Below are 56658 nucleotides of genomic sequence, written 5' to 3'. Positions count from 1 at the left end.
GCGCCATCGCCGCCGCCCCCCAGGACAAGGTGACCGTGCAGGTCAGCGCGCCCAACGGACGCAGCTGGATCTCCGCCAAGGACCACAACGGCCGGATGCTCTTCGACGGGCTGCTCAAGCAGGGTCAGTCCAAGACCTTCCAGGACAGCTCCAAGATCAACCTGATCCTCGGCGACGCGGGCGCGATCGAGCTGTACGTCAACGGCAAGAAGATCGAGGACACCTTCCGGCCCGGCGCCGTGGAGCGCCTCACCTACACCAAGGGCGACCCCGTGGCGGGCTGACCGGCCGCGCCCCGCGGGATGTGACGGAGTCGGCCGGCCCCGGCCAACCCCGTCGACGTGGGCTGTCGGCGAGACAAAGTAGTCTTGAGCACATGCCTGAACGCCGTACCGTCGCACTCGTCACTCTCGGCTGCGCTCGTAACGAGGTCGATTCCGAGGAGCTCGCAGGCCGTTTGGAGGCGGACGGCTGGCAACTCGTGGACGACGCCGCGGACGCCGACGTCGCCGTGGTCAACACCTGTGGCTTCGTGGAGGCCGCGAAGAAGGACTCCGTCGACGCCCTGCTGGAGGCCAACGACCTCAAGGGCCACGGGAGAACCCAGGCCGTCGTGGCGGTGGGCTGTATGGCCGAGCGGTACGGCAAGGAACTGGCCGAGGCGCTCCCCGAGGCCGACGGCGTGCTCGGCTTCGACGACTACACCGACATCTCCGACCGTCTGCAGACCATCCTGTCCGGCGGCATCCACGCCTCCCACACGCCGCGCGACCGGCGCAAGCTGCTGCCGATCAGCCCGGCCGAGCGACAGGAATCGGCCGCGTCCGTGGCGCTGCCCGGCCACGCCCCGGCCGACCTGCCGGAGGGCGTCGCCCCCGCCTCCGGGCCCCGCGCGCCGCTGCGCCGCCGCCTGGACGGCTCCCCGGTCGCCTCGGTCAAGGTCGCCTCGGGCTGCGACCGGCGCTGCTCCTTCTGCGCCATCCCGTCCTTCCGCGGCTCCTTCATCTCCCGCCGCCCGAGCGACGTCCTGAACGAGACCCGCTGGCTGGCCGGGCAGGGCGTGAAGGAGATCATGCTGGTCTCCGAGAACAACACCTCCTACGGCAAGGACCTGGGCGACATCCGCCTGCTGGAGTCCCTGCTGCCGGAGCTGGCCGCCGTGGACGGCATCGAGCGGGTCCGGGTGAGCTACCTCCAGCCGGCCGAGATGCGCCCCGGCCTGATCGACGTCCTGACCTCGACGCCCAAGGTCGCCCCGTACTTCGACCTGTCCTTCCAGCACTCCGCGCCGAACGTGCTGCGCGCCATGCGCCGCTTCGGCGACACCGACCGGTTCCTGGAGCTGCTGGACACCATCCGGAGCAAGGCCCCCGAAGCCGGTGTGCGCTCCAACTTCATCGTCGGCTTCCCCGGCGAGACCGAGTCCGACCTCGCCGAACTGGAGCGCTTCCTGACCGGCGCCCGGCTGGACGCCATCGGAGTCTTCGGCTACTCCGACGAGGAGGGCACGGAGGCGGCGACGTACGACGGCAAGCTGGACGAGGACGTCGTCGCCGAGCGCCTGGCCCACATCTCCCGGCTGGCCGAGGAACTCGTCTCGCAGCGTGCCGAGGAGCGCGTCGGCGAGACCGTGCACGTCCTGGTGGAGTCGGTCGACGAGGAGGAGGGCGTTCACGGCCGCGCCGCGCACCAGGCGCCGGAGACCGACGGCCAGGTGCTGCTCACGAGCGGCGAGGGCCTGACCGTCGGACGTATGGTCGAGGCGAAGGTGGTCGGTACGGAAGGTGTCGACCTGGTGGCCGAGCCGCTGACCGGCTCGCTCGCGTGTAGTGAGGAGGCGGGCAGATGACCGGAGTCCCGGCATCCGCCGCGGGTGGCTCCTCCGGCGCGCACCGCGCCCGGGGGTCCGCCGCCGCCGACGGCGCCCGGTCCGAGGTCTCCGGTTCTGCTTCTGGTCCCGCCGACGAGGGCGGAAAGGCCGCCCGCGGCGGCAAGATCACGGCCGCGGCCGTCAATCAGGCCAGTGTCTGGAACGTCGCCAATCTGCTCACCATGCTGCGGCTGCTGCTGGTGCCCGGTTTCGTGGCGCTGATGCTGGCGGACGGCGGCTACGACCCGGCCTGGCGCTCGCTGGCCTGGGCCGCCTTCGCCATCGCCATGATCACCGACCTGTTCGACGGGCATCTGGCGCGCACGTACAACCTGGTCACCGACTTCGGGAAGATCGCCGACCCCATCGCCGACAAGGCGATCATGGGAGCGGCGCTCATCTGCCTGTCGGCCCTGGGCGATCTGCCGTGGTGGGTGACGGCCGTGATCCTCGGCCGGGAACTCGGCATCACCCTGCTGCGTTTTCTCGTCATCAGATACGGCGTGATCCCCGCGAGCCGCGGCGGCAAGCTGAAGACCCTCACCCAGGGCGTGGCCGTCGGCATGTACGTCCTGGCGCTGACGGGATGGCTGGCCACCCTGAGGTTCTGGGTGATGGCCGCGGCGGTCGTCCTGACGGTCGTGACAGGCCTCGACTACGTAAGACAAGCCATTGTGCTGCGCCGGCGGGGAATCGCCGAGCGCGCGGCGGCGTTGGAGGAGAAGGACGCGTGAGCTCCCAGGCCACCGAACTGGTGCGACTACTGACCGTGAGGGGCGAGACCCTTGCCGTCGCCGAGTCGCTGACCGGTGGCCTGGTGGCGGCGGAGATCACCGGGGTACCCGGGGCGTCCCGGGTGTTCCGGGGCTCGGTCACCGCCTACGCCACCGAACTCAAGCACGGGCTGCTCGGCGTCGACGGCACCCTGCTGGCCCAGCGCGGTGCGGTGGATCCGCAGGTCGCGGGCGAGATGGCGGCCGGAGTGCGCACGCTTCTCGGTGCCGACTGGGGCATCGCGACCACCGGAGTAGCGGGCCCCGATCCGCAGGACGGCAAGCCCGTCGGCACGGTCTTCGTGGCCGTGGACGGACCTTTCGGCGGCCGGTCCGGTTCTGCCGGTGGCGGAAAAGTCCGGGCGCTGCGGTTGAACGGCGGCCGTGCGGAAATTCGTATGGAGAGTGTACGGAGCGTACTCGCAGTGCTCCTGGAGCAGCTTGCGGGCGAACAGACTGGGAATGAGCGGGCACAGGATACGGAACGGAACGGGGGGTTTTGATGTTTGCAGCCCTGAGTGAACACGACATCGCTCCCCGCACGGCCGCGGCGCAAGGCGGTACGGTGGGGCGAGAAGGATGCGGCTACGCGGTCCGAGGAGGGAGCCACCGATGATTCTGCTCCGTCGCCTGCTGGGTGACGTGCTGCGTCGGCAGCGCCAACGCCAGGGCCGTACTCTGCGCGAAGTCTCCTCGTCCGCCCGAGTCTCACTCGGCTATCTCTCCGAGGTGGAGCGGGGGCAGAAGGAGGCTTCCTCCGAGCTGCTCGCCGCCATCTGCGACGCGCTGGACGTACGGATGTCGGAACTCATGCGGGAAGTGAGCGACGAGCTGGCGCTCGCCGAACTGGCCCAGTCCGCCCGGGCCACCGAGCCCGTGCCCGCGCCGGTCCGGCCGATGCTGGGTTCCGTGTCGGTGACCGGTGTGCCACCGGAACGGGTGACCATCAAGGCGCCCGCGGACGTGGTCGCCGCGTGAGGTTCGCCCGCGCGGCCTGACGGCCCCGAGAACGAACGAGGCCCCGGCCGGGCCTCTCCGGATCCCTCCGGACAGCCCGGCCGGGGCTTTTCGTCTGCCTGTAGTGGTTTTGTCCTTGAATCTCCCGTTTGCCGGGGTTGCGCGGTGCGGTCATCGTGGGAAGGACGTGACGGCGCCGAAGCACCCGGAGGAAACGGATGTACGTCGTGAAGAGCCCGTTGGCCGACGCGGACCGGAAGGTCGTGTCCGAGGCGCTCCAGGGTGCCCTCGTGGACCTGCTGGACCTGTCGCTGACCGGCAAGCAGATCCACTGGAACATCGTCGGCCCCCGGTTCCGCTCCATCCACCTCCAGCTGGACGAGGTCGTCGCCTCCGCCCGCGCCCACTCCGACACGGTGGCCGAACGGGCGTCCGCGCTGGGCGTACCGCCCGACGGCCGCGCGGCCACGGTGGCCTCCGGCAGCGGCATCAAGCCGGCTCCGGCGGGCTGGATCAAGGACACGGACGCGGTCTCGGCGATGGTGGACGCGCTGGGCTCGGTGATCACGCGGATGCGGGAGCGGGTGACCGCGACCGAGGCACCCGACCCGGTCTCCCAGGACCTCCTCATCGCGATCACCGCGGATCTGGAGAAGCACCACTGGATGTTCCAGGCGGAGAACGCGTAGCGCGGACGGCCCGGGCGTCCCACGGTGTGGGACGGGGGTGCACCGGTGAGCCCGTGGTGCGCCTCCCGCGCGGGGCGGGCGACGGTCTAGCGTCCGGCTGGAGGTGATGGCGGGCATGGCGGGACGCACAGTGCGCTGGGGGGCCGCGCTCGGGCTCGGGGTCCTGTGGTGGTGGGCCGTGCTGCGGCTCGCCGTGGGGGAGGGCTCGGGCGTGCTGGAAGCGGCCGTCGCGGCCGGTGGCTGGGGGCTGAGTCTGCTGCCCGTGCACTGTGTGCCCAAGGCACGCGCGACCGGCGCCGTGCCGACGGGGCGCTGGGGGGCCGCCTGGCGGGCCGGAGACATCACCGGGGCATCGGCCCGTTCCCGTTCGGGGGAAGTCCCTGGCCCGTAGGGCATCGCGAGGGTCCGGTGCCGGGTACGGCACCGCGTGCGCGACGCCGTCCGGTCCGCCGGCCCGGCCTGGCGGTGTCGTGCGCGTCATCGGTGCGCCACCGGGGTCGTCGGTCAGGGCGTGCGAGGGCGGCGGGGGTACTTCTCCCGCCAGCGTTGCGGGGAGCCCGGTGCCGGGGCGGGACCCGGCTGGCAGGTGGGGCACCAGTAGGTGGGGCGTTCCTGGGAACCGTCGCCCTGGTCGGCCACCCGCACGGAGGTACGGCAGCGCAGGCACGGCCGGGGCGCGCGGCCGTAGACGAACAGGTCGTGCCGGTGCACGCCGGTGGTCTGCCGGACCGGACGGTCGCGGTTCGCCTCCAGCAGCCGCTTGGCCAGGCCGGGCAGTTTCTCGGCGCGGTCGGCGGGGAGCGCGCCGACGGGCAGCCACGGAGTCACACCGAGCAGGAAGCACAGCTCGCTCTTGTAGACGTTGCCGATGCCGGCCAGGTTGCGCTGGTCCAGCAGGGCCTCGCCGAGCGGCCGGGCGGGGTCCGCCAGGACGTTGGCCAGGGCGCGCTCGGGGTCCCAGTCCGGGCCGAGCAGATCGGGACCGAGGTGGCCGACGACCCGCTCCTCGTCCGACGTGCGCAGCAGTTCCAGGACCTGGAGGCGGTAGCCGACGGCCGCCCGGTCGGCGGTGGTGAGGACGGCCCGGATCTGGTGGGCCGGCCCGCCCCGCCAGCGCTCGCCCGTGCCGTACACCTTCCACGCGCCTTCCATCCGCAGATGGGTGTGCAGGGTCAGGCCATCCTCGAAGCGGGTCAGCAGGTGCTTGCCGCGCGAGACGGTGTCCAGGACCGTACGGCCGGCCAGGTCGACCGTCGCGTACTTGGGCACGCGGAAGTCGCTGCGGGTCAGCGCCTGGCCCGCGAGGGCCTCGCGCAGCCGCCGCGCGGCCTGCCAGACCGTGTCACCTTCGGGCATGCCTCAAGCCTGCCACGCGGGCTCCGGCCCGCGCCGGGCCGCCGGGCCGGGCGGTGCGGGCCGAGGGCGCTCCGGGCCGGGCCGGGCGGTCGCGCGGGCCGCCGTCACGGTCGCAGGCGCAGGCCGCGCGGTGTCGCCACGAACCCGGCCGCCTCCAGGAGGGCGCCTATGGGGGAGGACAGGGCCTGGGCGCCGTTGATCCGTTCCACCGTGACCGTGCCGAGCGAGCCCGCGCGGGCCGCCGTGACCAGCGCCTCGGCCGCCGCACGCAGACGGGGGTCGTCCGCCGCGGCGGTGTCCGGGGCGATCGGCCAGGCCAGCAGCGTCTTGCCGCCGCGCTCCATGTAGAGCGTCAGCTCGCCGTCCACCAGAACCACCAGTGAACCCGCCTTCCGGCCCGGCTTGTGCCCGGCACCGGCCGGCGGCTCCGGCCAGGGCAGCGCGGAGCCGTAGGCGTTCGCGGGGTCGGCCGCGGCGAGGACCACGGCACGGGAGCCGGGGGCGGCGGGACCCGTACGGCCGTGGCCGCCGGGGGCGCGGTACGGGGCTCTGCCGGGGGAGGCGCCCGGGCCGTGCGCAGGGCTGCCGCCGCGGGGGCCGCCGTAGCCGGGGGAGGCGAACGGGTCCGCGAGGGCGCCGGACGGGAACGGGTCGCCGTCGGCACCGGCGCGGTCGTCCGGCGGCCAGACGAAATCGTCGTCCGCACCGGGGTGGGGCAAGCCCCCGTCGGCCCCGTCGAAGGGGCCGGGAGCGACGGCGTGGGCGTGCGGGGTGCCGTCGGGGCGGTGGGTCGTGCCGGCTTCCCGGGGTACGCCGAACGGGTCGGGGAAGTCGTGCCCGGCGAAGCCGTCGGCGGAGCCCGGGGAACCGAAGCCGCTCGGGGTTCCCGCGGGGCCGAAGCCGTTCGCCGGGCCCGGGGTGCCGAAACCGTTCCGGTCGGCCGGGGCGGGCAGGCCCTCGGTGCGCTCGCGGGCGTTCGCCACCGCGCGCAGGCGGTCCACGGCACCGTCCATCGCGAACTGGGCCGCGCCCAGCCCCTCCACCACATAGCCGCGCCGGGTCTGGCCGCTCTCCTCGAACACCGACAGCACCCGGTACACCGCGGAGAAACCGCCCTCGACGCCCTCCGCGGCGACCGCGCCCCGGGTGACCACGCCGTGCCGGTCCAGGAGCGTGCGGGCCAGCGCGTGCGCGCGCACGGTGGCGTCCGGCTCGGCCGCCGGCAACAGCGACCAGCGGCCCGCGACCGTCGGCGGGCCGGTCCGGGAGGCGGTGCGCGCGGCGGCCGTCAGGGAGCCGTAGCGCCCGCGCGGCACGGCACGCCTGGCGCGGTGCGCGGTCGAGCCCGCCGTACGGCCGGAGCCCAGCAGGGCGCGCATCGGCGCGAGGGTGTCGTTGGTCAGCCGGCCGGACCAGGCGAGGTCCCACAGGGCGTCGGCCAGCTGGGGGTCGGTCGCCTCCGGGTGGGTGGTGGCGCGGACCTGGTCGGCGATCTGCCGGAAGAACAGGCCGTACCCGCCGGAGAGGGCGTCCAGGACGGACTGGTGGAGCGCGGTCAGCTCCAGCGGGTGCGGCGCGGGCAGCAGCAGCGGGGCCGCGTCCGCCAGATAGAGGGAGACCCAGCCGTCCTTGCCGGGCAGGGCGCCCGCGCCGGCCCACACCACCTCGCCCGCGGCGGTCAGCTCGTCGAGCATCGAGGGCGTGTAGTGGGCCACCCGGGAGGGCAGGACCAGTCTCTCCAGCGCGGAGGCGGGCACGGAGGCGCCCTGCAACTGCTCGACGGCCCGCACCAGACCGTCGACACCGCGCAGCTCGTGGCCCCTGCCGATGTGCTGCCACTGCGGCAGGAACTGGGCGAGCGCGGCGGGCGGCACCGGCTCCAGCTCGTGCCGCAGGGCCGCCAGGGAACGGCGGCGCAAGCGGCGCAGCACGGCCGCGTCGCACCACTCCTGGCCGATGCCGGCCGGATGGAACTCGCCCTGGACGACCCGGCCGGCCGCGGCCAGCCGCTGCAGGGCGCCCTCGGTGACCGCGACGCCCAGCCCGAACCGGGCCGCCGCGGTGGCCGCGGTGAACGGGCCGTGCGTCCGGGCGTACCGAGCGAGGAGGTCGCCCAGCGGGTCCTTGACCGGCTCGGTGAACGCCTCGGGGACACCGACCGGCAGCGCCGTGCCGAGCGCGTCGCGCAGCCGGCCCGCGTCCTCCACGGCCGCCCAGTGGTCGGCGCCCGCGATCCGCACCCTGATCGCCCGGCGCGCCCCGGCCAGCTCCCGCGCCCACTCGGGATCCGCGCCCCGCGCCACCAGCTCCGCGTCGGTCAGCGGGCCGAGCAGCCGCAGCACGTCGGCGACGCCCTCGACGTCCTTGACCCGGCGGTCCTCGGTGAGCCACTGCAGCTCGCGCTCCAGCTCGGTCAGCACCTCGGCGTCGAGCAGTTCGCGCAGCTCCGCCTGGCCCAGCAGCTCGGCCAGCAGCCGCGAGTCCAGGGACAGCGCGGCGGCGCGGCGCTCGGCCAGCGGGGAGTCGCCCTCGTACAGGAACTGGGCGACGTACCCGAAGAGCAGGGAGCGGGCGAACGGGGACGGCTCGGGGGTGGTGACCTCGACCAGGCGCACCTTGCGGGCCTCGATGTCCCCCATCAGCTCGACCAGCCCGGGGACGTCGAAGACGTCCTGGAGGCATTCGCGGACCGCTTCCAGGACGATCGGGAACGAGCCGAACTCGCTCGCGACCTGGAGCAGCTGGGCGGCCCGCTGGCGCTGCTGCCACAGCGGAGTGCGCTTGCCGGGGGTGCGGCGCGGCAGCAGCAGCGCGCGGGCGGCGCACTCGCGGAACCGGGAGGCGAACAGTGCCGAGCCGCCGACCTGGTCGGTGACGATCTGGTCGACCTCGCCCTTGTCGAATGCGACGTCCGCCGCGCCGACCGGGGCCTGCTCGCTGTCGACCGGCACGTCGAGTGGGGTGCCGGCCTTCGCCGGCTCCTGGTCGAGCAGGTCCAGGCCCAGCAGGTCGGCGTCGGGCAGGCGCAGCACGATGCCGTCGTCGGCGTGCATGACCTGCGCGTCCATGCCGTACCGCTCGGACAGGCGGGCGCCGAGGGCGAGCGCCCAGGGAGCGTGGACCTGGGCGCCGAAGGGCGAGTGCACGACGACCCGCCAGTCGCCCAGCTCGTCGCGGAACCGCTCCACGACGATCGTGCGGTCGTCGGGGATGTGACCGCAGGCCTCGCGCTGCTCGCTCAGGTACGACAGCACGTTGTCCGCCGCCCACGCGTCCAGGCCGGCCGCCAGCAGCCTGAGCCGCGCGTCGTCGCGGGGCAGCGAGCCGACCTCGCGCAGGAACGCGCCCACCGCCCGGCCGAGCTCCAGCGGGCGGCCCAGCTGATCGCCCTTCCAGAAGGGCAGCCGGCCCGGCACGCCCGGCGCGGGCGAGACCAGGACCCGGTCACGCGTGATGTCCTCGATCCGCCAGGAACTCGTGCCCAGCGTGAAGACATCGCCCACCCGGGACTCGTAGACCATCTCCTCGTCCAGCTCGCCGACCCGGCCACCGCCCTTCTTGGGGTCGGAGCCGGCGAGGAAGACCCCGAACAGACCGCGGTCCGGGATCGTGCCGCCGGAGGTGACGGCCAGGCGCTGGGCGCCCGGGCGGCCGGTGACCGTGCCGGCCACGCGGTCCCACACCACGCGCGGGCGCAGCTCCGCGAACGCGTCGGACGGGTAGCGGCCCGCGAGCATGTCCAGGACCGCCGTGAACGCCGACTCGGGCAGCGAGGCGAACGGGGCCGCGCGACGGACCACGGCCAGCAGGTCGTCGAACTGCCAGGTGTCCAGCGCCGTCATGGCCACCAGCTGCTGCGCGAGCACGTCCAGCGGGTTCGCGGGCACCTTCAGCGACTCGATGGCGCCCGAGCGCATCCGCTCGGTGACCACGGCCGCCTGGACGAGGTCGCCCCGGTACTTCGGGAAGACGACACCGGTCGAGACGGCACCGACCTGGTGTCCCGCCCGGCCCACCCGCTGGAGCCCGGAGGCGACCGACGGCGGGGACTCGACCTGCACGACGAGGTCGACGGCGCCCATGTCGATGCCCAGCTCCAGGCTGGAGGTGGCCACCACCGCGGGCAGCCGGCCGGCCTTCAGGTCCTCCTCGACCAGGGCGCGCTGCTCCTTGGAGACCGAGCCGTGGTGCGCGCGGGCGATCACCGGCGGCGCGCCCTGGGCCGCGCCCGAGCCGCCCATCAGCTGGGCGGGGGCGTGGTGCTCGCCCAGCGCTTCGCCGGTCGCCCGTTCGTACGCGATCTCGTTGAGCCGGTTGCACAGCCGCTCCGCCAGGCGACGGGAGTTGGCGAACACGATCGTGGACCGGTGCGCCTGGACCAGGTCGGCGATCCGCTCCTCCACGTGCGGCCAGATCGACGGCCGCTCCCCGCCCTCGGCGGCGTCGGTGGCCGGGGAGCCCCCCAGCTCGCCCATGTCCTCGACCGGGACGACCACGGAGAGGTCGAACTCCTTGCCGGATTCCGGCTGGACGATCTCCACCTTGCGGCGCGGGGACAGGTAACGGGCCACCTCGTCCACCGGGCGCACGGTCGCCGACAGACCGATCCGGCGGGCCGGCTTCGGGAGCAGCTCGTCCAGCCGCTCCAGGGACAGCGCGAGATGCGCGCCGCGCTTGGTGCCGGCGACCGCGTGCACCTCGTCCAGGATCACCGTCTCCACGCCCGTGAGCGCGTCGCGCGTGGCCGAGGTCAGCATCAGGAACAGCGACTCGGGGGTGGTGATCAGGATGTCCGGCGGGCGGGTGGACAGGGCGCGGCGCTCGGCGGCCGGGGTGTCGCCGGAGCGGATGCCGACCCTGACCTCGGGCTCGGGCAGGTCCAGCCGCACCGACTCCTGGCGGATGCCGGTCAGCGGGCTGCGCAGATTGCGCTCCACGTCGACGGCCAGGGCCTTCAGCGGGGACACGTACAGCACTCGGCAACGCTTCTTCGGGTCGGCCGGAGGAGGCGTCGAGGCCAGCTGGTCCAGGGCGGCGAGGAACGCGGCCAGCGTCTTGCCCGAGCCGGTCGGGGCGACCACCAGCACGTCCGAACCCGCACGGATGGCCTGCCACGCGCCCGCCTGGGCGGCGGTGGGCGCGGAGAAGGCCCCCGTGAACCAGCCGCGGGTCGCGGGGGAGAAGCCGTCCAGGGCTCGGTGTGCGGAGCTGACCATGCGTCCATCGTGCACCCACCCACTGACAATCGCCCTGACCTGGGCAAACTGGACGGTGATGGGCCGTGCGGGGGTGAGGGCCCGCGGCGGACGGGCCGGACGGGGCCGGGTTCGGGACCGGCCGGGGACCGGGGCCGCTGGGGCCGCTGAGGCCGCTGGGGCAGCCGGGGCGCGGGCTTGGCGGGACAATGGGCGTATGGCGGGTTCAGGCGAGCGGGCACGGCACTGGCGGTACGCGGAGTTGCCCGGGGTCGATCTGCTGCGGGCCCGGTACATCCGCAAGAACTTCATCCGGCACACCCACGAGAACTTCGTGATCGCGGCCATAGCGGACGGTGTCGAGGTCTTCCACCACCGCGGTTCCGACGTCTCCGCGGGCGCGGGCGCGCTCGCGCTGGTCAACCCGGACACCCCGCACACCGGACGCGCGGGGGTGCCGGAGGGCTGGCGGTACGGCGCGCTGTACCCCTCGCCCGACGTGGTCGCCGAGATCGCCGCCGAGACCACCACCCTGCGGGGCACGCCCGGATTCGTCAGCCCCGTCCTGGACGACCCCTGCGCCGCCCGGCTGGTCCACCAGGTGCTGCGCGCCACCGACGAGGGCAACGCGCTGGCCGCCGACACGCTCCTGAGGGTGGCCGTGACCAGGCTGCTGCGGTTGAACGGCGGCCCGCTGCCCGAGCGGCGGGCCCGTACCGCCGGCGCGCTGATCGCGGCACGCGCGCGTGCCGTGCTGGAGGAGCGGATGGCCCGGCCGCCGACCCTGGAACGGCTGGCCCGGGACCTGGGGACCAGCCCGTTCGCCCTGCTGCGGGCGTTCCGTGACGCCTACGGCATGCCGCCGCACACCTGGCTGACCGACGCCCGCGTGCGCCGCGCCCGGCTGCTGCTGGACGCGGGGACGGCCCCCGCCGAGGCGGCCGTCGCCGTCGGCTTCACCGACCAGCCCCACCTCAACCGGCACTTCACCCGGATCGTCGGCGTGCCGCCGGGCGCGTACCAGCGGGAACACGCGGACCTGGGCGGGCGGTCGCGGGTGCGGGGCGCGCGCAAGAACGTACAAGACGCCGGCCGGCCGTCGTCCGTACCGTCCCGGACGTGACACAGCACATAGCACTCACGGATCAGACAGCCGAAGGCGCGAAGAAGCCGGACGCGGCCGTCGTACGGGACGCCCTGGGAGTCGGCGTCGCCGTGGGCCTGTCCGGATTCGCCTTCGGGGTGACCTCGGCCGGCAGCGGACTCGGGCTGCTCCAGACCTGCGCGCTCAGCCTCCTGGTGTTCACCGGTGCCTCGCAGTTCGCCCTCGTGGGGGCGCTGGCCGCCGGCGGCAACCCCTTCACGGCCGCGGCCGGCGCCTTCTTCCTTGGCGTGCGCAACGCCTTCTACGGGCTGCGGCTGTCGCAGTTGCTCGCCCTCCCGCGCGCGGTGCGGCCGCTGGCCGCCCAGTGGGTGATCGACGAGACCGCCGCGGTGGCCCTGGCGCAGCCGAACCGGCGAGCCGCGCGGATCGGCTTCACGGTGACCGGGCTCAGCCTGTACGCGCTGTGGAACCTCACCACGCTGCTCGGCGCGCTGGGGGCCGAGGCGATCGGCGACACGCGCGCGTGGGGCCTGGACGCGGCGGGACCGGCGGTCTTCCTGGCCCTGCTCGCGCCGATGCTGAAGACGGCCACCGAGCGCGCCGTCGCGGGCCTCGCCGTGCTGCTGGGACTCGGGCTGCTGCCCGTGCTGCCGGCTGGTGTGCCGGTGCTGGTGGCGGCGCTGGCGGCGCCGCTCGCCCTGGTCGCCGACTCCCGGCGCGGCGGTCGTACCGGCGGTGGGACACCGGACGGTGCGCCGGGACCGGACGGCCGGCGCGCACCGGAGGCCCACGCCGGGACGAACGGCACGGAGGAGGGCCGGTGAACACCTGGATCGCGATCATCGGCACCACCGTCGGCTGTTACGCCGTCAAGCTCGCCGGACTGCTCGTCCCGGCGCAAGCCGTCGAGCGGCCGTACGTGCGGCGGCTGGCCGCCCTGCTGCCGGTCGCCCTGCTCGCCGCGCTCACGGCCCAGCAGACGTTCGCCGACGGACACACGCTGCTGCTCGACGCCCGGGCCGCCGGGCTCGGGGCCGCGGCCGTGGCACTGCTGCTGCGCGCGCCGTTCCTGCTGGTCGTGACGGCGGCCGTGGTGGTGACGGCGGGACTGCGGGCCATCGGCGGATGAGCCGGCCGGGACCGGCCCGCGCGGGGAGGGGCCCCGGGCGGCGGCTCAGCCCACGAAACGACCGTAGGCCCGCAGGGTGCCCAGGGCCTCGATCGTCACCACGGGACGCGCCTCCAGCGTGGCCGCCGGGGCCCACTGACGCCAGGTGACGGGCCAGCCGCCGTCCTCCTGCTGCGCGGCGGCCAGGTGGTCCAGGGAGCGGGCCATCTCGTCGTCCGTGAACCACGCGCGCGCGAGCGAGTCCGGGCTCCGGGCGAAATCGTGCGGGAAGTGGTGCTCGCCCGGCGCGTAGCCGGGGGCGACCGGGAACGCGTCGAGACGGTCCGGGTCCAGCGCCGCGAGGCGCTGCTCCCGCACCAGGCGGCCCAGCCGGTCGGCGGCGGCCTCCGCGCGCGGGCGGTCGGGAGCGGAGTCCAGGAAGGCCACGGCCGCCCGCACCTCGTAGGGGTGGGACTTCTCCAGGGTCTCCACCGTCTGCCAGCAGTAGTCCGTGGCCCGGAAGAGCCAGGCGTGCCACACCTCGTTGCGGTGCAGCAGCCCGACCACCGGACCAGTGGTCAGCAGCTCGCTGGGAGGGTCGTCGACGACGGGGACGAACGGCGCCGCCGGATAGCCGCGCTGGCCGGGGTGGACCGCCGGCAGGGCGCCGTCGGAGGTGGAGACGAACGTCAGATAGCGGCACACCCGCTCCACCCGCTGCCCGCCGCAGCGCCCGATGGCGTCCAGGACGCCCAGGGCGCGCGCGGTGTGCAGGGGCTGGCTGACGGGCCCGCGCAGATCGGGCTCCAGGGCGTGCCCGTACCCGCCGTCCTCGTTGCGGTAGGCGTCCAGCGACGCTTCCACGGCCTCCGGGCAGCCGTGCAGGAAGTGGTACGCGAACAGACGCTGCTCCAGGACGCGCGCGGTGAGCCACACGAACTGTTCGGCGCGGAAGAGCGGGGAGCGCGCCGGGGGCGTGGAGGGGAGCGGGGAGACTCCTGAATCTGCCATGGGTCAGACCGTAGGGCGCGAAGCGGTCCCCGCAGGCGCTGAGGGCCAGGGCCACCCCCGGGGGCGGGATACTGGAGTCATGCGGTTGACGGTCTTCTGGCAGCGAATGGCGGAACACTTCGGTCCGGGGTACGCCGAAACCTTCGCGCGCGATCACGTCATGTCCGAGCTGGGCGGACGCACGGTGAACGAGGCGCTGGACGCCGGCTGGGCGGCCAAGGACGTGTGGCGGGTGGTCTGCGCGGTCATGGACGTGCCGGGCGAGAGGCGCTGACGGCCGGGCCACCGGGCGGAGCACCTGCCGAAACGCCGGAAATGCCGGTATTGGCGGTCAGGAAATCGACAGTACGGTTCCGATCCGTCACGAAGATCGCGCGCGGGCTCCGGTTGTCGGTGGCGTGGGTGAGACTGGGCGAGTGGCACCCACTGACGAGGAACCCCTGGCACCCACTGCCGAGAACGGCGAGGCGACCGTCCGGCAGGCAGCACCGGCCGCGACGACCCCGCCCGGCCGGCCCCCGCTCGCCGGCGCCGCGGCGCCGGCCGGCCGGATGCCGCGCTGGCTGCCGCGCGCCATGGTGCTCGCCCTCGCGCTGATCGCCGCGTTCCAGCTGGGCAGCTGGGCCTTCCACCAGCTGACCGGACTGTTGATCAACGTATTGATCGCGTTCTTCCTGGCCCTCGCGGTCGAGCCGGCGGTGAGCCGGATGGCGGCCCGTGGCATGCGCAGGGGGCTCGCCACCTTCCTGGTCTTCTTCGGGCTGACCATCGTCATAGCCGGGTTCGTCACCCTGCTCGGCTCCATGCTGGCCGGCCAGATCATCAAGATGATCGAGGGCTTTCCCGAGTACCTTGACTCGCTGATCAACTGGACCAACCACACCTTCCACACCGAGCTGAGACGGGTGGACATCCAGGAGGGCCTCCTCCACTCCGACTGGCTGCGCAAGTACGTGCAGAACAGCGCGGCCGGCGTGCTCGACGTGTCCACCCAGGTGCTCGGCGGCCTCTTCCAATTGCTGACGGTCGGCCTGTTCTCGTTCTACTTCGCCGCGGACGGTCCCCGGCTGCGCCGCGCCCTGTGCTCCGTCCTGCCGCCCGCGCGCCAGGCCGAGGTGCTGCGCGCCTGGGAGATCGCCGTCGACAAGACGGGCGGCTATCTCTACTCGCGCGGTCTCATGGCGCTCATCTCCGGGATCGCGCACTACATCCTGCTGGAGATCATGGGCGTGCCGTACGCGCCCGTGCTCGGGGTCTGGGTGGGCCTCGTCTCCCAGTTCATCCCCACCATCGGGACCTACCTCGCGGGTGCCCTGCCGATGCTGATCGCGTTCACCGTCGACCCCTGGTACGCGGTGTGGGTGCTGGGCTTCGTCGTGATCTACCAGCAGTTCGAGAACTACGTGCTCCAGCCCAAGCTGACCGCCAAGACCGTCGACATCCACCCGGCGGTCGCCTTCGGCTCGGTCATCGCCGGCACCGCGCTGCTGGGCGCCGTCGGCGCGCTGATCGCCATCCCGGCGGTGGCCACCCTCCAGGCGTTCCTCGGGGCGTACGTGAAGCGGTACGCCGTCACGGACGACCCCCGGGTGCACGGGCACCGCAGCAGGCCGCCGTCCGGCCCCGGGGCGCTCACGCGCGCGCGGCGACTGTGGGCCGCCCGCACCGCCCGCCGCCCCGGTGGGCGGGAAGGTTCGTAGGACGCGCGCGGACCGGCGTCGCGCCCGCTCGTCGTGGGACGCACGGGCGCGACGGCGCCCGTCCCTCCGGGTTCATGAAGACTGGAGCACGCCTGCGTTGCAGGTCTGCCATGGGCAGGGTCCGTGCTGCCGACGGACGCCGCGGCCGGCTTGCTGGTCGCCGTCCTGCTCATGGCGCGCGGGCTGAGCCGTACGGACACCGGCTCGGTACCCGTCGGCGAGCCGTCCGCGGACTGGACGCCGGTGTGGTCGTCCGGTGCCCTGGCCTGGCGGCCGGAGTGACGGGCGGCGTGCTGCTGCGGCTCGGGCACCGTGGTCCCGGGGCGGTCCAGCTCGCTTGACACAAAAATCGAACATCCATTCTTATGGGGGCTCAGGCGAGGCTGCCGACTGGGGTATTTGCCCTGGCATACCGGGAAATGTCCCTCAGTTATCCACAGGCCGGGCCTGCGTCGGGGCGCATTGTCAGTGGCAGGCGTTAGCGTCTTTGACGTGAAGCGATCGACTCAAGCAAACCGGGTGGAACCCATGGCAGGAACCGACCGCGAGAAGGCGCTCGACGCCGCGCTCGCGCAGATTGAACGGCAATTCGGCAAGGGCGCGGTCATGCGCATGGGCGAGCGGTCCAAGGAGCCCATCGAGGTCATTCCGACCGGCTCGACCGCGCTCGACGTCGCCCTCGGCGTGGGCGGTCTGCCGCGCGGCCGGGTCGTGGAGATCTACGGACCGGAGTCCTCCGGCAAGACGACCCTGACCCTGCACGCCGTGGCGAACGCGCAGAAGGCCGGCGGCCAGGTCGCCTTCGTGGACGCCGAGCACGCCCTCGACCCCGAGTACGCGCGCAAGCTCGGCGTCGACATCGACAACCTGATCCTCTCCCAGCCGGACAACGGCGAGCAGGCCCTGGAGATCGTGGACATGCTCGTCCGCTCCGGCGCCCTCGACCTCATCGTCATCGACTCCGTCGCCGCGCTCGTGCCGCGCGCGGAGATCGAGGGTGAGATGGGCGACAGCCACGTCGGTCTGCAGGCCCGCCTGATGAGCCAGGCGCTGCGGAAGATCACCAGCGCGCTCAACCAGTCCAAGACCACCGCGATCTTCATCAACCAGCTCCGCGAGAAGATCGGCGTGATGTTCGGCTCCCCCGAGACCACGACCGGTGGCCGGGCGCTGAAGTTCTACGCCTCGGTGCGCATCGACATCCGCCGCATCGAGACCCTGAAGGACGGCACGGAGGCGGTCGGCAACCGCACCCGCTGCAAGGTCGTCAAGAACAAGGTCGCGCCGCCCTTCAAGCAGGCCGAGTTCGACATCCTCTACGGCCAGGGCATCAGCCGCGAGGGCGGTCTGATCGACATGGGCGTGGAGCACGGCTTCGTGCGCAAGGCCGGCGCCTGGTACACGTACGAGGGCGACCAGCTCGGCCAGGGCAAGGAGAACGCGCGCAACTTCCTCAAGGACAACCCCGACCTGGCCAACGAGATCGAGAAGAAGATCAAGGAGAAGCTGGGCGTGGGCGTCCGGCCGGAGGAGCCCGCCGCCGAGCCGGGCGCCGACGCGGCGGTCACCACCGCGGCGGCCGCGGACGCCGCCAAGTCCGTGCCCGCCCCGGCAGCCGCCAAGGCCACCAAGCCCAAGGCCGCCGCAGCCAAGAGCTGACCCGTGACACGACGAACCGACTGGGCCGAGTACGAGTACGCCACCCCCGGTGCCCCACGGGGGAGGGGCACCGGGGGCTACCCGGACTCCGCCCCGGACGGTGACGACGGACACCGGGACGGCGAGTACGGCGACAGGGGCGGACGCGGGCGGCGCCGAGGGCGACAGGAGTACGACGGCCCCGGCGCCCACGGCCCGGACTCCTACGGCCCCGATGTCTGGGGCACCGGTGGACACGGTGGCGCGCTCGGGGATGACGGTGGTCCTGAGGCGGGCGGCGCGCGCGGTGAGCCGTACGGGGGCGGTTCAGCACGCGGCCGCGGCCTCGGGAGACCCGGCGGCGCGCGGGGCGAGCGCCGTGGACGCGGCCGGCGGCGCGGTTTCGGGGACGCGCCCGGTGAGGACGAAGGCGCCCCCTCCTCGGCGAGGGACGAGCGGGGGGAGTCTTCAGGGGACCCGGCTGAGCGGGCCCGGGCGATCTGCCTGCGCCTGCTCACCGGGACCCCGCGCACCCGCAAGCAGCTCGCGGACGCCCTGCGCAAACGGGAGATCCCCGAGGAGGTCGCCCAGGAGGTGCTGGACCGGTTCGAGGAGGTCGGGCTCATCGACGACGGCGCCTTCGCGGACGCCTGGGTGGAGTCCCGGCACCACGGCCGGGGACTGGCCCGCCGCGCCCTCGCCCGGGAACTGCGGACCAAGGGCGTCGACTCGGCGCTGATCGAGGACGCCGTCGCCCAGCTCGACTCCGAACAGGAGGAAGCGACCGCCCGGGAACTCGTCGCCCGCAAACTGCGTGCCACCCGTGGCCTGGACCGCGACAAGCGGCTCCGCCGGCTCGCGGGCATGCTCGCCCGCAAGGGTTATCCCGAGGGCATGGCCCTCCGCGTCGTCCGCCAGGCACTGGAGGAAGAGGGCGAGGAGACCGAGTTCCCCGGGGACGGGGGCGGCGACTTCTGACCGGCGGGGAGAGGGCGGGGAAGAGGCGGGGACGAGTCGCGGGACGCTGAGAAACGCGCGTCTCCTGGTCGTCCGGGGGACACGAGGGCCATTGGGCCTTCGGACCGCGGGGACTTTCCGCGCCTCCGAGAGTGCGGGGACTCCCGATGAGGGCTTCCGGCAGGCCTTCATGGGGGCCTCACGGGCCGTGGGGTGCGAACGGGCGCGGGGATCGGCGCCGGCGTGGGGTCAGCCCCCGGTGTGCGGGGGTGGGGTGCCCCCTGCCAAGACGCCGGGCCGCCGCAGTGCCCTCCCGCCCCCCTACCGGCGACTCTGTACGCGCGCCGGCTCAGCGACCGACGCGTACCCGCGTACAAGAGAAGAGAGCCCGTCCCCATGATGCTGCGTTACGCCTTGCGGACCGTCCGGGCCCGGAAAGCCGGCTTCCTCGGCGCCTTCCTCGCCCTGATGTGCGCGGCGGCCCTGATCACCGCGTGCGGCACCCTCCTCGACACCGGCCTGCGCGGCACCGTCCGCACCGAGCGCTATGCCGCGACCCCCGTGTTGGTCTCCGCCGACCAGCGTGTGCACCGGACCACCGTCAAGCACAAGCACGGCAAGACCAAGGTCAAGCACAAGGCGAAGCCCATCGCCGAGCGCGCCTGGCTTCCCGGGCAGCTGCGCGACACACTCGCCCGGACCCCCGGCGTGGCCAGGGTCGTCCCCGAACTCACCTTCCTCGCCCAGCCGTCGACCCCGGCCGGCACCGGCGGTCGTAGCGGGTACGGCCATGCCTGGGACTCCGCCGCGCTCACCCCGTACCGGCTGAGCGCGGGCCACGCCCCCACGGCCTCCGATGACCTCGTCATCGACGCCGATCTCGCCGCACGGGCCCGGCTCCGGCCCGGAGACCGGCTCACCGTGCAGTCCACACGGGCCCCCCGGAGCTACCGGATCACCGGTATCGCCACCCCGGCCACCCCCGTGCGCCACCAGACCTCCCTGTTCTTCTCGGCGGCCGAGGCCCGACGACTGGCCGCCCACCCCGGGCAGGTCACCGCGTTCGGCGTGTTGCCGGCCGAGGGAGCGGACCCCGAGCGGGTGCGCCAGTCCGTGGCACGGGCGGTGCGCGGGACCACGGCCCAGGTCCGTACCGGTGACGCCCGCGGGCCCGTCGAGTTCCTGGACGCGGCCGCCGCCCGCACCCGGCTGGTCAGCATGGGCGGCGCGATGGGCGGGACCTCGCTGCTGGTCGCGGTGCTCGTGGTCGTCGGCACCTTCGGGCTCACCGTCCAGCAGCGCCACCGCGAACTCGCCCTGCTGCGGGCCATCGCCGCCACCTCCGGGCAGATCCGCGGGCTGCTCGGCCGGGAGGCGCTGATCGTCGGCGCGGTGGCGGGCACGGCCGGCGCGCTGCTCGGGCTGCCGCTGGGCGACTGGCTGTACTCCAGGTTCGTCGCCCTGGGCGCCGTACCCGACACGCTGGAGCGCACCGTCGGCGTCTTCCCGCCGCTCGTCGCTCTCGCCGCCACCCTGTTCGCCGCCTGGGCCGCGGCCCGGATCGCCGGCCACAGGGTCGCCCGGATCCGCCCGGCCGAAGCCCTGGCCGAAGCCAGGACCGAGCGCACCCGGCCCGCCCTCGGCCGGATCGCCGCCGGACTGCTGCTCCTGGCCGGCGGGGCCGTCCTCGTCGTCGTCCTCGCCTCCCTGCGCACCGAGCCCGCCTCGACGCCCGTGACCTTCCTCGCCGTCGTCGTGCTGTCGACCTCCGTCGCCCTGCTCGGTCCCCTCCTGGTCAGAGGGGGCGTGCTCCTGCTCGCCGGCCCGCTCCGGCTCACCGGGCACGGGGGCCGGCTGGCCACCGCCAATCTGCGCGGCAACGCCGCCCGCATGGCCTCCGTCGTCACCCCCCTCACCCTGCTCGTCGGCATGACCTGCACCGTCCTGTTCGTCCAGGCCACGCTGGGGGACGCCGCCCGCACTCAGGTCCGCGAGGGTGTCCGGGCCGACTGGGTCGTCACCGCGCAGGGGCCAGGTGTCCCCGGCGAGGCCGCCGAGCGGCTGCGCGCGCGGCACGACACGGTCACCGAGGTGGTCCGTACGACCGTCCGCGTCGGCCTGGACAAGTACCCCGCGCAGGGCGTCACCCCGGCGGGCCTGGCCCGCACCTGGGACCCCGGTGTCACCGCCGGCTCCCTCGGCCGGCTCGGCCCCGGGACCGTGGCCGTCAGCGAGGTGGCCGCGGAACAGCAGCACCTGAAGCCGGGAAGCGTCCTGAACGTCACGCTCGGCGACGGCACGCCCGCCACGCTGACCGTCGCCGCCGTCTACGCCAAGGGGCTCGGCTTCGGCGACCTCACCTTCGACCACGACCTCGTGGCCCACCACGTCGACAACCCGCTCGCCTCCTCCGTCCTCGTCCGCACCGGCCGCACACAGGGAGAACTCTCGACCACCCTCCGTGAGTTCCCGGGGGTGCGGATTCTTTCGCCGGCCGCCGCCGATGCCCTCCAGGCCGACCGGCAACAGACGAACGCCGAGGTCAATTACCTCGCCATGGGGCTGGTGCTGGCCTTCACCGCCATCGCCGTCGGCAATACGCTCGCTGTCTCGGTCGCCGAGCGGGTCCGGGAGTTCGCGCTGCTCCGCCTCGCCGGCGCGACCCGGCGGCAGGTCCTGCGCATGCTGCGCACGGAGACCCTGACCGTGGTCTTCCTCGCCACCTCCCTCGGCAGCGGTATCGCCCTCGCCGTGCTCACCGCGTTCAGCGTCGGGATGACGGGCCGGGCCGCGCCCACCGTCACCCCGCTGCTGTACGTCGGCGTCGTCGGGTTCGCCGGCCTCCTCGCGCTGCTCGCCGGCGCCGTGCCGGGACGCGCGGCGCTGCGGGTGCGGGCGGTGACGGTCGCCACGGCCAAGGAGTGACACCGGCGACCGCGGCCCGTACCGCTGCCCCTCGGGGCCTGCCGTTGTCCTCAGGCCGGCGCTGCCCTTCGGGCCTGCCGTAGTCCTCAGGCCGGCGCCGGCTCCACCGGCAGACCCTCCGCCCGCCACGCCTGGAAGCCGCCCACCAGGTCCGTCGCCCGGTGCAGGCCCAGCTGGTGGAGGGAGGCGGCGGCGAGGCTGGAGGCGTAGCCCTCGTTGCAGACCACCACGACGCGCAGGTCGTGTCCGGTGGCCTCCGGGAGGCGGTGGCTGCCCTGGGGGTCGAGGCGCCACTCCAGCTCGTTGCGCTCGACCACGACGGCACCGGGGATGAGCCCGTCCCGTTCGCGCAGGGCCGCGTACCGGATGTCGACCAGCAGCGCGTCACCGGTGAGAGCCGCCTTGTGCGCCTCCTGTGCCTCGATGCGCTGGTAGCCCGCACGGACCCGCTCCAGCACCTCGTCGATGCCGGGCGGCCGTCCGCCGGTTCCCTCGGTCGCCGTCGTGTCGCTCACTGCCAGTCCTCCGGGCGTTCGACCTGCTCCAGGCGCAGGACCTGGCCGGTGCGACTGTAACGACGGATGTGCGGGAGCGGCGGGTAGTAGGCGTGGACCGAGATCGCGTGTCGCTCAGTGGACTCGTTGAGCACCTCGTGCACGTGGTGGCGGCCGAAGGCGCGGCCCTGTCCGGCGGACAGCCGGCGTACGCGGTCCACGCCGTCCGTGAGCTCCAGGGTCTTCCAGCCGTCGGTGGGCAGCCGGGCGGCGAGGGAGTTCTCCGTCAGCTCGCCCGAGGCGGTGAGGAAGGCGCCGACCGAGTCGGCGTGGTCGTGCCAGCCGGTGCCGGTGCCGGGCGGCCAGCCGATCAGCCAGGCCTCGCTGCCGCCGGGACCGTCCAGCCGCACCCAGGTGCGGCCCTCCGGGTCGAGGGGGAGGGAGGCGATCAGCTCGGTGTCGGCCGCCGTACGCCGGACGAAGTCGAGGAGGTCCGCCTGCGTGGGTGCGGCGACGGCGGACACGGCGGAGGGCAGGGAAGAGGGGACAGACACGGATACCGTCCTGGAAGTTCGCGGAGACGGGCGCGCGACGGCGCCCGGTGAGGAAAGGGAGGCGAATTCAGCAGGACGGGCGACACACGCAGCCCGCGTAGCGGACGAGGTCCATGTGGACCCTCCGCCACAGGCGCACGTAGGTGTCGGTCACGATCGGGAGTACAGCATGCCGGCACATCCCGGTCAACCGGGTGTCATCCCGTGGACGGAGGGCGGGGCGCGGAATCGGCGCAGGCCGGGGGCGCATGCCTGCCAGGCGGCGCCCGGCGCGTTCCAGGGATCGGGCGCCTTGGTTCGCGGATCGGCCACCTTCGCTCGTGCCGGGCGCGGGCCCGGTGCGCACACCTTCGGAGCGAGGACGCCCGCCCTCCCCCGGAGCGCCCGGCGCGGAGCCACCGCCCAAGGCCGGAGGCGGGCCTCTCCCCAGTCGCCTCGCCAAGGCCGGAGGCGGGCTTCTCCCCAGTCGCCTCGCCAAGGCCGGAGCCGGGCTTCTCCCCAGCCGCCTCGCCAAGGCCGGAGCCGGGCTTCTCCCCAGCCGCCTCGCCAAGGCCGGAGCCGGGCCTCTCCCCAGCCGCCTCGCCAAGGCCGGAGCCGGGCCTCTCCCCAGTCGCCTCGCCAAGGCCGGAGCCGGGCCTCTCCCCAGTCGCCCCGCCAAGTCCGGAGCCCGGCTTCTCCGACCCGCCCCGCGCGGACGCCGCTCAGCGCCGTCCCGAGCCCGCTTCCGCCGTTTCCGTCTGTTCGCTCAGCCGTTCCGCGTCCGGCTCCTCCTCCGCCACCGGCTCCGCCTTCCGGGCCGGACCGCCCAGCGTGGCCTCCGCCGCCGTGTACAGGTCGGCCGGGCGGACCCCGCTCAGCGCGGCGACCAGGTGGCCGTCGGGGCGTACCAGCAGCACGCTGTGCGCCGGCGCGCCCGGGTAGCTCTCGGCGACCAGCAGCTCGGCGGGGTGCGGCAGCGCGGTCACGGCCGCCGCGAGCCGGGGCATCACCCCGGCGGACACCCAGTGCTTGCGGTCCCACACCCCCGTGCCGGGAGCGATCAGCACGACCAGCAGCGCGCCCCGGCCGAGCCGGTCCCGCAGCCGGACGAAAGAGCCGTCCTCCGCCGTGACCCGGACGTCGGTCACCTGGGCGCCGGGCGGGGTGCCGACGGCGATCCCCGCCTCCAGGCGCGGGGGCGTGAGCGGTGAGCCGGCGTACGTGCCGGGCGAGCCCAGCGCTCCGCGCCCCAGGTGGCCGTCGGTGAACTGCGCGTCGTGCCCGCGCGCCGCGCCCGGGACCATGCCGCGCAGCCCGCCGCCGCGCAGCACCGGCAGCGCCTGGTCGGCGGCGCGCAGCCGGGCGGCGATCACCGCGCGCCGCTCGGTCTGGTAGCTGTCCAGCAGGGCCTCGTGCGGGCCGTGGTGCCAGGCCGCGGCCAGTTTCCAGGCGAGGTTCTCGGCGTCCCTCAGGCCCTCGTCGAGCCCCTGGGTGCCGAACGCGCCGAGCAGATGGGCCGCGTCCCCGGCGAGGAAGACCCGGCCGGCGCGCCAGCGGCGGGCCAGCCGGTGGTGCACCGTGTGGACACCGGTGTCGAGCAGGTCGTACGCCGGTGCGTCACTGCCCGTCCAGCCCGTGAGGGTCTCGCGGATGCGGGTCAGCAGGAGCTCGGGCGTGACCAGGTCCTTCCCCGGCGGCAGCAGCCAGTCCAGGCGCCAGGCGCCGTCCGGGAGGGGGCGGGCGGTCACCTCCCCGGCCGAGGGCCCGGACGACCGCCACGGCGGCATCCGATGGAGCAACGCCTGGCCCTCCCACGGAAGTTCGGTCCGCAGTGTGGCGACCGCGTGCCGTTCCACCGCCGTACGGCCCGGGAAACGGATGTCCTGGAGCTTGCGCACGGTCGAGCGGGGGCCGTCGCAGCCGACCAGGTAACTGCCGCGTCGCCAGGTCGCCTTCGATCCGCGGGTGTGCGCGTTGACGCCGGACCGCTCCTGCTCCAGGGCGTCCAGGCGGCTGTCGGTGGCCACCTCGGCCAGCGGCTCGCGGGCGAGGGCCGCGCGCAGGGCGTCGGTCAGGATGTGCTGGGCGATGTGCAGCGGGGCGGCGGGGTCGCCCTCGGCGAAGGCGATCTCGGTCATCACCTGCTTGCGCCGGACGGACCGCCATCCGGCCCAGCGCACACCGTGCTCGCCGAGCGCCGCCCCGGTGAGCCGTTCCAGCAGGGCGGCCGTGTCCTCGCGCAGGACGACGGTGCGCGCCGGGCGGGGTTCGTCCTTGCCGGAACTCTCGTCGAGGACGACGACGGGCACGTTCTGACGGGCCAGCAGCAGGGCCAGCGTGAGTCCGACGGGCCCCGCTCCGACGATGATCACCGGGTCCATGACGCGGCACCCCCTGCTCGTGACGATGCCCTGACGGAGACAAGTGAACAGGAAGGAGGAGCGGGGTGCACGATCACAAAACGTATGCAACCCATTGGCAGAGTTCGCGTCAAGCGACCGGGGGCAGTGGCGATCAAGCCACTGCCCCCGGGTGGTGCATTCGGGTCTGACTCGCCGTCAGGCCGAGGTTCCGGTGCCCGCGTGACCCGGGATGCCGGCCATGTCGTCGACGCTCAGCATCGCGCCGGTCGACTTCTTGCGCCGCCGCAGCCGGCCCTCCAGCCAGCTCGCGAAGGTGGTCAGCGAGAAGTTGATGATCAGGTAGATCACGGCGACGATCGTGAAGGAGGCGATGGTGTTGGCGCCGTAGTAGCCGCTCATCGTGTTCGCCGCGGCGAGCAGTTCGGGGAAAGTGAGGACGGCGCCGCCGAGCGCGGTGTCCTTCACGATGACCACCAGCTGGCTGACGATCGCGGGGAGCATCGCGGTGACCGCCTGCGGCAGCAGGATGACCCGCATCACCTGTCCCTTGCGCAGACCGATCGCCATGGCCGCCTCGGACTGGCCCTTCGGCAGCGAGAGGATGCCCGCGCGGACGATCTCGGCCAGGACGGACGCGTTGTACAGCACCAGACCGGTGACGACCGCGTAGAACGGACGGTCGTCCGAGCTCACGTCGGTGTACTGGGAGAACAGCGCCTGACCGAAGATCATCAGGACCAGGACGGGGATCGCGCGGAAGAACTCCACGACGACCGCCGCCGGTACCCGCACCCACACGTGGTCCGACAGCCGCGCTATGCCGAGGACGGCGCCCAGGGGCAGCGCGATGAGCATCGACAGCGCCGCCGCTTCCAGCGTGTTCTGCAGGCCGGGCCATATGTACGTCGAGTACGCCTCGGTACCGCCGCCGAGATAGGGCTTCCACAGCGCCCAGTCCAGCTGGTTCTTCTCGTCCAGGGAGCTGTACACCCACCAGACGAGGGCCGCGAGTGCGGCGAGGAAGACCACCGTGTAGAGGATGTTGCGCCGCTTGGCGCGCGGCCCCTGGGCGTCGTACAGGACCGAAGTCATCGCTTCACCGCCACCTTCTTGCCCACCCAGCCGAGGATCAGGCCGGTCGGCAGGGTCAGGCAGCAGAAGCCGAAGGCGATGATCGCGGAGATCAGCAGCAACTGCGCCTCCTTCTCGACCATGTCCTTCATCAGCAGTGCCGCCTCGGCGACGCCGATCGCCGCCGCCACCGTCGTGTTCTTCGTCAGCGCGATCAGCACGTTGGTCAGCGGGCCGACGGCCGCCCGGAACGCCTGCGGCAGCACCACCAGGAACAGCACCTGGCTGAAGCTCAGACCGATGGCGCGCGCGGCCTCCGCCTGGCCGACCGGCACCGTGTTGATGCCGGACCGGATGGCCTCGCACACGAAGGCCGACGTGTAGACGATCAGTCCGAGGACGGCCAGCCGGAAGTTGGCCGTGTCGATGATGTCGCCGGCACCCAGGCTGATGCCCAGGGTGTCGTGCAGGCCGAGCGAGGAGAACAGGATGATCACCGTGAGCGGGATGTTCCGCACGGTGTTCACGTAGACGGTGCCGAAGCCGCGCATCAACGGCACCGGGCCCACCCGCATGGCGGCCAGCAGGGTGCCCCAGATCAGGGAGCCCACGGCGGACAGCACGGTCAGCTGCACCGTCGTCCAGAAGGCGCCCAGTACGTCGTAGTCGTCAAGAAAGTCGAACACGTTCTCCCGCGCTTCCGCGTGTAGGGATGCCCGGGTGCGCCGCCCTCACGGACGGCGCACCCGCCGGGCGTTGCCTCAGCTCTTGATGTCGCCGATCTTCGGGGCGGGCTCGTTCTTGTAGCCGGCCGGACCGAGGTTCTTGTCCACGGCCTGCTGCCAGGAACCGTCGGAGACCATCGACTCGAGGGCCTTGTTGATCTTGTCCTTGAGGTCGCTGCCCTTCTTGACGCCGATGCCGTAGTTCTCGTTCGTCATCTTCAGGCCGCCCAGCTTGAACTTGCCCTTGAACTGGGACTGCGAGGCGTAACCGGCGAGGATCGAGTCGTCCGTGGTCAGGGCGTCGATCGCCTTGTTCTGCAGACCGGTCAGACAGGCGGAGTACGTCGGGTACTTCTGGAGCTGCGCCTTGGGGGCCAGCTTCTCCTTGACGTTCTGCGCCGAGGTGGAGCCGGTGACCGAGCACAGCCGCGCCTTGTTCAGGTCCGCCGCCGACTTGATGGAGGTGTCGTCCGCGCGGACCAGCACGTCCTGGTGGGCCAGCAGGTACGGGCCGGCGAAGTCGACCAGCTTCTGGCGCTCCGGGGTGATCGAGTAGGAGGCGGCGATGAAGTCGACGTCACCGCGCTGGAGCATGGTCTCGCGGTCGGCGCTCTTCGACTCCCGCCACTCGATCTGGTCCTCCTTGTAACCGAGTTTCTTGGCGACATAGGTGGCCACGTCGACGTCGAGACCCGAGTAACCCTGCGGCGTCTTCTGACCGATGCCCGGCTGGTCGAACTTGATGCCGATGGTGATCTTCTTGCCACCGCCGGAGCCCTTGTCGTCCTTGTCGCCGCCGCAGGCGGTGGCGGTCACGGACAGGGCGAGGAGGACGGCCGAGGCGGCGGTGACCTTGCGGAGCTTCATCGTGAACATCCTTCTGAGTGGTGAGGAAAGCGTTCCTGGGGCGCGGGCGGCGGGAGCCGTGCCGGTCAGTGGTGCAGGATCTTGGACAGGAAGTCCTTGGCCCGGTCGCTGCGCGGGTTGCTGAAGAACTGGTCGGGCGAGGATTGTTCAACGATCCGCCCGTCCGCCATGAAGACGACCCGGTTCGCGGCCGACCGCGCGAAGCCCATCTCGTGCGTGACGACGATCATCGTCATGCCCTCGCGCGCGAGCTGCTGCATGACCTCCAGGACCTCGTTGATCATCTCGGGGTCGAGTGCGGAGGTCGGCTCGTCGAACAGCATGACCTTCGGGTCCATCGCCAGCGCCCGCGCGATCGCGACCCGCTGCTGCTGACCGCCGGACAGCTGGGCGGGGTACTTGTCGGCCTGGGTGCCCACGCCGACCCGGTCCAGCAGCGCCCGGGCCTTCTCCTCGGCCTGCTTCTTGTCCGCCTTGCGGACCTTGACCTGACCCAGCATCACGTTCTCGAGCACGGTCTTGTGCGCGAACAGGTTGAACGACTGGAACACCATCCCGACGTCCGCCCGCAGCCGGGCCAGTTCACGGCCCTCGTGGGGCAGCGGCTTGCCGTCGATCGTGATCGTGCCCGAGTCGATCGTCTCCAGGCGGTTGATGGTGCGGCACAGCGTCGACTTACCGGACCCGGAGGGCCCGATGACCACGACGACCTCGCCGCGGGCGATCGTCAGGTCGATGTCCTGGAGCACGTGCAACGCGCCGAAGTGCTTGTTGACGCTCTTCAGGACGACCAGTTCGTCGGACGTGGCCACGTCTTCCTTGGCCACCGTTACTTTGGTCATCGCTCTCAGGCTCCGTCCTCCTCGGGTATCCGAGGACAGTAATGAGCGGCTGTGACCTGCGTCATCACATCTGAGGGAGATCTGAGCATCACGATCCGGTAGCAATCGGACACGTGTCGTAGCACTTGCGGGCCGCGCGCGTATCGGCCGGATAACGGAAGAGACGGGCAACCTGAAGCCCCTTGACGCCGTCCTGGTCCATCGGCGTCACTGCCATGGTGCACGCACGCGTGCCCGTGATCCACAAGACAGACGGAAACCGAGACCGAACGACCGCTGAACCGGAGGGGGCCGGGTTGAGACTGCTGCTCGTCGAGGACGACAACCACGTCGCCGCGGCCCTGTCCGCCGTGCTCGCGCGCCACGGCTTCCAGGTCACCCACGCGCGCAGCGGCGAGGAGGCCCTCCAGGCGCTCGTCCCCGAGGGCAACGGCTTCGGTGTCGTCCTGCTCGATCTCGGCCTGCCCGACCAGGACGGCTACGAGGTCTGCGGCAAGATCCGCAAGCGCACCAGCACCCCGGTGATCATGGTCACCGCCCGCGCCGACGTCCGCTCCCGGATCCACGGCCTCAACCTGGGCGCCGACGACTACGTGGTCAAGCCGTACGACACCGGGGAACTGCTCGCCCGCATCCACGCCGTCAGCCGGCGCACCGTCCAGGAGGACCCCGGCGCCAGTGGGGAGACCGCCCTGCTGCTCGGCCCCGTCCGCATCGAACTGCCCACCCGGCAGGTCAGCGTGGACGGCACGGTGATCCCGCTGACCCGCAAGGAGTTCGACCTGCTCGCCCTGCTCGCGCAACGGCCCGGGGTGGTCTTCCGGCGGGAGCAGATCATCAGCGAGGTCTGGCGGACCAGTTGGGAGGGCACCGGCCGCACCCTGGAGGTGCACGTCGCCTCCTTGCGGGCCAAGCTGCGCCTGCCCGCGCTGATCGAGACCGTACGCGGCGTCGGCTACCGGCTCGTCGCCCCGGCCGCCTAGCGGGGACGGGTGCGCACACGCCTGCTTCCGCTGCTCATCGTGCTGCTGGCGGCCGTCCTGCTCGCGCTCGGCATCCCGCTCGCCGGCAGCCTGGCCGCCGCCCAGCAGCAACGGGTCGTCGTCGACCGGATGGACGACGCGGCCCGGTTCGCCGCGCTCGCCCAGTTCGTCACCGACGCGCCCGGCGGGTCGCGCCGTACCACCACGGACGAGCGCCTGGAGAGCCTGCGCAGCGAACTCGAGAGCTACTACGGCGTCTACGGCATACGCGCGGGCGTCTTCTACCGCAACGGCACTGAGGCGATGGCCAACGCGCCCGACGACTGGTCCGTCCCGCGCACGGGTGAAGTACGCCGGGCGTTCGACGAGGCGTTGCTCAGCCGGCGCAGCCACGACCCGCCGCAGGCGTGGCCCTGGCAGCGCAGCCGGCTCGTCGTCGCCTCGCCGGTGATCCGGGACGGCGACGTCGTCGCCGTCGTGGTCACCGACTCGCCCACCGGGCAACTGCGCCACCGGATCCTGCGTGGCTGGCTGGTCATCGGCGCCGGCGAGATCGCCGCCATGCTGCTCGCCGTCGGCGCCGCTCTCCGGCTGACCGGCTGGGTGCTCAAGCCGGTCAGGGTCCTGGACGCCACCACGCACGACATCGCCACCGGACGGCTCAAGTCCCGCGTCGCGGTCGCCGGCGGGCCGCCGGAACTCAGACGGCTGGCCCGGTCGTTCAACGAGATGGCGGACAACGTCGAGGCCGTGCTGGAGCAGCAGCGCGCCTTCGTCGCCGACGCCTCGCACCAGTTGCGCAACCCGCTCGCGGCGCTGCTGCTGCGCATCGAACTGCTCGCCCTCGAACTGCCCGAGGACAACCCGGAGATCGCCTCGGTCCGCACCGAGGGCAAGCGCCTCGCCCAGGTCCTGGACGACCTGCTCGACCTGGCGCTGGCCGAGCACGCCGAGGCCGACCTGGGACTGACCGACATCGGCGCGCTGGCCGGGGAACGGGTGGCCGCCTGGGCACCGGCCGCCCGGGCCAAGGGCGTGCGGCTGACCGGCGACTGCCCGCCCACCACCGGCTGGGCCGACCCGATCGCCCTGTCCAGTGCCCTGGACGCGGTGATCGACAACGCCGTGAAGTTCACCCCGGAGGGCGGCACGGTCGCCGTCGCCGTCGCCGCCGACGGCGACACCACCACGGTCGTCGTCACGGACACCGGACCCGGCCTCACCGACGAGGAACTCGCGCGCGTGGGCGACCGGTTCTGGCGCAGCGGCCGGCACCAGAACGTCAAGGGCTCGGGCCTGGGCCTGTCCATCACCCGCGCCCTGCTGGCGGCGGGCGGCGGCTCGGTCGACTTCGCCCACCACGAGCCGCGGGGGCTGCGGGTCACGGTCCGGGTGCCGCGGCAGCCGGGGAACACCGGGTCCGGCGGGGGCGCCCGCTAGGCGTACCGCACGCCGGTCGCCGTCAGGGCTTCACCGACCGGTAATAGCGCCGGGCGCCCTCCTGGAGCGGCAGCGGGCCGGTGTAGATGGCGGTGCGCAGATCGACCAGCTGGGCGGAGTGGACGTGGGCGCCGATCCCGTCCCGGCTCTTGATGACCGTGCGGGTCACCCACTCGGTCAGCCGGGGATCGACGTCCGTACGGGTCATCAGCACGTTGGACACCGCGATCGTCGGCACCTCGGCGCCCCGCTGCACGTTCGGGTAGGCGGACTCGGGGATCTTCGTGGACCGGTAGTAGCGTGCCTCCTCGCCCTGGCCGTGCAGCCGGGCGACCAGGGCGTCGTCTATCGGCACGAACCGGAAGGCACCCTTCTGCGCCAGCGGGGCCAGTCCCTTCGTGGGCAGCCCGCCGGACCAGAAGAAGGCGTCGATCTTCCCCTCCCGCAGCCGCGCCGGTCCGGTGTCGATGCCGTCCCCCGCCGGGGAGATGTCCTTGCGCGGATCGATGCCGGCGGCCCGCAGCACCCGCTCGGCTATCAGCCGCACCCCCGAATGGGGCAGTCCGATCGCCACCCGCTTGTGCCGCAGGTCCCCCACCTCGCTGATGTCCGAGTCCGGGGCCACGATGAGCTGCACATAGTCGTCATACAGCCGCGCCACCCCGCGCAGCCGCCCGGCGCCCTCGGCCCCCCGCAGCGTGTACGCCGCCACCGCGTCGGCCGCCGCGATGGTGAAGTCCGCCCGCCCGGTCGCCACCCGTTCCACGTTCTCCTGGCTACCGGCGCTGTTGAGCAGTTTCACCGTCAGCCCCGGCATGTCCTTGCCCAGCTCGGTGCGCAGCCGCTCGCCGTACTCCTGGTACACCCCCGGCGGCGTACCGGTGCTGAACACGATCGTGCCGCTCGGCGGCTTCTCACCGAGCGGCAGCAGCCACCACAACAGCAGCCCGAGGGCCACGACACCGCCGGCCGCGGCTCGCAGCGCCGTACGCCTGCCGACCCGGGGGAACCTCTTGGACATGCGGCGATCCTGCCAGCAGGGGCACGGCCCTGACCAGGGGCGCGGGCACCGCTCTCGCGGCCGGGGGGCGTTGTCGGTGCCGCCCGTTAGAGTCGCCGTATGAGTACCTCGCCCGCCCGCCTCGTCCACGAGTTCCACCGCGCCTTCGGCCTCGACGCCCGCGACACACCGACGGAGGTGGACCCGGGCCTGGCCGCGCACCGGGGCGAACTGCTCGCCGAGGAAGCGGCGGAGGTCGCCGAGGTCGCGGTCCGTGGCCCGCTGGACCGGCTCGCGCACGAGCTGGCCGACGTGGTGTACGTGGCCTACGGCACGGCCCTGGTGCACGGCATCGACCTCGACGAGGTGATCGCCGAGATCCACCGCGCCAACATGAGCAAGCTCGGCCCGGACGGACAGATCGCCCGCCGCGCCGACGGCAAGGTGCTCAAGGGGGAGCACTACCGCGCACCGGACGTCTCCGCGGTACTGCGCCGCCAGGGCTGGACACCGGGCGGCGCCGAAGCCTGACGCACGCGCACGGCCCCGTGGCACCACCGGCCGTCGCCCCGCTCCCACGAGGGGTACGCGGCCGGGTGGAGTGATGTCCTACGGGGCCGTCGCCGCCGATCGGCCGCCCGCCGGGCCGGGCGACTGGTGTTCCGGTACGTACACGCCCGTCGGGGCCGGCGGGCTTGGGGGGTGCTCTCTGGGAGCCGGTGGCGGGCCGGGGCTCGATTTCCCGTCGGTGTGGGCCCTCGGAGGCGGCGGGGCGATCTGCGTCAGCGGTTCGTCAGGCCCGTGCCGCCCAGGCGGGTCAGCAGGTCGGTGAGACGGGTGAGGTCCGTCGACGGCCAGTTCTGGACGCTGAAGATCTCGGCGGCCGTCTCCCGGGCCGTGGTCAGCATCTCCGTCAGCCGTCGTCGGCCCGTCGCGGTGAGCGCCGCGTACGCCACGCGCGCGTCCCGGGCGTCCGGCTCCCGGGTCACCAGCCCGATCCGCTCCAGTGGAGCGAGCCCGCGCGTGACCCCGGACGCCGTCAGCCCCAGCGCGTCGGCCAGGTCGACCCGGCGCATCCGGGCGCCGGGTGCCTGTGCCAGCCGGAGCAGCAACGTGAAGTCGGCGAGGCTGACGCCGTGCAGCCCGCCGAGCCGCGCGTCGAAGCGCCGTACCAGCGCCGTCTGGGCCCGCACCAGCCGTAGCGCCGCGTCCAGCGCTTCCTCGCTCATCGCGTCCGCCTTCCCTTGCCGACTCCTTGACTGCTCAAGTTTATGCCGCGGTTCAGGAGCCCGTCGCCCGCGCGGCCCGGCGCTGTCGTTTGCCCAGGGGGGCCAGGGAGAGGTCCTCCGCGGTGGTCCGCAGGCGCTTGTGGCCGTAACCGCGCTCGGTCAGCCACGAGGTGGCCGTTTCCTCGGCCCGCTCGGTCGCCTCCAGGATGTCCTCCTCCTTCTCGCCCGTGGCGGAGAACCGGAAGACGAACGCGGGCCGGGCGGCGATGTCGTAGGTGAGGTTCCCCTCGGGAGTGAACGCGGCGCGCAGGACGTCGTGTTCGGCGGCGTCGGCGAGCAGGGCGGCGCGCTGGGCTTCCGTGAGGCCGTCGAAGGCGCCGCGAACGGTGATGCGAAAGGTACGTGTGGTCATCCCGCGACTGTAGGCAGGGCGTAGCGGGGACCTCCACCCGGTTTCCGGGCGCGTCAGGGGCAGGGGGCCGGCGGATTGTGGGGGCGGTTACGGCGGGGGCGACGCGAGATGCGGACGCGACGGGGGACGGTCGGGGCGGATCCCGGGTCCCCGGGCGGTGGTGCCGGGCAGTTGAGGGGGCCCGGCCCGCGTGGGTGCCGGGGCGGCGGCAGGGTGACGGTACGCGGAATCGGGACGACGGGGCGCACTCGGCGTCGGGACGGCTCAGCGTTGGGACGGCTCAGCGTCGGGACGGCTCAGCGTTGGGTGGCCGGCGGCTGGGCGTCCCGTACGGGCAGGACGGGTTCCTGGCCGGGCAGGGCACGCGGCCGGAGGACGGCGAGCAGCGGACCGGCCATCGCCGTCGTCACGACCGCCATCACGACCATCAAGGAGTACAACCGCTCGTCGAGGACGCCGAGTTGCAGACCGGCGGTCAGAATGATGAGCTCGGTGAGTCCCCTTGTGTTCATCAGCGTGGCGAGAACCGCCGACTGGCGTGCGTCGACGCCGTAGGCCCGGGCGCTCAGGAACGCCCCGAGGAATTTCCCGCTGACCGCGACGAGCAGAATGAGCGCGAAATCCAGCCAGCCGGACCCGCCGAGGTCCGACAGGTCAACTTTCAGGCCCACGATGATGAAGAAGACCGGCTGCAGCAGCTGGCCGCTCACATCGCCGATCCGGTCGATGATGTCCGTGCGGAGCCGCTCGGTGGACTCCTTCGGCATCACCACACCGAAAAGGAACGCGCCGAAAATGAAATGCAGGCCGATCCGTTCGGTGACCGCCCCCGAGACGAGAAGCCCCGCGAGGACGACCGTCAGCACCGCCGGGGTCAGCCGGGAGCCGCCGGCGGCGACCAGCCTGCGCAGCAGCGGGCGCACCACCCAGGTCATCACGGCGGCGTACGGCACGAGCAGCAACAGCAGCCACTGGTCCCCGCCCCCGCCGCCGGCCAGGGCCACCACACCGGCGAGCATGCACCAGGCGAGCACGTCACCGATCGCCGCGCAGGCCAGCGCCAGCCCGCCGATCGGGGTGTGCTGCAGCTTCCGGTCCGTGAGAATGCGGGCCAGCACCGGGAAGGCGGTCACCGACATCGCCGTGCCCATGAAGAGCACGAAACCCAGCCGGTGGCCCGGTGCGTGGTCCTCGACCAGCAGCAGGGCGAGCAGGGTGCCGAGGCCGAACGGCAGCAGGATGCAGGAGACCGCCACGGTGGCGGCCAGTCTGCCGGTGCCGCGCAGGATCTTCCGGTCCAGTTCCAGACCCACGATGAACATGAAAACGGCCATGCCCACATCGGCGAGCGCCGTGAGCATCGGCCGTATATCGGTGGGGAACAGGAACTCCGGCAGGGAATGCCCGAGAAAAGTGGGGCCGAGCAGAATACCCGCGATCACCTCCCCGATGACCGCGGGCTGGGACAGGCGTTGTGCCACGGCGCCCAGTATGCGGGCGAGCACGATAATCAGGGCGAGATCGCAAAAGAGCGCGAACAGCTGGTTCGTAGTCATCGGTACCTGCCTCGAGGCGGGCCGCGTGTGCTGCCCGGAAGTATTGAGGTGCCGTAGACGTGCCCAGCAATGCTTTGTGGTGCGCGCCCGCGTTGTCAATGCCCCCATCCGGGCGGCCGAAGCCGAAAGCCTTCTCTCGGCGGGGCGTTCGGCGCCCGGACAACGGACAACGGACAACGGACAGCGAATGGCGGACAGCGGATGGCGGACAGGGCGAGGCGGACAGCGGAAGGCGCCGCCTCCCCGGGTGCGGGCCGGGGAGGCGGCGCCTGGCGCACGGTTCTCAGGAAGCGCTCTGGGCCGTGACGCAACCGATCGATCCGACCGGCAGGTTGTTTCCGGTGGATGTGGCGGTGAACCCGAACGTGGTCGTCCCGTCCGCCGGGACGACCCGGTTGTGATCCGCGTTGCGGACCGTGACCGTGCCGTCGGACGCGGTGGTCTGGGTCCCGTTCCACAGGCTGTTGATCTTGGTGCCGGTGCCGGGCTTCCAGGACACGGCCCAGCCGTCGAGCGGCGTGGTGCCGTGGTTCATCACCTCGACGGAGGCCTGGAAGCCGCCGTTCCACGCGCTGACCACGGAGTACGTGGCCATGCAGGAACCGGTGTGCGGGTCCGTGGGCGTCGGAGTGGGCGTCGGGGTCGGGGTCGGGGTGGGAGTCGGGGTCGGGGTGGGCGTGGAGCCGGAACCGCCGATGCCCGTCACCTCGCCGTGGCCGCCGTCGAAGACGACGTCGGAGCAGGAGAAGAAGTTCTCCTGGCTGTCCGAGCGGACCCACTGGATGAACATCAGCGCGTCACCGGAGCGCCCGGCGGGCAGCTTCATGTCCCAGTAGTAGTGGCCGCCGTCGGTGCCCGCCGAGCCCGACTGGGGCGGGTTGGTGACCGTCTGGATCAGCTCGAGGTCGGCCCAGCGCAGCGGAGTGGTGGGCGACCAGCCGGACTTGGTCAGATACACCCGGAAGCTGCCCGGGTGCGCCGCCCAGTTGCTGTACTGCGCCTGGATCGTCGCCCCGCTGGTCAGATGGGTGCGCGGCCAGTCCGAACGAGCGGCGTTGTACGCGGAGAAGTCGTACGGCGACCGGTCGCCGGCGCTGCACAGGGTGCCGTCCGGGACGTAACCCTGCCCGCGGCCGCCGGCGTTGGAGTCGAGCACGGCGAACCAGTTGTACAGCGCGGTCGCCCCGCTCTTGGCCAGCGCGTCCTTGCAGGCCGGGTTGGTCGGGTTCATCCCGCCGGTTCCGGTGCGGCCGTCCAGGTAACACAGGTAGGTGCGGGAGCCGGGGAGCATCGCCACCCCGTGCGCGTTGGCGCTGCCCTGTCCGAGCAGGGCCAGGCCGAGCCCGGCCAGCAGGGTGGACAGGGCCGCCACGACCGACAGGAGCCTGCCGCGTCGGGTCACGATTCTCTCCTTCCGTTGGACCGTACGGGCGGTACGCCCCGGGAGGGTGCCTTCCGGTGGGTGTTTCATCTGCGCTCCTCGGGCTGGGTGCGTGGGGGACTGGAGGCGGGGGCGCGTGTCACGCGGTGGTGCAGGCGGTTCCGTTGAGGCTGAATGCGGTGGGCTTGGCGAAGGTGCCGCTGTACGTTCCCTGGAAACCGAAGGTCACCTTGCCGCCGGCCGCGATCTGCCCGTTGTGGGCCAGGTTCGTGGCGGTGACCGCGCCGGACGACGGGCTGATCCCCGCGCTCCAGGCGCTGGTGACGCTCTGTCCGGAGGGCAGGGTGAAGGCGAGCCGCCAGCCGTCGACCGGGGTCGTGGCGGTGTTGGTGACGGTGACGTCGGCGGTGAAGCCGCCCGGCCAGACGCTCGTCGCGTACGCCACCGCGCAGCCCGCGGGGGTGCCGGGACCGCCGGGGCCGCTGCCGCCCGTGTTGACCGTGGAGGAGAACGAGGTCACGGCGAGTCCGGCGCCGTTCTGCCAGGGCTCGAAGCCGGCCTGGACGCTCGTCAGGTACCAGCTGTTCTGCGCCAGGCCGCGGGAGACGGCCTGCCGGGCGAAGTCCATGACGTCGAAGCTCCAGCTGGTGATCGCCGACGGGGCGACGAAGGACAGCACGTCGTTGGAGCCGTTGTTGCCGGACCACACCTGCCACTGGCGCCCGGCCACGGTGGCCGTGCCGACCTGCGAGCCCACGGGCTGGATCGGGCCCACCTTGTTGAACCAGACCATGATCTCGGTCCGGTTGACGCCGTCGGTACGGGGCGTGGGGTCGAGCCAGATGTCGTACGCCGCGTCGTACACCGCGTTGCTCACATAGGAGTACGAGATGCTGGTGGGTGCGCTGGAGATGGTGCTGAGCTGGGCCGGGAGGCTGGTCCCGGGCGAGCAGTTGGTGTAGTGGCAGCCGTTGTAGACGGACGGGTACGACTTCGGGGCGCCGTTCGTGGCCACCGAGCCGTCGGCCTGGGTGATCCGGAAACCGCTGTCCGTGACGTTGATGCACTGGGTCTCGCTGGTGCCCCAGCGGTTGTTCTGGACGACGTAGCGGCCCTGGATCGTCGTCGAGCCGTACTGTTCGCAGATCGCGGTGTCGGCCTGGGCCGCCGGGGCCGTGGTGAGCAGGGCCGCCAGTGCGGCGAGCGCGGCGAGCAGCGCGCCGACCAGGCCACTCGCTCCACGGACGGGGTGCGTTGACGGTCGCATGCGAGTCCTCTCGGGGACGATCGGATGCGGGAGCGCTCCCGCGCAGAATGGGAGCGCTCCCATTACCTCCGTTGGGCAGGGACTGTAGGGAGAGTTCATGTCCCTGACAAGGTCTCGCGCGGGAATGTGTCGAAGAGGTTTCGAAGGCGCAGGTGGGGCGGGAGGCGCCGATAGTTTCGGGGATGCGTGGGGCTGGGAGCGCTCCCGAAAGCGGCGGCTGCGGCCGGTTCCACGGTGACGGGAAGGCGGGGGGTACCCGGCGGGAGCGCCGCACGGCCGGGCCCCGGCCGTCCGGCACCGTTGTCAGGCGGGCCCGGTCACCTGGTGCGGCAATCCCCGTGTGCCGGCCCCCGCTGTGCCGGCCCCGTGTGTCGGCCCCGGCCCCGGTGCCGCCGTCAGGCCGAGTCGCGGCGGATCAGTTCGGTGCGGAGGATGACATGGCGCCAGGCCAGGGCCGGCTCCTCGAGTTCCTCCAGCAGGAGCCGGACCATCGCCCGGCCGATCTCCGCCAGTGGCTGGCGGACCGTGGTCAGCCGGGGTTCGGTCTGTTCGGCCAGCGCGAAGTCGTCGAAACCGATGACGGCGACGTCCTCCGGCACCCGGCGCCCCGCACCCCGCAGTTCCCGCAGCGCACCGGCCGCCGTGGTGTCCGAGGCGGCGAGCACCGCGTCGATCTCCGGGTGCTGGGCCAGCAGCCGGGCCATGGCCTGCCGGCCGCTCTCCTCGGTGAAGTCGCTCTCCGCGATCCAGGACGCGTCGGTGGTCAGCCCGACCGCCGCGAGCGCCTGGCGGTAGCCGCGCAGCCGGGACTGGGCGACGTACATGTCCAGCGGCCCGGTGATCGTGGCGATCGCCTTGCGACCGGTGGCCAGCAGATGGGTGACCGCGCTGCGGGCGCCGCCGGCGTTGTCCGCGTCGACGTAGCTGACGTGCTCGTCGCCCGAGCGGCGGCCCAGCATGACGGTCGGCAGCCGGGCCTCGGCGAGCATGTCCGGCAAGGTGTCGTCGGCGCGCACCGAGACCAGCAGCGCCCCGTCGACCCGGCCGCCGCGGGCGTACTCCAGGAAGCGCTTGCGCTCGGCGTCCGAGCGGACCATCGTCAGCAGCAACTGCATCCCGGTGTCGGCCAGCGCGTCCCCGAGCGAGCTGACGATCTCCGAGAAGAAGGGTTCCGCGAACAGCCGCCAGTCCGGCTCGGTCACGACCAGCGCGACCGCGTCGGCACGCCGGCCGGCCAGGGTCCGGGCCGCGAGGTTGGGCACGTATCCCAGTTCCGCGATGGCCTGCTGCACGGCCCTGCGCGTCGAGTCCTTCACCCCCGCCGCGTTGTTGACGACGCGGGAGACCGTGCCCCGGCCCACTCCGGCACGGGCGGCCACCTCCTCCAGCGTCGGCGTGTCAGGGCGCCGCCTGCCCATTGACCACCTCCCCCCACGAGATCCCCGATCTTACGATTCGCAGCCCGTCGCGCACACGGCTTCCGCCGACGACGACCGGTATGGCGCCCACCTCCCGCACGGCCGCCGAAGGCGCCGGCCGCTGCCCAGGAGCCACGGCGGGGCGTCCGGCGCCGGCACGGAGGGCCGCGGACCGGTACGGCAACTCGGCGTGAACTCGTTGGTCCGCCGGTGCCGTACGTGGTGGCCGCGGGGGAGCCGGTGTCCGGCGGACGGCCGCGCGGCCCCCGGCGCCGGTGTCCGGCCCGCCGCCGTCCGTTCGCGGAGCCGTACGTGCACCGGATCGCGGAGCCGTACGTGCACAGGATCGCGGAGCCGTACGTGCACCGGACCGGGCAGCCGCGCGCGGCAGCGGGGTACGCGCCCCCGTGCGGTCTTGCCACGCCGGCCGCGCGGGGAGACGCGGTCCGTGCTGCCGCGGGCGGACGCTGGCCGGAAGTCGTCACCGCAAGATCGCCGGGTTCTAAGCTCGGACCCGCTGGGCGAACTCGTCGATCTTGGTGAAGGGGCCGGAACTGGTGGAGGACAAGAGGGTTGTCATCGTGACCGGCGGAGGCTCGGGCATCGGGCAGGCCACGGCCCGGCTGCTCGCCGGGGCCGGGCACCACGTGATCGTCTCCGGCCGGCGGACCGAGCCGCTGGAGCGCCTCGCGAAGGAGACCGGCGCGCTGGCCCATCCGTCGGACATCGGGGACCCCGACGCGGTCGAGGGTCTCGTCCGGGCCGCCCTGGACGCGCACGGACGGCTCGACGGCGTGGTGCTGAACGCGGGCATCGGGCGCGGCGGAGCCGTCGGCGACATGTCGCTGCGCGACTGGGACGAGGTGATGCGCACCAACCTCACCGGCCCGCTGCTCCTGCTCCGCGCCGCGATCCCGCACCTGCTGGCGGCCAGGGGCGCGGTGGTCGCCGTGGCGTCGGTGTCCGCGCTGCGCAACGGCACGGGCAACGCCCCGTACGCCACCTCCAAGGCGGCCCTGCTCCAGCTGTGCCGGTCCGTGGCCGTGGACTACGGACGGCAGGGCGTACGGGCCAACACCGTGTGCCCGGGCTGGGTGCGCACCGAGATGGCCGACCGGCGCATGGCCCGCTTCGCCGACGAGGAGCAGTTGCCCGGCGGCATGGAGGACGCCTACGCGGAGGCCACCCGGCTGCTGCCCCAGGGGCGCCCCGGTGAGCCCCGCGAGGTCGCGGAGGCGATCGCCTGGCTGCTGTCCCCGGCGGCGTCCTACGTCAACGGAGCGGTGCTCACCGTGGACGGCGGGGCGACGGCCCTCGACCCCGGCACCCTCGCGTTCGACTACCGGATCTCGCCCCGCGGCGGCGACGCCCTCGGCTGAGCCCGGCCGCCGGTACCGGGGTCGTGCCGTCGGCACGGCGGTGGTGCCGCCGGTACCGCGGTCGCGTCGCCGTCACCGCGGTTCGGCGTGTCCGGCGGGCGGAGAGGTCCGGGTGCCGCAGGGCAGCGCGTCGGTCATGACGGGCCACATCCGGGCGATCCCCAGCAGGGTCTCGGGGCTGCCGTGCGTCACCCCCGGCAGCGGGTGCGGGTCGGACGGCGGCACGCCGACGAGCACGGCCCGGCGGGCCTGTCCCACGGCACCGGCCAGCGCCGCGCACGCCAGACGCTCCTCCGGCACCCCGGCCCGCCGGGCGTGCCGGTGCGCCTGCTCGTAGGAGTCCGGCCGCACGTACTGCTGGAGCGTCAGCAGCGCGTCGTACGTCTCGATGGTCTGCCGGTGCGCCTGGAGCACCAGCGGACAGCGCGGCCGCAGCACCTCCTGGAGCCGGGTCCGCCGGGGGCCGGCGAGCGCCACGTGGGGGACCGCCGTCACCAGGTCCCGCCACAGCGGCCACAGGCGCCAGGAGGTCCGCAGCGCGGCGCCCGACCGGGCCAGCGCGGTCGCGGTGGGCACCAGCAGCGACGCCGCCCGCAGCAGGCCGTGCGCTCCCATCACCATGGACAGCCAGGGCAGCACGGCGGGGGCGAGGCCGTAGAGATGGCCGAGATAACCGCACCAGAACACGAAGGCGAGGACGCTGCCCGCCGCGAACAGCCGCAGCGACCACACGAGATCGCGTTCCGTCGTGCGCAGGCTGTAGCGCCAGCAGACGACCAGGGCGACGGCGTCGCCGAGCAGATGGGCGATGCCGAGGAGCAGCCAGTAGGCGGCCGTCGCGGACGCGGGCCGCTGCGCGGACGCCGCCCCCGTGACCGGCTGGCCGGCCCCCAGCAGGTCCAGCACGAGCAGCGACACCAGGGCCGCCGTCAGTCCCGCCGCCACCGAGCGGCGCAGCCGCGGGGAAGTCCGGCAGTCCACCACGAAGAGCAGGACGAGCCCCGCGCTGAGCACACCGATCAGATTGCGCGCCAGCGACACCGTGTGGACGTCGACGCCGGTGGACGTGAGCGCGGCGACGACCCCCCGCTGGAAGAGGGTGATGGCGGTGGTCGCCGCGAGCACGGTGATCCACAGTCCCCGCAGCCGCGGCTCGCGCAGCGCCGGGCGCGCCCGCCAGAGCAGGGCGCACCACAGGGCGACGACGCTGACCAGTCCGACCCGGGCCGCCAGCTCACTCACCGGCATCGGTGGTCACCCCCAGGAACGCGCCGAGACGTCCCAGGGGGCCGGCCACCCGGCCGGTCTTCCCGGCGCTCTGGATCAGGCTGGCGATCATCTCGGCTTCTTGTTCCTCGGTGGTCGTGTAGCTGGTTCTGGCCATCAGCCGCCTGACGAACTGGGGCGTGGGAGCCTCCCGGAGCCGGCCGGCCGCCCGTTCGCCGTCGTCCGTGAAGCTGCGGTGGTGGTCGCACAGCACATGGCCGATCTCGTGCAGGATGATGTGCTCCTGGTGCAGCCGAGCCGTCCGTGTCTCGTAGAACACGTAGTCGGCGTCCTCGGTGCCCAGCCACAGCCCGCAGGCCCCGGTGGCCGCCGCCTGCTCGGGCAGCTCCCGCAGCACCAGCGGACGGCCCCTCAGCTCCTCCACCCGGGCGCGGAGCGCCTCCAGGGGCAGCGACCGATCCACCCCGAGATCCCGCAGAATCGCGGCACACCTGCGCTGCAACGCCGCGTACTCGCTCGTTCTCCTCACCTGTCGTCACCCCCGTTCGCTGTTCTCATCGGCCGGAACGGCTGTGGCGGCTCCCCGTACCGGACGTGTCGGGGGCGACGGCGGACTCGCTCGGGCGTCTCACTCGCTCGGAGACCTCCTCGTCGGTGAAGTGGTCCGGTGTCCCTCCGGGAAGGCTTTGCCGGTGCGGAGACGACCGTGCCCCGGGGGCAAGCTGCCGATCCACCTAAGCAGGTCGTCCGCCCTTTTGCACACGCCTGTTCGGGCTTTCGGACGCCCTTTGGCGGAAAACCTCTCCTGCCCGCCGCGGCCCTCACCGGCACCGCGTCCCGCCTGTGGGTGACTGCCGTCACAGCCGGCCGGGGCGGGGGTGACATCGTCCCTGTCCGCCGTGCCGGGCGGCCGTGCCACCTGGGAACTCCGGGACACCGGCCCGCGCGGACCGCCTACCCTGGAACGCATGACCAGCAGCAGCGACCGGAGCCCGGCAGTGGACGTTCCCGCCCCCAAGAGTTACGAGATCCGCACCTACGGGTGCCAGATGAACGTCCACGATTCCGAGCGATTGGCCGGGCTGCTCGAACAGGCCGGATACGTGCGGGCCCCCGAGGGGTCGGACGGGGACGCGGACGTCGTCGTCTTCAACACCTGCGCGGTCCGGGAGAACGCCGACAACCGGCTCTACGGCAACCTCGGCCGGCTCGCGCCGAAGAAGACCTCGCGCCCCGGCATGCAGATCGCGGTCGGCGGCTGCCTCGCGCAGAAGGACCGCGACACCATCGTGAAGAAGGCGCCCTGGGTGGACGTCGTCTTCGGCACGCACAACATCGGCAAGCTGCCCGTCCTGCTGGAGCGTGCCCGCGTCCAGGAGGAGGCGCAGGTGGAGATCGCGGAGTCCCTCGAGGCATTCCCCTCCACCCTGCCGACCCGTCGGGAGAGCGCTTACGCCGCCTGGGTGTCGATCTCCGTCGGCTGCAACAACACCTGCACCTTCTGCATCGTCCCGGCGCTGCGCGGCAAGGAGAAGGACCGCCGCCCCGGCGACATCCTCGCCGAGATCGAGACCCTGGTCGGCGAGGGGGTCTCGGAGATCACGCTGCTCGGCCAGAACGTCAACGCCTACGGCTCCGACATCGGCGACCGCGAGGCCTTCAGCAAGCTGCTGCGCGCCTGCGGGAACATCGAGGGCCTGGAGCGGGTCCGCTTCACCTCCCCGCACCCGCGCGACTTCACGGACGACGTGATCGCGGCCATGGCCGAGACCCCGAACGTCATGCCCCAGCTGCACATGCCGCTCCAGTCCGGCTCGGACACGGTCCTGAAGGCGATGCGCCGCTCCTACCGCCAGGAGCGCTACCTGGGGATCATCGAGAAGGTGCGGGCCGCCATCCCGCACGCCGCGATCACCACCGACATCATCGTGGGCTTCCCCGGCGAGACCGAGGAGGACTTCGAGCAGACGCTGCACGTCGTGCGCGAGGCCCGGTTCGCCCAGGCCTTCACCTTCCAGTACTCCAAGCGCCCCGGCACGCCCGCCGCGACCATGGACAACCAGATCCCCAAGGAGGTCGTCCAGGCGCGCTACGAGCGGCTGGTCGCCCTCCAGGAGGAGATCTCCTGGGACGAGAACAAGAAGCAGGTCGGCCGCACGCTGGAGCTGATGGTCGCCGAGGGCGAGGGCCGCAAGGACGGTGCCACCCACCGCCTCTCCGGCCGCGCGCCCGACAACCGCCTGGTCCACTTCACCAAGCCCGACCAGGAGGTCCGCCCCGGCGACGTCGTCACCGTCGAGGTCACCTACGCCGCCCCGCACCACCTCCTCGCCGAGGGCCCCGTCCTCGCCGTGCGTCGCACGCGCGCGGGCGACGCCTGGGAGAAGCGCAACGCGGCCGAGGCCGCCAAGCCGGCGGGCGTGATGCTGGGCCTGCCGAAGATCGGCGTACCGGAACCGCTGCCGGTCGCGGCGGCAAGCGGCTGCGGCTGCGACTGACGGCCGGCTCCGCCGGGGGCGGGCGTCCGGGCGCCTACGGGTGTCCGGGCGGCCGGGGCGTGCGGATCTCCGGTGACGGCGCCCGTACGGTGGCCCCGCGTCCGAGGCCCGGTGCCTGCGCCCGTACGGGTGGCCACGCGTCCGGGGACGTAAGGCCGTCCAGGCGCCGTGGCGTCGTCAGCTCGGTGTCGAGCGGGCGGACCCCTGTCCGTCCTGACGGTGACCGGCCCGGCCGCCGTGTCGGTCCAGGACCGGCGCCGAGCCCGTCCGTGCGGGGAGTTAACCTGCCGACCATGCTTGTCGCCGCCGCAGTCTGCCCCTGTCCCCCGCTGCTCGTGCCCGAGGTCGCCGCGGGTGCCGCACCTGAACTGGACGCCGCCCGCGTGGCCTGCTCGGACGCGCTCGGTGTGCTCGCCGCCGCCCGCCCCGACCTGCTGGTGGTCGTGGGCGCCGCCGAGCCGGGCGGCCAGGGCCCGTTCCCGCAGGGCACGCCGGGGACGTTCCGCGGATTCGGGGTCGGCGTGGACGTACGTCTCGGCTCCGCCACCGGCGCCGTCACGGAGCGCGAACTGCCCGCCCCGCTCGCCGTCGGCGCCTGGCTGCTGGAGCGGACCGGCTGGGCGGACGCCCCCATCGAGGGGCTCGGCGTCGCCGGCACGCTGGAGCCCGAGCGGTGTGCCGAGACCGGCCGGGAACTGGCCGCCCGGGCCGGCCGGGTGGCGCTGCTGGTGATGGGGGACGCCAGCAACTGCCGCTCCCTCAAGGCACCGGGGTACCTGGACGAGCGCGCGGCACCCTTCGACGCGGAGGTCGCACGGGCCCTCGGAACGGCGGACGTGGCGGCCCTGCGGGCGCTGGACCCCGCGCTCGCCCACGAACTGCACGCGTCCGGCCGCGCCCCCTGGCAGATCCTCGCCGGCGCGGCACACGACACCCGCCTCACCGGCACGCTCCTCTACGAGGACGCGCCGTACGGGGTGGGCTATCTGGTCGCTGCCTGGTCGTGACGTGACACCGGAGCGCCCCGGCCGCGCACCGCTACGCCGGCGCACCCCGGAGCGCTCCCCGACTCCCCGAAGGCCCCGGCGCGCCCGGGACTGTCACGAAGTCGGCGGCGGCCCCTCCGGGCGGGTCGGGACGGTCGGGTCGGGAGGCGGCGGTGTCGTCGTGGGACCGGCGGGGCCGCTCTTGTGCGCGAGGCGGTCCATGGCCTCCTTGGCCTTGCCCGTGCCCGCCTGGATCTTGTCGCTGTACTTGCCCTTGGTCCGCTCGTCGACGGCCTTGGCGGCCTTGTCGATCCCGTGCTGGACCTTGTCCCCGTGCTGCCTGGCGAGGTCCGACACCTTGTCCTTGGCCGGGCCCAGCTTGGCCTTCATGTTGTCCATCAGCCCCATGGTCCACCTTCCCTCACCGACGGTCGCCTGCGGACGGCCTCGCCCACCGCGCCCCCCGTCCGCCCGTCTCTCTGCCCGCCTGACGTAAATCCTTACGAAAACGCCCGTATCCACTCCATACGGTACTCGCGGGGGTGACATCCCGCGTCGCCCGGTGCGTACCCACCGCATACCCCGCGTGAACGTGGCCCCCCGCACCGTCGGCCCACTCGTTCGAGTCCTCTTCTGGACGTTTGCGAGACTGGTGCGGTGAGCAGTGCACCCGTCGCCCCCCGCGTCATCGCCGTCGTAGGACCCACCGCGGCCGGAAAGTCCGATCTCGGTGTCTTCCTGGCCCAGCAACTCGGCGGCGAGGTCGTCAACGCCGACTCCATGCAGCTGTACCGAGGGATGGACATCGGTACCGCCAAGCTGACGCCCGAGGAGCGCGGCGGCATCCCGCACCACCTGCTCGACATCTGGGACGTGACGGTCACCGCCTCGGTCGCCGAGTACCAGAAACTGGCACGCGCGCGGATCGACGCGCTGCTCGCCGAGGGCCGCTGGCCCATCCTGGTCGGCGGCTCCGGCCTCTATGTCCGAGGGGCCGTCGACAACCTGGAGTTCCCCGGTACCGATCCGGTGGTCCGCGCCCGGCTGGAGGAGGAGCTGGCGCTGCGCGGTCCGGGCGCCCTGCACGCCCGGCTGGCCGCCGCCGACCCCGAGGCCGGCCGCGCGATCCTGCCGAGCAACGGCCGCCGGATCGTCCGCGCGCTGGAGGTGATCGAGATCACCGGCCAGCCCTTCACGGCCAATCTGCCCGGCCACGACTCGGTGTACGACACCCTCCAGATCGGCGTCGACGTGGCCCGCCCGGAACTGGACGACCGCATCGCGCGGCGCGTCGACCGCATGTGGGAGGCGGGGCTCGTGGAGGAGGTGCGCGCACTGGAGGCGCAGGGTCTGCGCGAGGGGCGCACGGCCTCGCGCGCGCTCGGCTACCAGCAGGTCCTCGCGGCGCTGTCCGGGGAGTGCACCGAAGCGGAAGCGCGGGCCGAGACCGTGCGCGCGACCAAACGCTTCGCGCGCCGCCAGGATTCGTGGTTCAGGCGGGATCCCCGGGTGCACTGGTTGAGTGGGGCCGCCGCGGACCGGGGGGAACTTCCGCAGCAGGCCCTGGCGTTGGTCGAACGACCGGTTACAGCCTGATCACGTCATGGCATCGGGATGCGCCGCCGGTCATCGCGGCCTTCGGCGCCGTGCCATCATCGAGCTTCGATCGACCAAGTGGAGCCTAGTTGGGAGGGCGCGTGGCGATGGAGGCCGGCCCTCGCGACACCGCACGAAGCACCGAGCCCGTCACCACGCAGAGTGACGAACCCGGCCGGGGTGCGGACCACCCGGACGAGCCCCGCCCCCGGACGAACGGCTCCCGGCCGACCGGTCCGCAGGCGAACGGCACCCCCGACGGCCCTCGAGAAGACGGCCTCCCCGTAGGCGGTCCGTACGACCACCCGGCCGACGCCGCCCTGATGACGGACCCCCTGACCGGCGACCCCCTGACCGGCGACCGCCTCTCCGGCGACCCTCTCGCCGACGACGGCCCCGACGACACCCCGGACGGCGTCACCGCCGACGGACCGGCGCCCGAGGAGATGTACCCGGGCGGCCCGGAGGTCGAGGTCGAACTGCGCCCGCAGCGCCGGCTGCGCGTCTGGCAGCTCGCGCCCATCGTGGCCCTCGCCGCCGTCGGCTCCCTGATGTTCGCCTTCCCGCTCGCCTTCGACTTCGGCGACAGCGGCGCGGTCATCGCCATGCTCGGCCTGCTGATCTGCTCCTGCGCCGCGGGCTGGGGCATGATGGCCGCCCGCCGGGTCGGCTACACCTGGCCGGGACTGCCCACGCGGGGCTCCGGCCGCCGCCCCGACTGGCGGGTCGTCCTCGGCTACGTCCTCCTGGTGGCCGTGGCGGTCGTCCTCGCCGTCTGGCGGGTGGCAAGGCTCCGCTGAGGCGCCCCGCCCCTGCCCCGGCCCGCTGTCGGTGACCTCCCGTACGATCGAGGAATGAGCACACGGATCGCCTTCCTCAAGGGACACGGCACCGAGAACGACTTCGTGATCGTCCCGGACCCGGAGAACGCCCTCGACCTGTCCCCGGCCGCCGTCACCGCGCTGTGCGACCGCCGGGCGGGCATCGGAGGCGACGGCCTGCTGCACGTCGTACGGTCCGCGGCGCACCCGGAGGCCCGGGCGATGGCCGGCGAGGCCGAGTGGTTCATGGACTACCACAACGCGGACGGCTCGGTCGCCGAGATGTGCGGCAACGGCTCACGTGTGTTCGCGCGCTATCTCCAGCACGCCGGTCATGTGTCCGAAGGTGACGTCGCGATCGCCACGCGCGCGGGCGTGAAGACCGTCCACATCGCGAAGAACGGTGACATCACCGTCGGCATGGGCCGCGCCCGCCTCCCCGAAGGGGACGTCACCGTGGCCGTCGGCGAGCGCAGCTGGCCCGCGCGCAACGTCAACATGGGCAACCCGCACGCGGTGGCCTTCGTGGCCGACCTCGCGCACGCCGGCGATCTGCACACCGCCCCGCCGGTCAGCCCCGCGGCCGCCTACCCGGACGGCGTGAACGTCGAGTTCGTCGTCGACCGGGGCCCCCGCCACGTCGCCATGCGCGTGCATGAGCGCGGCTCCGGCGAGACCCGCTCGTGCGGCACGGGCGCGTGCGCCGTCGCCGTGGCCGCCGCCCGCCGGGACGGTGCCGACCCGGCCGTCACCGGCACCCCGGCCACGTACGCCGTCGACGTGCCCGGCGGACGCCTGGTGATCACCGAGCGGCCCGACGGCGAGGTCGAGATGACCGGACCCGCCGTGATCGTCGCCGAGGGTGAGATCGACGCCGAGTGGCTGACCCAGGCGCTCGGCTGACCGAAAACTTAAACCTCGATTTTGTCGCTCGTACGGGTGATCCGTTTCACGCTCGGCCGGAGGCGGTCGGTCGGGCGTGGCGGGCTCGGTAGCATCAAGCACCGGCACGGACGGGGGAATGCCGCCAACCCTGAGCCGCGTGTGCCCTGGGACACCGTCCGCCGGTCCACGAGCCGGAGGTGCCCATGAGTGCGGAGGCCACGAACCCTGCGACCGCTGGTCCGGCGGTGCCCCCGGTGCCGCCGGCGCTCACCGCGTCCGCGCCACCCGCGCCGACGCGCAGAAAAGCCCGGCCCCGGATCGACCTTCGCCGGCTCGGCCGCGCCGCACTGCTCGGCCCCGCCGCCCGCGACAGACTGCCCGACGCGATCGGCCATGTCGTGGAGGCGCACCGCGCCCACCATCCCGACGCCGACCTCGAACCCCTGCGCCGCGCCTACGTCCTGGCCGAGTCCTCGCACCGCGGCCAGACGCGCAAGAGCGGCGAGCCCTACATCACGCACCCGCTCGCCGTGACCCTGATCCTCGCCGAACTCGGCGCCGAGACCACGACGCTGACGGCCTCGCTGCTCCACGACACGGTCGAGGACACCGAGGTGACGCTGGATCAGGTACGGGAGCAGTTCGGTGAGGAGGTGCGTTATCTGGTCGACGGCGTCACGAAACTGGAGAAGGTCGACTACGGAGCCGCCGCCGAACCGGAGACCTTCCGCAAGATGCTCGTCGCCACCGGCAACGACGTGCGGGTGATGTCGATCAAACTCGCCGACCGCCTGCACAACATGCGCACCCTCGGGGTGATGCGCCCCGAGAAGCAGGCGCGGATCGCCAAGGTCACCCGTGACGTCCTGATCCCGCTCGCCGAGCGCCTCGGCGTACAGGCCATCAAGACCGAGCTGGAGGACCTGGTCTTCGCCGTCCTCCACCCCGAGGAGTACGCCCGGACCCGCGAGCTGATCGCGAAGAACGGCGCCCGCCCCACCGACCCGCTCGCCGAGGCCGCCGAGGAGATGCGCGGAGTGCTGCGCGAGGCCGACATCCCGGCCGAAGTCCTCATCCGGCCCCGGCACTTCGTCTCCGTCCACCGCGTGGCCCGCAAGCGCGGCCGGCTGCGCGGCACGGACTTCGGCCGTCTGCTGGTGCTGGTCAACGAGGACGCGGACTGTTACGCCGTCCTCGGCGAACTGCACACCTGTATGACGCCGGTGGTCTCGGAGTTCAAGGACTTCATCGCCGTACCGAAGTTCAACCTCTACCAGTCCCTGCACACCGCCGTCGCCCGGCCCGACGGGCAGGTGGCCGAAGTCCTCATCCGCACGCACCAGATGCACAAGGTCGCCGAGGCCGGTGTCGTGGCCCTCGGCAACCCGTACGCGCCCGCGTCCGACGCCCCGGCCAACGACGCCTCCGCCGCCGACGGCGAGCGCGTCGATCCCACCCGCCCCGGCTGGCTCTCCCGCCTCCTCGACTGGCAGCAGGCCGCCTCCGACCCCGACACCTTCTGGTCCACCCTGCGCGAGGACCTCGCCCAGGACCGCGAGATCACCGTCTTCCGCCCCGACGGCGGCGCCCTCGGCCTGCCCGAGGGCGCCAGTTGCGTGGACGCCGCCTACGCGCAGTACGGTGAGGACGCGCACGCCTGCATCGGCGCCCGCGTCAACGGCCGGCTCGCCACCCTCAGCACGGTCCTGCGCGACGGTGACACCGTCCAGCTCCTGATGGGCCAGGACCCGGCCTCCGAGCCCTCCCGCGAATGGCTGGAGCACGCCCACACACCCGCCGCCCGCATCGCCATCCAGCGCTGGCTGGCCACCCACCCCGGCGGCGGCACCGGTACGGACGACGACACCGCCGCGAACGGACCGGACGACTGCGGCAGCGCCCCCGCGCAGACCGCCGCCGCAGCCCGTGACGACGACAGCACGCGCCGCGACGGCCAGACCACGGCCGTCACCCCCGCGGACGCCCCGCGCCCCCGGGGCGCCGATGTCCTCGCGGACCGGCCGGGCGCCGCCGTACGGCTCGCCGGGTGCTGCACGCCCGTACCGCCGGACGAGATCACCGGGTTCGCGGTGCGCGGGGGAGTGGTGACCGTGCACCGCGTGGAGTGCGCGGCGGTGGCGCAGATGAAGAGTCTGGGGCGCGCGGAGATCGTCGTGCGCTGGGGGGACACCGCCGAGTGCCGGGTCACCCTGGTCGCTGAATCGTTCGGCCGCCCCCACCTGCTCGCCGACCTCACCGAGGCCATCGCCCTCGAAGGCGCCGAGATCGTCTCCGCCACGGTCGAACCGCCCAGCCAGCAGCGGGTGCGCCACACGTACACCCTCCAGCTCCCCGACGCCTCCCGCCTCCCTTCCCTGATGCGCGCCATGCGGGACGTACCGGGGGTCTACGACGTCAGCCGGGCCCAACACCAGACCACGACCCCCTGACGACGGCGATCCGGCTCCCGTCCCGGCCTCTTCCGGCGGCGGTCGGGCCGGGCCCTCCGCCCCGGGACCCGCCGGCGGCTGTCCGGCCCGCCTCCCGGCCCTGCGGACGATGTCCCCGTTCATCACCTGCCCCGCCCGTCCCCTCGGGACGACGCCCGGCCCCGCCGCGGCCCTGATCCCGACGGCAGCCCTCGCCCCGGTGGCCCCACTCGTCCCGAGGCCTCCTGACGACGGCGCCCGGCCTACCCGTTCGGGTGGGCCGGACGCGCGTCGCCGCCGCGCGGCGGGCCCGTCCTGGTAGCGGTAATCCATGCCGCTCAGCCCCCGCCTCCGCCTCCGGCCCCAGCGCGAGACCGCTCCGCACCCCCTCCCGCCCCGCCCGGAGCCCGACACCTCCCCCCGCCGCACCCGGCCCGCGAGGTCCCGTCACCGCAAGGCGGCCCTGCTCGCCTCCGCCGTCTCCCTGTGCCTCGTCGCCGCCGCGGCCCCGGCCCAACCCCTCGGCATCGGTGACCGCCTCTTCCCGTACCTCGGCAACCCCGGCTACGACGTCGCCTCGTACGACCTGGCCTTCACCTACACCGGCGCCCAGGACAAGCCGCTGGAGGCCGTGACGACCATCGACGCGTGGACGACGGCCGCCCTGGAGCGCGTCAACCTCGACTTCACCCACGGCACCGTCCGCTCGGTCGAGATCGACGGGCTCCCGGCCGGCTTCACCGGCGCCGGTGAGGACCTGGTCGTCACCCCCCGCCACCCGCTCACCAAGGGCCGCTGGTTCCGGATCACCGTGCGGCACACCAGCGACCCCGTCTACGGCGAGGACCGGCAGGGCGGCTGGGTGCGCACCGCCGACGGCCTCGCCATGACGAACCAGGCCGACGCCGCCCACCTGGTGTTCCCCTGCAACGACCACCCGTCCGACAAGGCGATGTTCACCTTCCGGATCACCGCGCCCAACGCCTACACGGTCGTGGCCAACGGACTGCCCACCGGAGCCGACCGGGACGGCGCCACCACCACCTGGACCTACCGCACCCGGCACCCCATGGCCACCGAACTCGCCCAGGTCTCCATCGGCCGCTCCGCCGTGGTCCGCCGCGAGGGACCGCACGGGCTGCCGCTGCGCGACGTCGTCCCCGCCGCCGACCGCAAGGCCCTCGAACCATGGCTGGCGAAGACGCCGGACCAGATCGCCTGGATGGAGGGCAAGGTCGGCCCGTACCCCTTCGAAACCTACGGCGTGCTCATGGCGCAGGCGTCCACCGGCTTCGAACTGGAGACACAGACCCTCTCCCTCTTCGAGAAGAGCCTGTTCACCGAGCCCGGCTACCCGGAGTGGTACCTGGAATCGATCATGGTGCACGAGCTGTCCCACCAGTGGTTCGGCGACAGCGTCACCCCGCGCGCCTGGTCCGACGTCTGGCTGAACGAGGGGCACGCCACCTGGTACGAGGCCCTCTACAGCGAGGAGACCGCGAACCGTCCCCTTCAGGCGCGGATGAAGGCCGCCTACGGCGCCTCCGACCGCTGGCGCGAGGCCGGCGGCCCGCCCGCCCGGCCCAAGCCGCCCGCCCCCGGCCAGAAGATCGACCTGTTCCGGCCCAACGTCTACGACGGCGCCGCCCTCATCCTCTACGCCCTGCGGCAGGAGATCGGCCGGCCGGCCTTCGAGCGGCTGGAGCGGCTCTGGGTCCGGGAGCACCGCGACGCCAACGCCGGCACCGGCGACTTCGTCCGGCTGGCCTCGGCCGTCGCCGGCCGCGACCTCGAAGGCTTCCTGCGGCCCTGGCTGTACGGAGAGAAGACCCCGCCGATGCCCGGCCACCCGGACTGGAAGCCGACGGCACCGGCCAAGGCGGCCGAGCCCCACCTGAGGCGATAACCCGGTGACGAGACGTGCCGTCCCGTGCGACCATCTACGGGTCGGCGCACGCACGGGTCACGGGAATCTCCCGGGGTACCCGTACGTTGAACAAGGCGTGCGGTCGGGTATGACCGCCGTACCGACGCCGTAACGGCACTCCCATCGACGTAAGGATCCAATGACCTCCTCTTCTTCCCCTTCCCAGGACACCAAGCGCCTCGCGCACGCCTATCCCGAAGGTCTTCGGGCCGATGCCCTGATGGAAGAGGACGTCGCCTGGAGCCACGAGATCGACGGCGAGCGGGACGGCGACCAGTTCGACCGCTCCGAGCGCGCCGCCCTGCGCCGCGTCGTAGGCCTCTCCACCGAGCTGGAGGACGTCACCGAGGTCGAGTACCGCCAGCTCCGCCTGGAGCGGGTCGTGCTCGTCGGCGTGTGGACCACCGGCACCGCGCAGGACGCCGAGAACTCCCTCGCGGAGCTGGCCGCCCTCGCCGAGACCGCCGGCGCGGTCGTGCTCGACGGCGTCATCCAGCGCCGTGACAAGCCCGACGCGGCCACCTACATCGGCTCCGGCAAGGCTGCCGAGCTGCGTGACGTCGTCCTCGAGACGGGCGCGGACACCGTCATCTGCGACGGTGAGCTGAGCCCGGGCCAGCTGATCCAGCTGGAGGACGTGGTCAAGGTCAAGGTCATCGACCGTACGGCCCTGATCCTGGACATCTTCGCCCAGCACGCCAAGTCCCGCGAGGGCAAGGCGCAGGTCGCGCTCGCGCAGATGCAGTACATGCTGCCGCGGCTGCGCGGCTGGGGTCAGTCGCTGTCCCGGCAGATGGGTGGCGGTCGCGGCGGCCTCGCCACGCGTGGCCCCGGTGAGACCAAGATCGAGACGGACCGGCGCCGGATCCGCGAGAAGATGGCGAAGATGCGCCGGGAGATCGCGGAGATGAAGACCGGCCGCGAGGTCAAGCGCCAGGAGCGCCGGCGCAACAAGGTGCCCTCCGTCGCCATCGCCGGCTACACCAACGCCGGCAAGTCCTCCCTGCTCAACCGCCTCACGGGCGCCGGCGTCCTGGTCGAGAACGCCCTGTTCGCGACCCTGGACCCGACCGTCCGCCGGGCCGAGACCCCGGGCGGCCGGCTGTACACGCTGGCCGACACCGTCGGCTTCGTCCGGCACCTGCCGCACCACCTGGTCGAGGCGTTCCGCTCCACCATGGAGGAGGTCGGCGACTCCGACCTGATCCTGCACGTGGTGGACGGCTCGCACCCGAACCCGGAGGAGCAGCTCGCCGCCGTGCGCGAGGTGATCCGGGACGTCGGCGCCACCGACGTGCCCGAGATCGTCGTGATCAACAAGGCGGACGCGGCCGACCCGCTGGTGCTCCAGCGGCTGCTGCGGGTCGAGAAGCGCTCGATCGCCGTCTCCGCGCGCACCGGCCGGGGCATCGCGGAACTGCTCGCCCGGATCGACGACGAGCTGCCCCGCCCCGCGGTCGAGGTCGTGGCGCTCGTGCCGTACACCCACGGCAAGCTGATCGCCCGTGCGCACGCCGAGGGCGAGGTCCTCTCCGAGGAGCACACCGCGGAAGGCACTCTGCTCAAGGTCCGGGTGCACGAGGAACTGGCGGCGGACCTGGCACCCTACACACCGGTCTCCGCCTGACCCACGGCAGCACGAGGGCCCGCCACCCACTCGGGTGACGGGCCCTCGTCACGCTCACCGCGGGGTCACGCTCACCGTCCGGCGAACTGCTCGCTCACCGACTCGTACACGCTCTTGGCCGCCTCGCCCAGCCGGGGACCGGCCAGCCAGCCCGCGTTCACCGGGCCGATGGACGTGTTGGACACCAGCGCGGGCTTGCCGTCGGCGCCGGTCTCCACCCAGCCACCGCCGGACGAGCCGCCGGTCATCGTGCAGCCGATCCGGTACATCGTCGGGTCGGACCGCTCGAGGGAGAGCCGGCCCGGCTTGTCCTGGCACTGGTACAGCAGCCCGCCGTCGTACGGCGCCGCCGCCGGGTAACCGGACGCCGTCACGCCGCCGACCTTCGCCACGGCCGGCGCGTCGAAGTCCACCGGCAGCGCCCCGCCGACCGTCTCCTCCAGCGACTTGCCGTCACCGCCCTGCTCCGGCGTCACATGGATGACGGCGAAGTCGTAGGCGGCACCGGCACCGCCCGTCCTGCCGCCCTCGTTGATCCACTGCTGCGAGGTCTTCGCCGCGTCGGCCCACCACACGCCGTACGGGGCGACCTGGGACCGGCTCGCGTTCTGCAGCTCGGCCGCCGACAGGGCCCGGTCGTTGTACGACGGCACGAAGGCGAGGTTGCGGTACCAGCCGCCCTTCTTGCCGGCGTGCACGCAGTGACCGGCCGTCCAGACCAGATTGGACTTGCCCGGATGCGCCGGGTCCTGCACGACCGTCGCCGAACAGACCATGGTGCCCTCGGGCGAGTCGAAGAGCAGCTTGCCCGACGTGGCGGCGTTGGCGTGGTACGGCGCGTCGACCGCCCGCGCCTTCACCGGCTGCGGCGTCGGGTCCGTCACCCCCTGGTCACCGGAGATGTCGTTGTCGTCGACACCCCGGTCCGGGTCGTCGGCCTCCCGCATCCGGTCCGGGTCCCACAGACCGTTGATGACCGGGTTGATGAAGTCGTTGGCCTCGCGCAGCCAGTCGTCCTTGTTCCAGTCCTTCCAGGCGCCGTTCTTCCACTTGTCGATGTCGATCCCGTGTTCCTTGAGCCTGCGCTTGAGGTCGTCCGGGATATGGATCTTTCCGTCACGGGCGCCCGCCGCGGTCCCGGTGGCGGCCGGGTTGCCGTCGTCAGCGGCACTGTCGCAGGCGGTGGCGGTCAGCGCCAGCGCCGAGACGAGGGCGACCGCCGTCAGCGAGGCCGAGGTGCGGCGCGTGCCCCTTCCTCGCCGAGCGGTGAACGACGGCCGTATGGATCGCATGGTCTTGACTCCCCCTGCTGTGAAAGGAACTCGGCGCTTCGGCCCCGCGACCGGCGGCGAACCGTGGACGGTTCACGCCGGTCCCGCGACCTTCTGGGAACGGCATCACACACTATGCGGTCGCTGTGGGGGAGTTCTGTCCGGGCGGCAACGGTTCCGTCACAGGCTGCCTGAACAGGGCCGCATCCCACCGGGGTTCTCCACCGCGCCCGCTCTCCGGCAGGGCTGTGGGAAGCCTGACCTCACTTTCCCGGCAAGGATCTCCGGGCAACCCCGTAACCGGCCGAACGGACGACGGTTGTAGCCGGTGGAACCGGGCCGTCGGCGTCCGGTCCCCGAGCACCGACTCGCCCTTGACCAGCCTGGAGGACAGCGCGCCGTGGCCGTTACCGAGTCGATGGCTGTAGGCACATCCGGAGAACCGGGAGGCGCCTTCGGAGAAGCCCGGCCCGGGTACGAGGGGATCCTCAGACGCCAGTCGGCGCGCGAGTCCTCGGCGCGCACCTACGCCCGCGCCCTGCCCATCGTTCCCGTACGGGCACGCGGGCTCACCATCGAGGGCGCCGACGGCCGCCGTTACCTGGACTGCCTCTCCGGCGCCGGCACACTCGCCCTCGGCCACAACCACCCGGTCGTGCTCGAAGCCGTCCGCGGGGTCCTCGACTCGGGCGCCCCGCTCTCCGTCCTCGACCTCGCGACCCCGGTCAAGGACGCCTTCGTCACCGAACTGTTCCGCACCCTGCCGCCCGGCCTCGCCGACCGCGCACGCGTCCAGTTCTGCGGGCCGGCCGGCACCGACGCCGTCGAGGCCGCCCTGAAACTGGTCCGGGCCGCGACCGGCCGCACCGGCGTCCTCGCCTTCGCCGGCGCCTACCACGGCATGACCGCCGGCGCCCTGGCCGCCTCCGGCGGCGCCCCCGACGTCCAGGTCGCCCGCCTGCCCTACCCGCAGGACTACCGGTGCCCGTTCGGTGTCGGCGGCCCGCCCGGCGCCGAACTCGCGGCCCGCTGGACCGAGTCCCTCCTCGACGACCCCAAGTCCGGCGTGCCCCTGCCGGCCGGGATGATCCTCGAACCCGTCCAGGGCGAGGGCGGGGTGATTCCCGCGCCGGACGACTGGCTGCGC

Annotated in this window: 51 protein-coding genes (2 of these 51 only partly in view); 29 read left to right on the top strand and 22 right to left on the bottom strand. The window is 73.0% G+C overall.

Annotated features, from left to right (window positions below):
- From AB0E62_RS22905 to AB0E62_RS22875, 7 genes are all read left to right on the top strand, one after another.
- Nucleotides 1-284: the 3' portion of a RodZ domain-containing protein gene (locus AB0E62_RS22905; RefSeq protein ID WP_362196677.1), read on the top strand. 559 nt of this gene lie to the left of the window's left edge; only the last 284 of its 843 coding nucleotides appear in the window; its start codon lies beyond the left edge, outside the window; it ends in the stop codon at nucleotides 282-284.
- 92 nt (nucleotides 285-376) lie between these two features.
- Nucleotides 377-1849, top strand: a complete 1473-nt coding sequence (rimO, locus tag AB0E62_RS22900) for a 30S ribosomal protein S12 methylthiotransferase RimO (protein ID WP_362196674.1) — start codon at nucleotides 377-379, stop codon at nucleotides 1847-1849.
- Nucleotides 1846-2604: a CDP-diacylglycerol--glycerol-3-phosphate 3-phosphatidyltransferase gene (gene pgsA / locus AB0E62_RS22895; RefSeq protein ID WP_362196671.1), complete on the top strand. Its 759-nt coding sequence runs from the start codon at nucleotides 1846-1848 to the stop codon at nucleotides 2602-2604. The genes rimO and pgsA overlap by 4 nt, the downstream gene beginning before the upstream one ends.
- Nucleotides 2601-3146, top strand: coding sequence for a CinA family protein (locus tag AB0E62_RS22890; protein WP_362196668.1), 546 nt, complete (start codon nucleotides 2601-2603; stop codon nucleotides 3144-3146). The genes pgsA and AB0E62_RS22890 overlap by 4 nt, the downstream gene beginning before the upstream one ends.
- Before the next feature lie 109 nt (nucleotides 3147-3255).
- Nucleotides 3256-3621, top strand: coding sequence for a helix-turn-helix transcriptional regulator (locus AB0E62_RS22885; RefSeq protein WP_362196665.1), 366 nt, complete (start codon nucleotides 3256-3258; stop codon nucleotides 3619-3621).
- 197 nt (nucleotides 3622-3818) lie between these two features.
- The gene (locus AB0E62_RS22880; RefSeq protein ID WP_362196662.1) at nucleotides 3819-4289 is read left to right on the top strand and encodes a DNA starvation/stationary phase protection protein; all 471 of its coding nucleotides are present in this window, start codon (nucleotides 3819-3821) and stop codon (nucleotides 4287-4289) included.
- Between the two features lie 115 nt (nucleotides 4290-4404).
- On the top strand, nucleotides 4405-4680 hold the full coding sequence (locus tag AB0E62_RS22875; protein WP_362196659.1) for a hypothetical protein: 276 nt from the start codon (nucleotides 4405-4407) through the stop codon (nucleotides 4678-4680).
- Between the two features lie 113 nt (nucleotides 4681-4793).
- On the opposite strand, the gene AB0E62_RS22870 is transcribed toward AB0E62_RS22875, so the two are convergent.
- Both AB0E62_RS22870 and AB0E62_RS22865 read right to left on the bottom strand, forming a co-directional pair.
- Nucleotides 4794-5645: a DNA-formamidopyrimidine glycosylase family protein gene (locus AB0E62_RS22870; RefSeq protein ID WP_362196656.1), complete on the bottom strand. Its 852-nt coding sequence runs from the start codon at nucleotides 5643-5645 to the stop codon at nucleotides 4794-4796.
- 104 nt (nucleotides 5646-5749) lie between these two features.
- On the bottom strand, nucleotides 5750-10861 hold the full coding sequence (locus AB0E62_RS22865; RefSeq protein WP_362196653.1) for an ATP-dependent helicase: 5112 nt from the start codon (nucleotides 10859-10861) through the stop codon (nucleotides 5750-5752).
- 196 nt (nucleotides 10862-11057) lie between these two features.
- On the opposite strand from AB0E62_RS22865, the gene AB0E62_RS22860 reads away from it, so the two are divergent.
- From AB0E62_RS22860 to AB0E62_RS22850, 3 genes are read left to right on the top strand one after another with little or no spacing between them, the layout of a single operon-like run.
- Entirely contained in the window at nucleotides 11058-11963 is a 906-nt protein-coding gene (locus tag AB0E62_RS22860; RefSeq protein ID WP_362196650.1) for an AraC family transcriptional regulator, read from the top strand.
- Nucleotides 11960-12769, top strand: coding sequence for an AzlC family ABC transporter permease (locus AB0E62_RS22855; protein WP_362196647.1), 810 nt, complete (start codon nucleotides 11960-11962; stop codon nucleotides 12767-12769). Before AB0E62_RS22860 ends, AB0E62_RS22855 begins: the two co-directional genes overlap by 4 nt.
- Complete coding sequence (locus tag AB0E62_RS22850) at nucleotides 12766-13074, top strand: AzlD domain-containing protein (RefSeq protein ID WP_362196644.1); 309 nt, start codon at nucleotides 12766-12768, stop codon at nucleotides 13072-13074. The genes AB0E62_RS22855 and AB0E62_RS22850 overlap by 4 nt, the downstream gene beginning before the upstream one ends.
- A gap of 45 nt (nucleotides 13075-13119) precedes the next feature.
- On the opposite strand, the gene AB0E62_RS22845 is transcribed toward AB0E62_RS22850, so the two are convergent.
- A complete protein-coding gene (locus AB0E62_RS22845; RefSeq protein ID WP_362196641.1) occupies nucleotides 13120-14064 on the bottom strand; it encodes a hypothetical protein in 945 nt (314 codons plus the stop codon).
- A gap of 79 nt (nucleotides 14065-14143) precedes the next feature.
- Here AB0E62_RS22845 and AB0E62_RS22840 point away from each other — a divergent pair, with 79 nt between their 5' ends.
- From AB0E62_RS22840 to AB0E62_RS22815, 6 genes are all read left to right on the top strand, one after another.
- The gene (locus AB0E62_RS22840; RefSeq protein ID WP_145487455.1) at nucleotides 14144-14338 is read left to right on the top strand and encodes a DUF3046 domain-containing protein; all 195 of its coding nucleotides are present in this window, start codon (nucleotides 14144-14146) and stop codon (nucleotides 14336-14338) included.
- Between the two features lie 166 nt (nucleotides 14339-14504).
- The gene (locus AB0E62_RS22835) at nucleotides 14505-15764 is read left to right on the top strand and encodes an AI-2E family transporter (protein ID WP_362196704.1); all 1260 of its coding nucleotides are present in this window, start codon (nucleotides 14505-14507) and stop codon (nucleotides 15762-15764) included.
- Nucleotides 15765-15887: 123 nt separating this feature from the next.
- Nucleotides 15888-16046: a hypothetical protein gene (locus AB0E62_RS22830; protein ID WP_362196638.1), complete on the top strand. Its 159-nt coding sequence runs from the start codon at nucleotides 15888-15890 to the stop codon at nucleotides 16044-16046.
- Nucleotides 16047-16292: 246 nt separating this feature from the next.
- Nucleotides 16293-17423 (top strand): recombinase RecA, encoded by a 1131-nt coding sequence (gene recA / locus AB0E62_RS22825; RefSeq protein WP_362196635.1) that lies wholly within the window; start codon nucleotides 16293-16295, stop codon nucleotides 17421-17423.
- Between the two features lie 3 nt (nucleotides 17424-17426).
- Nucleotides 17427-18380 (top strand): recombination regulator RecX, encoded by a 954-nt coding sequence (gene recX / locus AB0E62_RS22820; protein ID WP_362196632.1) that lies wholly within the window; start codon nucleotides 17427-17429, stop codon nucleotides 18378-18380.
- 375 nt (nucleotides 18381-18755) lie between these two features.
- Complete coding sequence (locus tag AB0E62_RS22815) at nucleotides 18756-21284, top strand: ABC transporter permease (RefSeq protein ID WP_362196629.1); 2529 nt, start codon at nucleotides 18756-18758, stop codon at nucleotides 21282-21284.
- Between the two features lie 86 nt (nucleotides 21285-21370).
- Here the strand turns inward: AB0E62_RS22815 and AB0E62_RS22810 are convergent, their stop codons facing one another.
- From AB0E62_RS22810 to AB0E62_RS22775, 8 genes are all read right to left on the bottom strand, one after another.
- On the bottom strand, nucleotides 21371-21799 hold the full coding sequence (locus AB0E62_RS22810) for a rhodanese-like domain-containing protein (protein ID WP_362196626.1): 429 nt from the start codon (nucleotides 21797-21799) through the stop codon (nucleotides 21371-21373).
- Nucleotides 21796-22332 carry a cysteine dioxygenase gene (locus AB0E62_RS22805; RefSeq protein ID WP_362196623.1) on the bottom strand — a complete coding sequence of 179 codons (537 nt, stop codon included), beginning with the start codon at nucleotides 22330-22332 and terminating at the stop codon, nucleotides 21796-21798. Before AB0E62_RS22805 ends, AB0E62_RS22810 begins: the two co-directional genes overlap by 4 nt.
- Before the next feature lie 67 nt (nucleotides 22333-22399).
- Nucleotides 22400-22513, bottom strand: coding sequence for a putative leader peptide (locus AB0E62_RS22800; protein ID WP_362196620.1), 114 nt, complete (start codon nucleotides 22511-22513; stop codon nucleotides 22400-22402).
- A gap of 520 nt (nucleotides 22514-23033) precedes the next feature.
- Nucleotides 23034-24692, bottom strand: coding sequence for an FAD-dependent monooxygenase (locus tag AB0E62_RS22795; protein WP_362196617.1), 1659 nt, complete (start codon nucleotides 24690-24692; stop codon nucleotides 23034-23036).
- Between the two features lie 177 nt (nucleotides 24693-24869).
- On the bottom strand, nucleotides 24870-25766 hold the full coding sequence (locus AB0E62_RS22790) for an amino acid ABC transporter permease (protein WP_362196614.1): 897 nt from the start codon (nucleotides 25764-25766) through the stop codon (nucleotides 24870-24872).
- Entirely contained in the window at nucleotides 25763-26431 is a 669-nt protein-coding gene (locus tag AB0E62_RS22785) for an amino acid ABC transporter permease (RefSeq protein ID WP_362196611.1), read from the bottom strand. Before AB0E62_RS22785 ends, AB0E62_RS22790 begins: the two co-directional genes overlap by 4 nt.
- Before the next feature lie 75 nt (nucleotides 26432-26506).
- Nucleotides 26507-27337, bottom strand: coding sequence for a glutamate ABC transporter substrate-binding protein (locus tag AB0E62_RS22780; protein WP_362196609.1), 831 nt, complete (start codon nucleotides 27335-27337; stop codon nucleotides 26507-26509).
- A 65-nt stretch (nucleotides 27338-27402) separates the two neighbouring features.
- Nucleotides 27403-28179: an amino acid ABC transporter ATP-binding protein gene (locus AB0E62_RS22775; protein ID WP_362196606.1), complete on the bottom strand. Its 777-nt coding sequence runs from the start codon at nucleotides 28177-28179 to the stop codon at nucleotides 27403-27405.
- A 296-nt stretch (nucleotides 28180-28475) separates the two neighbouring features.
- Between AB0E62_RS22775 and AB0E62_RS22770 the strand changes: the two genes are divergently transcribed.
- On the top strand, nucleotides 28476-29162 hold the full coding sequence (locus tag AB0E62_RS22770) for a response regulator transcription factor (RefSeq protein WP_362196603.1): 687 nt from the start codon (nucleotides 28476-28478) through the stop codon (nucleotides 29160-29162).
- 9 nt (nucleotides 29163-29171) lie between these two features.
- Nucleotides 29172-30602 (top strand): HAMP domain-containing sensor histidine kinase, encoded by a 1431-nt coding sequence (locus AB0E62_RS22765; RefSeq protein WP_362196600.1) that lies wholly within the window; start codon nucleotides 29172-29174, stop codon nucleotides 30600-30602.
- A 22-nt stretch (nucleotides 30603-30624) separates the two neighbouring features.
- Here AB0E62_RS22765 and AB0E62_RS22760 read toward each other — a convergent pair whose 3' ends face one another.
- Entirely contained in the window at nucleotides 30625-31623 is a 999-nt protein-coding gene (locus AB0E62_RS22760) for a TAXI family TRAP transporter solute-binding subunit (protein ID WP_362196597.1), read from the bottom strand.
- A gap of 99 nt (nucleotides 31624-31722) precedes the next feature.
- On the opposite strand from AB0E62_RS22760, the gene AB0E62_RS22755 reads away from it, so the two are divergent.
- Entirely contained in the window at nucleotides 31723-32133 is a 411-nt protein-coding gene (locus AB0E62_RS22755; protein ID WP_362196594.1) for a MazG nucleotide pyrophosphohydrolase domain-containing protein, read from the top strand.
- Nucleotides 32134-32384: 251 nt separating this feature from the next.
- Here the strand turns inward: AB0E62_RS22755 and AB0E62_RS22750 are convergent, their stop codons facing one another.
- The 6 genes from AB0E62_RS22750 to AB0E62_RS22725 all read right to left on the bottom strand — a co-directional run bounded on the left by AB0E62_RS22750 (nucleotide 32385) and on the right by AB0E62_RS22725 (nucleotide 38865).
- Nucleotides 32385-32831: a MarR family transcriptional regulator gene (locus AB0E62_RS22750; RefSeq protein WP_362196591.1), complete on the bottom strand. Its 447-nt coding sequence runs from the start codon at nucleotides 32829-32831 to the stop codon at nucleotides 32385-32387.
- A 52-nt stretch (nucleotides 32832-32883) separates the two neighbouring features.
- Nucleotides 32884-33243, bottom strand: coding sequence for a DUF6204 family protein (locus AB0E62_RS22745; RefSeq protein WP_362196588.1), 360 nt, complete (start codon nucleotides 33241-33243; stop codon nucleotides 32884-32886).
- A 296-nt stretch (nucleotides 33244-33539) separates the two neighbouring features.
- On the bottom strand, nucleotides 33540-34799 hold the full coding sequence (locus tag AB0E62_RS22740) for a cation:proton antiporter (protein WP_362196585.1): 1260 nt from the start codon (nucleotides 34797-34799) through the stop codon (nucleotides 33540-33542).
- Between the two features lie 283 nt (nucleotides 34800-35082).
- Nucleotides 35083-36201 carry a lytic polysaccharide monooxygenase gene (locus AB0E62_RS22735; RefSeq protein ID WP_362196582.1) on the bottom strand — a complete coding sequence of 373 codons (1119 nt, stop codon included), beginning with the start codon at nucleotides 36199-36201 and terminating at the stop codon, nucleotides 35083-35085.
- 118 nt (nucleotides 36202-36319) lie between these two features.
- On the bottom strand, nucleotides 36320-37447 hold the full coding sequence (locus AB0E62_RS22730; RefSeq protein ID WP_362196579.1) for a cellulose binding domain-containing protein: 1128 nt from the start codon (nucleotides 37445-37447) through the stop codon (nucleotides 36320-36322).
- Nucleotides 37448-37842: 395 nt separating this feature from the next.
- Nucleotides 37843-38865 carry a LacI family DNA-binding transcriptional regulator gene (locus tag AB0E62_RS22725; RefSeq protein WP_362196576.1) on the bottom strand — a complete coding sequence of 341 codons (1023 nt, stop codon included), beginning with the start codon at nucleotides 38863-38865 and terminating at the stop codon, nucleotides 37843-37845.
- A gap of 557 nt (nucleotides 38866-39422) precedes the next feature.
- Between AB0E62_RS22725 and AB0E62_RS22720 the strand changes: the two genes are divergently transcribed.
- A complete protein-coding gene (locus AB0E62_RS22720) occupies nucleotides 39423-40244 on the top strand; it encodes an SDR family oxidoreductase (protein ID WP_362196701.1) in 822 nt (273 codons plus the stop codon).
- Nucleotides 40245-40316: 72 nt separating this feature from the next.
- On the opposite strand, the gene AB0E62_RS22715 is transcribed toward AB0E62_RS22720, so the two are convergent.
- Together AB0E62_RS22715 and AB0E62_RS22710 are read right to left on the bottom strand one after the other, a co-directional pair.
- On the bottom strand, nucleotides 40317-41492 hold the full coding sequence (locus AB0E62_RS22715) for an MAB_1171c family putative transporter (RefSeq protein WP_362196573.1): 1176 nt from the start codon (nucleotides 41490-41492) through the stop codon (nucleotides 40317-40319).
- Nucleotides 41479-41934, bottom strand: coding sequence for a regulator component (locus tag AB0E62_RS22710; RefSeq protein WP_362196570.1), 456 nt, complete (start codon nucleotides 41932-41934; stop codon nucleotides 41479-41481). The genes AB0E62_RS22715 and AB0E62_RS22710 overlap by 14 nt, the downstream gene beginning before the upstream one ends.
- 505 nt (nucleotides 41935-42439) lie before the next feature.
- Here AB0E62_RS22710 and miaB point away from each other — a divergent pair.
- Together miaB and AB0E62_RS22700 are read left to right on the top strand one after the other, a co-directional pair.
- The gene (gene miaB, locus AB0E62_RS22705) at nucleotides 42440-43969 is read left to right on the top strand and encodes a tRNA (N6-isopentenyl adenosine(37)-C2)-methylthiotransferase MiaB (protein WP_362196567.1); all 1530 of its coding nucleotides are present in this window, start codon (nucleotides 42440-42442) and stop codon (nucleotides 43967-43969) included.
- 293 nt (nucleotides 43970-44262) lie between these two features.
- A complete protein-coding gene (locus tag AB0E62_RS22700; protein WP_362196564.1) occupies nucleotides 44263-44976 on the top strand; it encodes a class III extradiol dioxygenase subunit B-like domain-containing protein in 714 nt (237 codons plus the stop codon).
- Nucleotides 44977-45069: 93 nt separating this feature from the next.
- Here AB0E62_RS22700 and AB0E62_RS22695 read toward each other — a convergent pair whose 3' ends face one another.
- Entirely contained in the window at nucleotides 45070-45363 is a 294-nt protein-coding gene (locus tag AB0E62_RS22695) for an antitoxin (protein ID WP_362196561.1), read from the bottom strand.
- 249 nt (nucleotides 45364-45612) lie between these two features.
- Here AB0E62_RS22695 and miaA point away from each other — a divergent pair, with 249 nt between their 5' ends.
- The 6 genes from miaA to hflX all read left to right on the top strand — a co-directional run bounded on the left by miaA (nucleotide 45613) and on the right by hflX (nucleotide 54240).
- Nucleotides 45613-46551, top strand: a complete 939-nt coding sequence (gene miaA / locus AB0E62_RS22690) for a tRNA (adenosine(37)-N6)-dimethylallyltransferase MiaA (protein ID WP_362196558.1) — start codon at nucleotides 45613-45615, stop codon at nucleotides 46549-46551.
- Between the two features lie 323 nt (nucleotides 46552-46874).
- Nucleotides 46875-47351, top strand: a complete 477-nt coding sequence (locus AB0E62_RS22685) for a hypothetical protein (RefSeq protein ID WP_362196555.1) — start codon at nucleotides 46875-46877, stop codon at nucleotides 47349-47351.
- A gap of 54 nt (nucleotides 47352-47405) precedes the next feature.
- Complete coding sequence (dapF, locus tag AB0E62_RS22680; protein ID WP_362196552.1) at nucleotides 47406-48275, top strand: diaminopimelate epimerase; 870 nt, start codon at nucleotides 47406-47408, stop codon at nucleotides 48273-48275.
- Nucleotides 48276-48460: 185 nt separating this feature from the next.
- Nucleotides 48461-50707, top strand: coding sequence for an HD domain-containing protein (locus AB0E62_RS22675; protein ID WP_362196549.1), 2247 nt, complete (start codon nucleotides 48461-48463; stop codon nucleotides 50705-50707).
- 310 nt (nucleotides 50708-51017) lie between these two features.
- Nucleotides 51018-52592, top strand: a complete 1575-nt coding sequence (locus AB0E62_RS22670; RefSeq protein WP_362196546.1) for a M1 family metallopeptidase — start codon at nucleotides 51018-51020, stop codon at nucleotides 52590-52592.
- Between the two features lie 160 nt (nucleotides 52593-52752).
- Nucleotides 52753-54240, top strand: a complete 1488-nt coding sequence (gene hflX / locus AB0E62_RS22665; protein ID WP_362196543.1) for a GTPase HflX — start codon at nucleotides 52753-52755, stop codon at nucleotides 54238-54240.
- A gap of 71 nt (nucleotides 54241-54311) precedes the next feature.
- Here hflX and AB0E62_RS22660 read toward each other — a convergent pair whose 3' ends face one another.
- Complete coding sequence (locus AB0E62_RS22660; protein ID WP_362196540.1) at nucleotides 54312-55532, bottom strand: hypothetical protein; 1221 nt, start codon at nucleotides 55530-55532, stop codon at nucleotides 54312-54314.
- 397 nt (nucleotides 55533-55929) lie between these two features.
- Between AB0E62_RS22660 and AB0E62_RS22655 the strand changes: the two genes are divergently transcribed.
- Nucleotides 55930-56658 carry the 5' portion of a diaminobutyrate--2-oxoglutarate transaminase family protein gene (locus tag AB0E62_RS22655; protein ID WP_362196698.1) on the top strand. It continues 927 nt past the right edge of the window, so 729 of the gene's 1656 nt are visible here — the first part of the coding sequence; it begins with the start codon at nucleotides 55930-55932; the stop codon falls past the right edge of the window.

The sequence above is a fragment of the Streptomyces sp. NPDC038707 genome, from assembly GCF_040636485.1.
GTDB lineage: Bacteria > Actinomycetota > Actinomycetes > Streptomycetales > Streptomycetaceae > Streptomyces.
The sequence above is the reverse complement of the archived record's forward strand: the minus strand, read 5'-3'. Positions and strand labels throughout refer to the sequence as shown.

Bases quoted from the DNA above. Each gene is read 5' to 3' on its own strand.
- rimO (WP_362196674.1), top strand. From the start codon at position 377: ATGCCTGAACGCCGTACCGTCGCACTCGTCACTCTCGGCTGCGCTCGT.
- pgsA (WP_362196671.1), top strand. From the start codon at position 1,846: ATGACCGGAGTCCCGGCATCCGCCGCGGGTGGCTCCTCCGGCGCGCAC.
- AB0E62_RS22885 (WP_362196665.1), top strand. From the start codon at position 3,256: ATGATTCTGCTCCGTCGCCTGCTGGGTGACGTGCTGCGTCGGCAGCGC.
- AB0E62_RS22880 (WP_362196662.1), top strand. From the start codon at position 3,819: ATGTACGTCGTGAAGAGCCCGTTGGCCGACGCGGACCGGAAGGTCGTG.
- AB0E62_RS22875 (WP_362196659.1), top strand. From the start codon at position 4,405: ATGGCGGGACGCACAGTGCGCTGGGGGGCCGCGCTCGGGCTCGGGGTC.
- AB0E62_RS22870 (WP_362196656.1), bottom strand. From the start codon at position 5,645: ATGCCCGAAGGTGACACGGTCTGGCAGGCCGCGCGGCGGCTGCGCGAG.
- AB0E62_RS22865 (WP_362196653.1), bottom strand. From the start codon at position 10,861: ATGGTCAGCTCCGCACACCGAGCCCTGGACGGCTTCTCCCCCGCGACC.
- AB0E62_RS22860 (WP_362196650.1), top strand. From the start codon at position 11,058: ATGGCGGGTTCAGGCGAGCGGGCACGGCACTGGCGGTACGCGGAGTTG.
- AB0E62_RS22845 (WP_362196641.1), bottom strand. From the start codon at position 14,064: ATGGCAGATTCAGGAGTCTCCCCGCTCCCCTCCACGCCCCCGGCGCGC.
- AB0E62_RS22840 (WP_145487455.1), top strand. From the start codon at position 14,144: ATGCGGTTGACGGTCTTCTGGCAGCGAATGGCGGAACACTTCGGTCCG.
- recA (WP_362196635.1), top strand. From the start codon at position 16,293: ATGGCAGGAACCGACCGCGAGAAGGCGCTCGACGCCGCGCTCGCGCAG.
- AB0E62_RS22815 (WP_362196629.1), top strand. From the start codon at position 18,756: ATGATGCTGCGTTACGCCTTGCGGACCGTCCGGGCCCGGAAAGCCGGC.
- AB0E62_RS22800 (WP_362196620.1), bottom strand. From the start codon at position 22,513: ATGTGCCGGCATGCTGTACTCCCGATCGTGACCGACACCTACGTGCGC.
- AB0E62_RS22795 (WP_362196617.1), bottom strand. From the start codon at position 24,692: ATGGACCCGGTGATCATCGTCGGAGCGGGGCCCGTCGGACTCACGCTG.
- AB0E62_RS22790 (WP_362196614.1), bottom strand. From the start codon at position 25,766: ATGACTTCGGTCCTGTACGACGCCCAGGGGCCGCGCGCCAAGCGGCGC.
- AB0E62_RS22780 (WP_362196609.1), bottom strand. From the start codon at position 27,337: ATGAAGCTCCGCAAGGTCACCGCCGCCTCGGCCGTCCTCCTCGCCCTG.
- AB0E62_RS22775 (WP_362196606.1), bottom strand. From the start codon at position 28,179: ATGACCAAAGTAACGGTGGCCAAGGAAGACGTGGCCACGTCCGACGAA.
- AB0E62_RS22760 (WP_362196597.1), bottom strand. From the start codon at position 31,623: ATGTCCAAGAGGTTCCCCCGGGTCGGCAGGCGTACGGCGCTGCGAGCC.
- AB0E62_RS22755 (WP_362196594.1), top strand. From the start codon at position 31,723: ATGAGTACCTCGCCCGCCCGCCTCGTCCACGAGTTCCACCGCGCCTTC.
- AB0E62_RS22750 (WP_362196591.1), bottom strand. From the start codon at position 32,831: ATGAGCGAGGAAGCGCTGGACGCGGCGCTACGGCTGGTGCGGGCCCAG.
- AB0E62_RS22745 (WP_362196588.1), bottom strand. From the start codon at position 33,243: ATGACCACACGTACCTTTCGCATCACCGTTCGCGGCGCCTTCGACGGC.
- AB0E62_RS22740 (WP_362196585.1), bottom strand. From the start codon at position 34,799: ATGACTACGAACCAGCTGTTCGCGCTCTTTTGCGATCTCGCCCTGATT.
- AB0E62_RS22730 (WP_362196579.1), bottom strand. From the start codon at position 37,447: ATGCGACCGTCAACGCACCCCGTCCGTGGAGCGAGTGGCCTGGTCGGC.
- AB0E62_RS22725 (WP_362196576.1), bottom strand. From the start codon at position 38,865: ATGGGCAGGCGGCGCCCTGACACGCCGACGCTGGAGGAGGTGGCCGCC.
- AB0E62_RS22715 (WP_362196573.1), bottom strand. From the start codon at position 41,492: ATGCCGGTGAGTGAGCTGGCGGCCCGGGTCGGACTGGTCAGCGTCGTC.
- miaB (WP_362196567.1), top strand. From the start codon at position 42,440: ATGACCAGCAGCAGCGACCGGAGCCCGGCAGTGGACGTTCCCGCCCCC.
- AB0E62_RS22700 (WP_362196564.1), top strand. From the start codon at position 44,263: ATGCTTGTCGCCGCCGCAGTCTGCCCCTGTCCCCCGCTGCTCGTGCCC.
- AB0E62_RS22695 (WP_362196561.1), bottom strand. From the start codon at position 45,363: ATGGGGCTGATGGACAACATGAAGGCCAAGCTGGGCCCGGCCAAGGAC.
- AB0E62_RS22685 (WP_362196555.1), top strand. From the start codon at position 46,875: ATGACGGACCCCCTGACCGGCGACCCCCTGACCGGCGACCGCCTCTCC.
- dapF (WP_362196552.1), top strand. From the start codon at position 47,406: ATGAGCACACGGATCGCCTTCCTCAAGGGACACGGCACCGAGAACGAC.
- AB0E62_RS22675 (WP_362196549.1), top strand. From the start codon at position 48,461: ATGAGTGCGGAGGCCACGAACCCTGCGACCGCTGGTCCGGCGGTGCCC.
- AB0E62_RS22670 (WP_362196546.1), top strand. From the start codon at position 51,018: ATGCCGCTCAGCCCCCGCCTCCGCCTCCGGCCCCAGCGCGAGACCGCT.
- hflX (WP_362196543.1), top strand. From the start codon at position 52,753: ATGACCTCCTCTTCTTCCCCTTCCCAGGACACCAAGCGCCTCGCGCAC.
- AB0E62_RS22660 (WP_362196540.1), bottom strand. From the start codon at position 55,532: ATGCGATCCATACGGCCGTCGTTCACCGCTCGGCGAGGAAGGGGCACG.